Below are 57671 nucleotides of genomic sequence, written 5' to 3' on the forward strand. Positions count from 1 at the left end.
CAAAAGAATTAAAAGACATGACTTCAAGAGCTGCTAACTTAAAAAAAGCTGATGATGACATTTAATATAAGTAATTATCAATATATTTTGGTGAAAGATATGCTTACTAAAAGAATCATTCCTTGTTTAGATATTAAAGAAGGGCGGGTTGTAAAAGGAACTAACTTTTTAGAATTAAGAGATGCAGGAGACCCTGTTGAACTTTCAAAAATTTATAATGAACAAGGTGCAGATGAACTCGTTTTTTTAGATATTACTGCATCCTTTGAAAAAAGGGATATTATTATTGATGTTGTTAAAAGAACTGCTGAACAGGTTTTTATTCCATTAACAGTTGGTGGTGGAATAAAGACTGTTGAGGACTTTAGAAGAATTTTAAGGGCGGGTGCTGATAAAATTTCTATAAATACATCTGCAGTAAAAAATCCAGAATTAATAAAAGAAGCTTCTGAAATTTTTGGAACACAATGTGTTGTAGTTGCAATTGATGTAAAAAGAAATTATATAAATGATTCTAATGATAAAAATTTAAGTGGAAAGTATATTTTTGAATCAAAAAACGGCAAATTCTGGTTTGAAGTTTATATTTACGGAGGAAGGGAAGGAACGGGTATCGATGCAATAAATTGGGCTAAAAAAGTTGAAAATTTGGGTGCAGGGGAAATTCTTTTAACTAGTATGGATGCAGATGGTACTAAAGATGGATACGACATAACTTTAACAAAAGCAATTTCTGAAAGTGTAAAACTTCCAGTTATTGCAAGTGGTGGATGCGGTAGTTCTGCCCATGTTGTTGAAGTATTTAAAAATGGAAATGCGGATGCTGCATTGATGGCGAGTATTCTACACTATAGAGAAACCGATGTCCAAAAAATTAAAAAAGAAGTTCAAAAAAATAACATTCCAGTAAGAATTTAATTTTCTATTTTTTAATAAAAAGTAAAATCTATCAATCAATATATACAAATATATATAGTTAAATTAAAAAGTGACTAACGGCGTCACTTTGTTCCCACTAGATAGCAGTACTTAAAGAATCGCTGGAGGGCTTAATTTCCGAGATCGGGATGGGATCGGATGTTACACCTCCGCTTTGACCGTTATGTCAAAGTGTTAAATTAAAAGTGCACTTTAGCTTTCATATCTTTAAGTGTCCAGATGCCTAAATTATCTCTCGAACTGTTAGTACTAGCGGGCTGAACATCTCGGAAGAACCTTGATGCGTACACCCCTAGCCTATCAAACCCGTCTTCTACGGGAGTTCTCGTTCCCGAAGGAAACGGCTGTCTATTTTCAGGATGAATTTCGAGCTTAGATGCTTTCAGCTCTTATCTCTTGGCGCGTGGCTGCTCGGCAGTGCCTTGTCAGACAACCGATCGACTAGAGGCGCCGACGGCCCGTTCCTCTCGTACTAGAGCCACCTTTCCCTCAGACAGCCTACACATCCAGCAGATAGCAACCAACCTGTCTCACGACGGTCTAAACCCAGCTCATGATCCCCTTTAATGGGCGAACAGCCCCACCCTTGGGTCCTGCTGCAGACCCAGGATGGGAAAAACCGACATCGAGGTAGCAAGCCGCGGGGTCGATATGGGCTCTTGCCCGCGACAACTCTGTTATCCCCGGGGTAGCTTTTTTGTCATCCCTGGCCCCCATCAGTGAGGCACAGGGGTTCGTTAGGCCCGGCTTTCGCCTCTTCGTTGCGTTTTGTTGGCAACAAAGTCAGGCTGGCTTTTGCCCTTACACTCAACAGCGGAGTCCTGACCCGCTTGAGCCAACCTTTGGGCCCTCCTGATGCATTTTTAGGAGGGTACCGCCCCAGCCAAACTGCCCACCTACCGGTGTCCCCTAAAAGGGTGAGGAACATGGTCATGAGAGGGTGGTGTCCCAGGATCGCCTCCACCTTTCCTGGCGAAAAGGTTTCGATGGCTCCCACCTACACTGTACACTCACAACCATGCCCCAACGACAGGCTGCAGTAAAGCTCCACGGGGTCTTCGCTTCCCACTGGAAGTCTCCGGCCTTTGCGCCGGAATGGTAGGTTCACCGGATTCTAGTCGGGGACAGTGGAGGTCTCGTTACGCCATTCATGCAGGTCGGAACTTGCCCGACAAGGAATTTCGCTACCTTAAGAGGGTTATAGTTACCCCCGCCGTTTACTGGCGCTTCGCCCGGTTGGAACCGGGGTTCACGTACCAGCACTGGGCAGGCGTCGGCCTTAGTACACACCTTTTCAGGCTCGCTAAGACCTATGTTTGTATTAAACAGTCGGACCTCCCTGGTCACTGCGACCAGCGATCCCATATTTAAACAAGATCACTGGCACTCCTTCTCCCGAAGTTACGGAGCCAATTTGCCGACTTCCCTCGACTAGATTCATCCGCTACGCCTTAGGATACTCACCTAGGGGCACCAGTGTCGGTTCTGGGTACGGACATCTAGAATCCTTGCTAGTTCCCTTTTCACGGGCTCCAGAGATCGGCCGAACTCTCCTAACGGAGAGCTCATCACTCTTTCATCCGGTTCTCGTTATTACAACTCTCCCCGGACTTATAAGCTTGAAAGTCCAGACAAGAACACTCAGCCTACCCAGAAGCGTTGGAAACTAACCTTGTGTTGCCACGCGTATCTAGATGGCACAGGAATATTAACCTGTTTCCCTTTCCTCTCAAAGGAGTTACCTCGAGAGTTAGGACCGGCTTACCCACAGCTGACAAACATTGCTGTGGAACCCTTGCCCCTTCGGCGGTGGGGATTCTCACCCCACTTATGCTGTTACTACTACCGGGATCTTCATTTCTACGAGGTCCACTCGACTTCACAGCCGAACTTCTGCCCTCGCAGAACGCCCCCCTACGGGATCACCTTGCGGTGCCCTTGGGTCTCGGCAGCCGATTTAGCCCCGTCCATTTTCGGGGCCCTTGATCTCGACAGGTGAGCTGTTACGCACTCTTTAAAGGGTGGCTGCTTCTAAGCCAACCTCCCTGCTGTCTTAGACCAAGGACGCCCTTCGTGTTCACACTTAATCGGCATTTAGGGGCCTTAACCCAAGTCTCGGCTATTCCCGTCTCGGACATACAGCTTACCCGTATGCCCTCACTCAGAGCCTACGGCGACGACAGGTTCGGAGTTTGACAAAACAGCGAGGAATTTCTTCCCCTAACCATCTTATCAGTGCTCTACCCTGCCGACTACCTGAACTCTGGCTGACCTGAGAGTCACTTCGAGGGGAACCAGCTATCTCCGGGCTCGATTGGCCTTTCACCCCTAGACCGAGGTCAGAAGAGTGCTTCGAACGGCAACAACTCTGCAGGCCTCCATCCCTCAGTTGAGGGACTTCACCTTGCCCCGGCCTAGATCGCCCGGTTTCGGGTCGTATTGCTGTGACTCCGGGCCCTTAAGACCCCGTCCCTAAAGATTCTGCGGACTTGTTGGTTTCCCTACGCCTTCGATCGTGAAGATCTTAAGCTCGCCACAACAATACACTCCCCGGCCCGTTTTTCGAAACGGAGGACGCAACCCTGGCTCTGTTCTTCGTACAGCCGCCTTGCGACGGTTTCCTTCAGAACAGTTGCCTTTGGGGCCACGCCATTCCATACCTACCTGGTTTCAGGCTCTTTTCACACCCTGTTAAGGGTGCTTTTCAGCTTTCCCTCGCGGTACTAGTACGCTATCGGTCTTGAAACGTATTTAGAGTTGGAAGTTGATGCCTCCCAAATTCCCGCGCGATATCCAACGCACGGTACTCAGGGACACTTCAAACCTGAATCGATTGCGCTTACGGGACTTTCACCCTCTATAGTGTGACGTTCCAGTCAACTTCAGCTTTTCTCAACAGGCGAAAAGAAGGCCCTATAACACCACATCTCCCCGAAGGGATTCAGTTTGCCCTGATCCGTGTTCAATCGCCTCTACTAACGGAATCTCAGTTGATTTCTTTTCCTGCGGGTACTAAGATGCTTCAATCCCCCGCGTTACCAATCCTTACGGATTACAAAAGTAGGAAGTCCCATTCGGAAATCCTAGGTTCAAAGGCTGTATGCGCCTCGCCTAGGCTTATCGCAGCTTACCACGTCCTTCATCGGCGTTTCAAGCCAAGCCATTCCCCAGGTAGGGTAATAGATAAAATTAGACATCTGGATAACACCAGATATGAAAGCTTGTGCACGACCATCATTAATATCCGGCCCCTAGATCGTAATCTAAAAATTACGAGCTGGGCAAAAAAATTAAGCCCACAATCATTTAGTGCCTAGTAGCGACCAAAATGTTCTTTTTTTAGGAGGTGATCCAGCCGCAGGTTCCCCTACGGCTACCTTGTTACGACTTCACCCCCCTCGCTGAGCCCAGGTTCGACCCTAGCCAAAGGCCAAGGCCTCACCTGAACCCAACTCGGGTGGTGTGACGGGCGGTGTGTGCAAGGAGCAGGGACACATTCACCGCAGTATTATGAACTGCGATTACTACGGATTCCAGCTTCACGTGGGCGAGTTACAGCCCACGATCCGAACTACGACTAGGTTTCGGAGATTCGCGTCCCTTTTCAGGGTAGCAGCCCATTGTCCTAGCCATTGTAGCCCGCGTGTAGCCCAGGAGATTCGGGGCATGCGGACCTATCGTTGCCCGCTCCTTCCTCTAGCTTAGCGCTAGCGGTCCCCTATGAGTGCTTACCTTCCGGAGAAAGTAGTCGCAACATAGGGCACGGGTCTCGCTCGTTACCTGACTTAACAGGACGCCTCGCGGTACGAGCTGACGATGGCCATGCACCACCTCTCAGCGCTTCAGGCAAGGTCGTCAACCTGGCCGTCATCATGCTGTCGCTCCTGGTGAGATGCCCGGCGTTGAATCCAATTAAACCGCAGGCTCCACCCGTTGTGGTGCTCCCCCGCCAATTCCTTTAAGTTTCAGTCTTGCGACCGTACTCCCCAGGCGGCGAACTTAACGGCTTCCCTTCGGCACCACCTGGGCTCGAGGCCCAGGTGACACCTAGTTCGCAGAGTTTACGGCCAGGACTACCCGGGTATCTAATCCGGTTCGCGCCCCTGGCTTTCGTCCCTCACCGTCGGACCCGTTCCAGACAAGTGCCTTCGCCATAGGTGGTCCTCCAAGGATCAACACATTTCACCGCTACCCCTGGAGTACCCTTGTCCTCTCCCGGTCCCAAGTCCAGCAGTATCCCTGCCAGTCCTCTGGTTAAGCCAGAGAATTTAAACAGGGACTTACTGGACCGGCTACGGACGCTTTAGGCCCAATAAGAGTGGCTACCACTCGGGCCGTCGGTATTACCGCGGCTGCTGGCACCGAACTTGCCCAGCCCTTATTCCTCAAGCTGTTTACACTTGATAAAAGCCCATGCTGTGCATGAGCACTTGGGGTCCCCCCGTCGCACTTTCGTGCATTGCGGAGGTTTCGCGCCTGCTGCGCCCCGTAGGGCCTGGGGCCGTGTCTCAGTCCCCATCTCCGGGCTCCCTCTCTCAAGGCCCGTATCGATCGTAGGCTTGGTGGGCCATTACCCCACCAACTACCTAATCGAGCGCAGTCCTATCCTCGGGCGCATATGCTTTCAGAAAAGAATCGTTCCAGACTGCTTTTCTTATGGAGAATTATCCTCAGTTTCCCAAGGTTATGCTCCACCTGAGGTTAAGTTAACCACGTGTTAATGAGCCGTCCGCCATGGCCGAAACCATAGACTCGCATGGCTTAGTCGAACCCCAATAGCAGTAGCCTCCGGCGGGATCAACCGGAATTTTGTGGCGTAAAAGAATTTTACGCTCACACTCTCGTGGAGTACGTCATTTTTACATTAAAGGAAATGACATTTTATTTGGTCGCTATCTAGGTTTCACCTAGATTGTGGGCTTACATCACACCTGAGTGATTTAGTTCAGGCGATCACTTTGATTTGCATAATATGAAAACGTGTTGTAATATGTATTGTTTTTAGGTATGTAACAATAATTAAAACCTCAAAATAAATAAATACTCGAAAAATAGTATATAAAAAAATAATAAAAAAAAGTGTAAAAATCATATTTTTTATTTTAAAGTATTCAAAATATTCTTAAAATAATTATTTAAATAGCCAATTATAGTTCCTAAAAGTAATGAAAAGGCGATAAAATGGAGATAGGATTATTGGATATAAATGGAACACTCCCTTGTTTTGAAGGTTTTGGATCAATCCCTACAAAAATTATTAATGAAAAGAATATTTCTGAAATAAAAGATTTAGAAATAATTATAATTCCAGGCGGAAGTATTATAGAAAGTAAATCATTAGGTAATCAATTGAAAAAAGAAATTTTAAATTTTAACGAGTATATTATTGGAATTTGTAGTGGATTTCAAGTCCTTTCTGAAAAAATAGATATCGGGAGAAAAAGTCAAAATCCGATTATAAAGGAAGGTTTAGGATTATTAAATGTTAACTTTTCACCATTGGTATGTACGGATTTAGTTACATTTAAGTTAGAAAATGACTGTATTTTTGGAAAAACGAATGAAAATGGAAGCGGTTTTCACTGCCATACTTATGGAAACATTGAAATTACAAATAATAGTACCAAAAAATTAACATCTTCTAAAATTGAAAAATTAAACTATAAGATGGTTCAAAAACAGGACATATTGTCAGGTGTTTTTAAAAACAAAGTGTTTGGAACAATGATACATAATTTTTTAGATAATGAAACGGTTATTAACAATATTAAAAACAGTTTAAAAATAACTGATGAAGAAATGAATGAAATTTTTAAAAAAAACAAAGTTCTAAAGGAAAAATTAAAAAGTAATTCAAAAATATCAAAAAATTTTGAAAGTATTCAAAATAATTCAAAAAAAGGTTTGATTTTACTTGCAACGGGCTCTGAAAGTGGAAAAACATTTCTTTCAACAAGTATCGTTTCTAAAGTAAAAGGTAAAACTTTTGTTTCAAAAATAGGGCCAGATGTTCGTGATATTGTCCCTTCATTATATTTACTTCGAGAACCAATGTTAAAATATAGTAGCATTAAAATTTCAGACAGAGGATGGTGCCCACCTGAAGAATTTTTAAAATTTGTAAGAACTTCAGATTACGATAATTATATAATTGAAGGCGTTATGGGCGCATTTACCGGTGCATTGAATAAAAAAAACTATAGTGGTGCAGAAATTTCAAGTTTACTTGGCTTTCCAGTGTACATTGTTTCATCGTGTAGTAAAAGTGGTATTGAAGGTGCATTTGTTGAATCAATTGCATACTATTCCCTATTAAAAGATATGGGCGTTAATATTTCAGGCGTTATCCTAAATAAGGTATATAATATGGATTTATTTGAAAAAATTGAGAAAATTTCATCAACTTTAGGTATAAAAGTAATACCGGTTAGAAAATCAGTTTTAAATGCAGATAAAAGAGGGTTAATACCCGAAGTTGAAATTGACTATGAAGAATTTTCTAATGTAGTAATGGGCCTTGAATTTGATATAGATATTCCAGATCTAAATATTAATTGTGAAAATATTAAAAACCATGAAAATGAAAATTTTGAAGAGTATTTAAAAGCATGGGTTAAAAAAATTGAAGGAATTTAATGAGTTTAAAAGAATTTAATGGTTTTTTAAATAATTATTTTATTTTAACTATTTTAAATATATTTTACCCAATATATATGCAAAAACAAGTGAAAAGTAAAAATTCATTACCATTATTATAATTAAACCAATTATAGGAATTATTGCAATAAACCTAAGACCAATACTGAGTAAAATTAGTAAAAGATACATTAAAATATAGTCGGATACCTTAAGACTTATTTTATTTATGATTTCAAAAAAATGGAATGCCGAAAAAAATTCCCCGCTTGCAGTGTAATTTAAAATTGCCATTGGAACGATAAATCCAATAATTAACGTAGTAAATAATACTAAAAGAACAGTAAATAAAAATCCAAAAATTCCGCCCATAAATAATGATTCAATACCGCTAAAAATTGCATATATTGAAGAACCCCCTAGAAAAAATATTATCATGAATGGAATTAACATATATATAAAATATATTACCATAGTAAATAGTCCTTTTATAAATTTACGCCCTAAAAAATCCCAATTAGGTAATTCATCTTTGGAATTTAAAATATTTTCAAGTGTTTCTATTGCATACCCTAGTGAAATCAAATTTAAAACAGGAATTATTGATAAAATAGAACCAATTATCATTTTTTTGAATGCATTATCATCTGAAAGTGGAAAACGAAATGCCGGTTTAAAATCCATTACAACACCATCTTACTAAATCTAATCTGTTTAGAATATAATTAATATTAAAGATTAAAAAATAATTAAATTATTAAAAATTGTATTTTTATTTTTAAGTATATTCTTTTTTACCCTACAAATATACCTTACAGTTTTTAAAATATTTAAATATTGAATTTTCAAAGTAATTAAAATTTAAAAACCAATATATAATAAAGAAAGTATAGGTTAAAGATACCGATAATTTTTAGGGAAATAATGGAAGATAAAAGGATACAGAATATTCGACCAAAACTTACAGAATGTTTAAAAACATTGAATTTTCAAGATATTATCTCGGAAAAAAAGAAAATAGCTATAAATTTAGATAATATCTACCAGAATGGACTTATAGAATTTATGGAGTATTTAGAGGAAGATCCAATATCTGGTTTGGATTTACTTAAAGATTGTTATTGTGATGCATATTATGCAATGAAAAATGAAAAACCAGATATAGTAATTACTGTTAAAAACCTACCTGAAAAATTTAACAAATCAGAAAAAAATAAATTGATGACTATTGAAGACATTAAAAGCAGTACACTTGGTAAACTAATCGAATTTGAAGGAATTGTAGTTGTTGCAACAAAAATAAAATCTGCATTGAAAAAAGCATCATACATATGTACTTCCTGTGGTGAAAAAAAGAATACTGACATTGAAAACCCTTTTGAAATGTCTTTTGAGCCAGTATGTCCAAAATGTGCCCAAAATATGATGATTATTGAAGAAGAATCCAAATACATTGATTTTCAAGAAATAAAGGTTCAAGAGCCATTAGATATTATGGATGATCCTGAAGAACCGCCAAAGTATATTTCAGTATTTTTAGAACATAGTCCGGGCATATTCTGTGGGCGTGTTAAAGTTACAGGAATTCCAATAAAAAGTCAGAAAAACAAAAAAATTCCTATTTACGATATATATATCAAAGGAATTCATTGCGATGTAATTGAAGACAAAATAGAAGCTAATTTAACAGTTGAGGATATTAAAAAAATAGAAAAAGTTGGAAGAAGAGTAAATGTTGTAGATATACTTTCAGAAAGGTTGATTCCAGAAATTAAAGGTTATGAAGTTGTTAAAAAGGCAATTTTTTTACAACAGATTAAAGGAGTAAAAAAAGGAAATAAAAGAGCAGATAGTCATATATTATTAATTACTGACCCCGGTATTGGAAAATCAGTTATGCTTAGGAAAATTGCGGAAATTCCTGGAAATTTATATGGTTCTGTTACTACTGCATCAGGTGTTGGTTTAACTGCCGCGGTTGTCCGTGAAAAGACTGAAATAGGTGATGATACGTGGGTAATAAAACCAGGACTTTTAGTAAAAGCAAATAAAGGAACCGCATGTATTGATGAACTTACTGTAAATAAAGACCTTCAAAGTTTCGTTTTAGAGGCTATGGAGTCACAAACAATTCATATAAGTAAGGGGGGTATTAATGCAAAATTACCTTCAGAATGTGCAATTATTGCAGCATGTAATCCCCGATGGGGAAGATTTGACCCTAATGTATCTATTCCTGAACAAATAAACATTCCTGCACCCATGTTAAGTAGATTTGACTTGATATTTCCAATAAAAGATGAAGCAGACCGTTTAAAAGATAAAGATATTGCAAAACATATTATAAATGTACATAGGGCGTATTTAAATAAAGAAATATCTGAAAACATGAAATTAGACCACATTATTATAGATGACGTTTTAATAGATAGGGACTTTGTTATAAAATATATAACATATGCAAAGCAGAAATCACCGATAATTTCAAAAGAAGCTGAAGAACTACTTACAGAATTTTACTTAAATATGCGTAAAGGCTCAGTACAAATTACTGCAAGACAGTTGGAAGCTGCTATTCGTGTTGCAGAAGCCCATGCAAAAGCAAAATTAAAAGAGGTTGTCGAAGAAGAAGATGCTAGTGAAGCAATAAATATTATTACTGAATCATTGAAAGAAATTGCTTATGACCCGGAAACTGGACAATTTGATGTTGATAAAATTTCAGGTGTTTCTAGAAAAGATAGAAATATCATGATGAATGTATATGATATAATAAAGTCATTTGCGGAAAATTCTGAAACCGGCCTTGCATTGAAAGAGGATATATTAGAATCTGGAAAATCTAAAGGGGTTAGTGAAGAAAATATGCTTAGTTCGATAAAAAAATTAATTAAAAATGGGGACATTGACGAGCCTAAAACTGGAAAATACAGGATTATTTAATATATTTATAATGTATTTAAAAAGTAAAACCTATATATGGGATATAAGGATTATCATGGAAATCATATATAATAAGCCAGGACTTTATGATACAAAAGATATATGGATTCAACCAGTTAGCAGGGGCTCTGTTTTAGAATCTAATGAAGTAGGAAGTTGTACCATTATTAAAGATAAGGGAATTTTAGAAAGTACTAAGTTAAAAGAAACTCCTGTATTAAGAATACTTGCAAGCCCCTCTTTAAAAAAAACTATTTTCAATATAGCTTATGTTTTAAAAGATAAAATGACCTTTTTTAAGAATTCAAAGCCCAAATATATGGAAAATATATTTAAATATCTAAACAAAGTCTATTTTGATAAAGGAGTTAATAATTACTATAAAAGCTATAAAGCATGGTATAGGGTAATTGGAGACCTTTTTGAAAATATTAATGTTTGGAATTTTAAAAAAGTAACTGGTAAATTAATAACCATTTTAAAAGCATTTAATCCAGTTATAGTATTTGATTTACACAACATTTCAAAATGGAACCATATAAAAACCTTTCAAAGGTTTATAAAATGGTTAAATAATGAAGGTTTAAGTATTGTTTTAAGATGCCCATTTGAATCAGTTAACTATTTGAAAAAAATTTTTGAAGATGCAAAAACGAATAATATTGCGGCAGTAATGCATTATGCCAAAAAAAGAGGGTATTTAATATCAGAAAGTGTATCTAAAGAAATATTAAAATTAAGTTCTGGAAATTTAAAAATTATAAATATTATACTCTCAAAATCAAAAAGGATACTAAAAAATTTAAGAGACCTTAAAATATCATGGAAACACGTTCTTATTGAAGTTATCCCTAAAAAATACAAGAAAATAATGGAAACAATTACGCACTTAAAAAAATTTAACATTAAGGAAATAGTTGAATTTTTAGATTATAGTCATTCGACAGTATATAATTATCTAAACGAACTTGTCAATTTGAATGTTATAAAAAAAAGAAGGGTTAAAAAAAATATACTGTTTAAAATTAATATAGATAAAGAAAGTTTACTAAATTCCTGTAATTATATTAAAGACCCTAAAAATATCTTTTTTGAGGTAAATAAATTATCAAAAATAGATTATAAAGTTGAAACGTTTAATGAGTTTCTAGTTTTCGGGTAATATGTTAGTTAAATATTTAGTTATTTTGAGTAATTTAGTAATCTTTTTGTTATTTACTAATTCATTATAGATATTACTATTTTCATATTTTTTAAAATTTGTTTCGGTGTTTCGAGCGTGATGTATATATGGATATAAATCTTAAATTTTTTTTTAAAATTTTTAGTAATTGTTTTTTTATTCCATTGTGTACTATCTGAGTAATACGTTTTATTTTTCATAATATAACTTCTTTTTAATATTGTAAGTTAAATTATTGTTAAATATTATAAATTATTATTTATTAAAGATTTTAATAAAAAATAAATGTAATTTTACGTTTTTCAAATTATTAAAATAATAAAATAAACTAATTTTTATTATTTTAAATTTTACTTTTTTTACTTTTTTTAATGTATACATTAATTATTAAAATAAATTTTATAGTATATTGGTGTTAAAGTAAAATACATTAGTTATACTTTTACTTTTTTACACTATATAAGTAAAAAAATAAATATAATATACTATTATCATAAAATAAAAGATATTTATGAATTATAAAAATTTTTAAACTTAAAAAAAGCTTAAAAGATATAAATTATGAATTAAAATGTTTTAAAAAAGATAAATACATATTAAAATGTTTTAAAAAGTATTTAAAAGTATATATAAGCGTTAAATAAATAAAAAGATCAATTTTAAAAAAAACTTTTAAAAATTATAATTATAAGATATATATATGTTACCAGAAAACCCGAAAAATGATTTTTTAAATTATACTTTTATAGTGTTTTTTCTAATGTATTTCACATGGCTACAATCTTGTTTTTGACAAGATACGCACCACCAAATTCCTTCTTTATTTTTAAATACTTCAAAAGAGTCCCCGTTATCACTATTTAATATATATGTAGATCCTCCAAATCCATTGTCTATCTTTTTAAAATTATAGCTTACCTTTTTATCTTCAAGCATTAATAATGTTTGAGCATCTTTTTTTTGAGGAATTATAATATCTTTCTTCTTATCTTGGTTTATTTTCTTTTTTTCAAGTGAAACAATACTATGTATTTTTAGATAATATTCTGTACTTATCGAATAATAAACTTTATGTCCAATTCTTTCTCTTTTTACAATATTTAACGCTACACATTCTTTTAAAAACTGTGAAGGCATTCCTTTTGATATTTTTAACTCACTAGATATTTCTTCAGGACACCCTGAACTTTTTTTTAGGAGGTAGTCCAATATAGATATTCTAACTTTATTTTTTACTAATTTTTTAAATAGCTTGTCCATAATAATTCCTTTTTAAAATATTTCATTTTATTTATTGGTTTTTTTATTTTTATCAGTTATGGTTAGGTATTATTTATATTAGTAGTTATATTCATGATTTTAAATTACTTATATCATTTTATTCAAAAATTATTTTTTAAAACAGGTACTAACTCGAATTTTTAAACATTAGTCTTATTTTAATTGATTATTTTTAAAAATTACCAATGATACTATATTAATTACATTATTAAAGTATGATACATATATTAATTATTTATATTTCTTTATATTCATAATATTTAAGACCTATTTCTTTATATTCATGATTTTTTCCAACTATTTTTACAAATAATTACATATTAAAGTATATTTTATTATCACTGTGATAGTTTATATATTTTATATTATTATATTAAATATAATTTTATCTAATTATAAACCATATACTCCATTATTTTATGATTATATTATTATATTCACAATATTTCTTTAAAAAAACAATATATTCATAAAATAGTATTTTGAAGATATTTATAGTTTCGGTTTTTCGAAAGATATAAAAAAGATGATTTTGAATATAATTTAGGACACTTTTCGGACACTTTTTATTTTGGAGGATATGGTTTATGTTGGATCCGATTGAATTTATACATAATGCGTCATCGATATCGAAAAAATCAATGAATAGATTAAAATTAAAAACAAACCCCTTTTCAGAAAAACCAATACGTGGAAATACTAAGTTTTTTGTTGGTAGAACTTCAGAACTTTCAGAAATTGCAGATATTTTAGGTGCTGCACAATATGGAAGTGTTGCAAATGCTGCAATAGTCGGTACAAAAGGAATTGGGAAAAGTTCAATTTTGAACATACTTTATTATGCTTCAAAAAGGCATAATCACTGGGTTGTTGAACTTGAAGCATCTCAAATTACTGCAAGACAGTTTTTAATCCAGCTTATGCATGGAATAATTAAAGATAATCTATTTTCAGTTGATGGAACCCTTTCCTCAAATTATATGAAGCATTCGCAAAAAATAATTGAAATATACCGGAGACTGAGTAATTACAGTGATAAAACACCAGTACACTATCCAAGGGAAAAAATTGAACGTGATTTAAGATATTTATTAAATGAAGTTAAGGAGGAAGGAAAATTGTGCGTTATATTGATTGATGAAGCAGACCAATTTGCAAAAAGAAGCTGTCTTGGTCTTTTACAGTTTTTCCACTCGTTTCTATATGAGGATGATATTTTAACGTTTTTAGCAGGCCCTCCAACAATGGTCGAAGATTTAACAAAAATATCTCCTGCAATACGTGATAGAATTCCAAAAATAATAAATATGCCTCCACTTTCAAAGGATGAAGCATATGATCTTATAAAACGAAGGCTTGAAGATTCTCAAGTAAGTGGTGCTAAAGGCTATGAGCCGTTTACTAAAGCAAGTGTTGAGCGAATTATAGAGGAATGCGATGGAATTCCAAGAAGAATTATAATGACATGTTCAGAAGCTGTTTCAATTGCAATTAAAACCGGCAATCTTGATATTGGGGAAGACACTGTAAGATCAGCAATGAAAAATTTAGGTATAAGTGTAGGGCACCAGATATTAAATCATTTAACTCCTGCTCAATCGAAAATAATAAAGGCAATGGCAGAACTTGGTGGTAGTTCAACAGTAACTGAACTTTCAGGGATACTCAATAACTCTACAGGAACGATTGGAACTCATCTTTCAGACATCTTTGAAATGGGGTATATTTATAAAGAAAGAGATGGATATAATGTATACTACACTTTATCAAAGGAATTAAAAGACGTTTTAATAAGTAAAAATACTAATTTTTAATACTTCAGGTGTTATAATGCAATGTAGTGACGTTCAAGCAACTGAACCCGATATTAAGGTTTCATTAACCCGGGTTGGCGTAACAAACCTAAAAAAACTTGTAAAGATTAAACGAAAGAGTAAAAGAGATATAGTTTTACTACCTACGTTTGAAGTTTATGTAGATCTTCCAAGTTCTCAAAAAGGAATTCACATGTCAAGAAGTCCTGAAGTAATAGAAGAAGTTGTTGAAAATATAATAGTTGAAAAAGAGATTTATGGTGTTGAAGAACTTTCCGTTGAAATTGTCATGAAATTATTTGAAAAACACGAGTATGCAACAAGAGCAGAAGTAATGCTTTATAGTGACTACATGATGGAAGAAAAATCCCCTGTAACTAAAAAAGACTCTCAAGAAGTTGGAAAAATAATGGCAAGAGCTTACGGGGTAAAAGATGACTCTGGAATGATAAGTGTTAAAAAAATGGTTGGTGCAGAAGTTGTTGGAATTACAGCATGCCCTTGTGCACAAAATCTTTTAAAAGAAAATGCAATTAATAAATTAATTGAAAAAGGATTTTCAAATGAAGATATTGAAAAAATACTTGATTCCGTTACAATTGCAACCCATAACCAAAGGGGCATTGGAACCATCATGATAGAAGTTCCAAATGGATATACTGTTGGAATTTCAAAAATAATAAAAATTATAAAAGAATCAATGAGTGGCGAAGTTTACGAGCTTTTAAAAAGAAGTGATGAAGCATACGTTGTAGAACTTGCACACAAAAATCCGAAATTTGTTGAAGATTGTGCAAGGGAAATGATTAAAAGAGTTGTAGAAGTTTTTGATTATCTTCCAGAAGACACACAAGTTATTGTAAGGCAGGTAAATAAAGAGAGTATCCACAGACACGACGCTTTTGCAGAAAGAAAGTCTAAAATGGGCGAATTAAGGGACGAACTTGAAATTTAATATTTTATTTAAATTATATTTTTTATAGTGGTTTTATGAAAGCTCTTGTAATTGGGGTAAACACGCGTCCTGTTGTAAATTCCTTAAAAAAATTGAATTTTGAAGTTTATTCCGTCTCCCATTATAATCCTGTAGATTTAGATGCAGATTATAAGAAATACCTTGTAAATGATAATATTCACGGGCGTTTTACTGAAAAATATTCTGAAAAAGAGATAATAAAACTATCTAAAGAATACGTGGACATTGTAGATTACATATTCATCTGTTCAGGGGTTTTTGAGAATAGCGCTTCTAAAACGCCAAAATGGGATGTATTGGGTAATTCACCAAAAAGGATTAAAAGTATAAGTAATAAATATAGAACCATAAAAAAATTAGAGAATTTGGGTTTTAACGTACCTATAACGTATCTAGTAAACAATAAATACACGTTTGAAAAATGCTTATCGGAGTTAAAATCTGTAGTTATGAAACCTGTTTCAGGTAGCGGCGGAATTGGAGTAACTACTCTACATTTAGAATCAGAGTATAATTTAAATATTAACTATCCAGTGGTAATTCAGGAGTATATCCCTTCAGAAGCGTATAGTGCGTCATTTATCAGTTCAAATTTTTTATGTTTTAATAAGCAATTGATAAGTAATAATGTATATGTTGGAAGTATATCCCCCCATATTCCAAAAGTGAAAAACGGTACAATTGAGGATTTTTCATCTTTAATTGAGTCTTTAGGGTTAGTTGGTATGAACGGAATAGATTTCATGGTTCGTGAAGATATACCCTATATAATTGAAGTGAACCCGAGGATTCTTGGAACATTTGAAACGATAGAATTGTCTTCAAAGGAAAGTCTTTCAAAAGCAATCCTTGAAAACAAAGCTGTAGTTCCAAAAGAACCATATTTTAAAAAAGTGGTTTTTTCAAACTGTTCTAATAACTATTTTATCGAAAAAAATGAATTTATTCATGACGTACCAAAAAAAGGATCTTTTATCGAAAAAGGGGAACCATTGGCTACGATTATTGGAAAAAATATGGAAAAATTGAGAGAGCTTGAGTGCCGAATAACTACAAAACATTCCCTACATTTATAATCAAAAATTATTGTAGGAAAGTGGTGTTTTAAGAGGTGTATGAAACATGAATTTATCAAAAGATGAGATTTTTACAATGCTTGATAACCCCCTAATACAGCAGGTATTGTTTGAAGTCATGGAAGAGGACGTAGTTGGCTTTGATGTATTAAATGTACTTATTGATTCAAATGAAGTAACTGATGACGAAATTTCAAGACAGCTTGAAGTTAAGTTAAATAATATTCGTAGAATACTCTATAAATTATATGAGGCAAGGTTAGTGGACTACAATCGGGAAAAGGATGAAGAAACAAACTGGTATACTTATACTTGGAAGCCATCTCTTGAAAAATTACCCGCATTAGTTGTTAAGAAAATGAAAAACATTTTGGATGAATTAAAAAAACAGCTTTCAACCGAAGAAAACGGCATGTTTTTTTACTGTATGGGGTGTGAACTTAAATTTACATTTGAGGATGCAATGGATATGGGATTTAGATGCCCACAATGTGGCGGGGTACTTCACGAATACGATAATAAAAAAGATATGGCAACAATAAAAGAACAAATTGCATATATAGAAGATGAATTTAACCAAAATCCCCTATTTTTTAAATATTAAGGGTCTGAATGTGACGGCAGTTTTTAACGATATTTTGAAAAATTCAGACTTCATGGAAAAATTTCAAAATTTCAAAAATTTAATAAAAGTACCTAAATTTAATGAATATCTACTTTTTTTAACTGAAAACTGTGAAAATAACGTAGTTTTACATAGTATTGCAGTTTCTGATTACGTTTATGACTTTGGAATTAAAATACGAAAAAATGGCAACGATTTTGACATTGAAACAGCAGTATTGGGCGCACTTTTACACGATATTGGGAGAAGTAAATCTAATTATATAGACCATGGGATAGTTGGTGCAGAAATACTAAGAAAAAATAACTTTAATGAAAAATTTGCGAAAATTGCTGAACGACATATTGGTGCAGGAATCTCTAAAGAAGAGGCAGTTGATCTAAATTTGCCGAAAATAGATTACATTCCTGAAACGATTGAGGAAAAAGTTATTGCAAATGCGGATAATTTAATATTTAATGATAAAAGGGTTTCAATTGAATTAGTAATTGATAAATTTAGAAAAAGAACTAATGTTAATGTAGTAAATAAAGTATTATTATTATATCATGAAGTAGATAATTTACTTAAGTAATTTTAGGCGAACAGTAGTCCAGTAAGTCTTAAAACTCCATAAAATGCAGTAATTGCAAAAGACATACATAGAGCGCAAGTTATAATCATTTTATTGATTTTTAATCCAAATAATGGAACAGAAAATAACAGTCCAAAAAGTCCAGAACCCATTTGAACGGTTTCAATGGCTTTTGAAATTTGGTTCGGTTCTACTGATGGCATTGTTGGTGCTAATTGGGATATAACTGTTAAATATCCTCCAATTAATCCTGCAGTTGCAGGAATTACGCCACATAATATTACAAGGCCGACTGCAAGTCCGTTTCCAGTAACGCTGATAAGCTGTGATTTTAAATTTTGGAGATCCTCTAATGTTTTAGCGAGCTTTTTTAACGTATTTGCAAGTTCTCCGCCGTATTTTCTATTTTCAATTATCAACCTGCTAATTTGTCTAAAAAGTTTTGAATCAAGTGAATTTGATACAAGCATCATCGAATCTTCAAAACTAAGCTTTTTTTCAGTCATTAACAGCACTATTTTTGAAAATACAGAATCTACTTCAGGAATTCCACTTCGTATAACTTCATTAATTGCTTCAACAATTGACCTACCTGAATCCAATGATAGAACCATTACATAAAGTGCTTTTGGAAGGTTGCTATCAAACTTTTCCATTTTTGACTCATACATTATACTTGGAATTGCAAGTACACTCCCTAAATAAACAAGAGTTAATATGATGGTAGTTTGTAGTGTAAAACCAATTATTATCCTAAGTAATATTGGTAAAACCAGTACTACAAAAATTAATCCAATAAATATTCTTTCATCTACATTTTTACCGGTTTTTTTAAGTATCCGTAGGTTTCTTTTAATTAAATAATTATAAATTCTGGATATTGATGCAGACATATCCATTTTTTCACTCTATTTTCATTTTAATAAATATTGTAAAAATTATGGTAGATAAAAGCCCTATTTTAGTCATTACTAAGTCAATAGCATTAATAATTCCATCAAAACCCTGCTGAGCCCCTAATGCAGACTGTATCATACCTGAAAATGGTATAATAAGGCCTATACCAAATATTAAATTACCTAAATTTGAAATTTGAAACTTTGAAGAATCAATTTTGGATAGTGATTCCCTTACTATTTCATTATACAGGTTTTCAAGTAATAACTGGGTTCCACCTTTATTTGCAGCAAGAATTAATTGATCATAAAGTTTTTTTAGAAGAGGTATTTTTGACCTTACTTTTGCCCGTTCTAGTGCTTCTACAAAGTTATATCCTCCTTGATTAATATCTTTTATAATGCTCCTAAATTCGTAAGAGGTTAAACCGTATTCTGGATTATTTGCAATATTTTTAATAGCTTCTTGGACTGACGCTCCGGAATTCAGCATTGATATAAGGTGTAATATACTCATTAACACTTGAATCTTTATTTCTCCCCTAAATAGTGTAAGTTTTAATTTTGGATAAAATATTCCTCCAAATAGGATAATTAATGCAAAAATAATTCCATTAGTAATTCCAGATATGGGATCAGAAGTAATTACTCCATATAAAAAAAGTAAAATAACCGCAAATATTGAAAAAACAATTATTTTTAAAAAATAAACACGTTCATCAATAATTCCAGCATACTGGTAATCTCTTTTTGATGGCAAAAATGATGTATTTGTAACCCAATACGAAAAAGAATCCGAATAACCTTGTAATGCGCCAAAACGCTTTTCAAATAAAATATCGTCTATATCAATAGTTACTTCTGGAGTTTCATTAATGTATGGTTCATAAAATTCTAAAATTTCGTCTTCCGTAAATGTTTCTTTTTTTCTATCAAATATTTTTTTTAAGTATTCTGACCTTCCAACCCTTGAAACATTTTTCCGTTTCGTAATTTTAGTACTTTTTAATAAATTCGACAGTTTATCTAAAAAACTCGGTTCTTTTTTACGTCTTACATTCATTAAAATCACAACTACTCCAGTATATGCTTTAAAACATTTTCTGGGTTTTCTTGATACTGTTTAATTACATCCCCTACCTTTTTAATTCCGTTAATATTGTTATTTACCATATACTTTAATACTTTTTTTCTATTTATTCGATCATCCATTAATTCATCCCTTGTAATTCCTGCAATTGCACAGACTTCTTCTTCCCACATACAAATTCCCGTTTTTACAACACTGTCACTTACACCGTCGTACTTAAATAACTCGGTTTTGGTAATATTTTCACCACTTCCGCCAATTTCAACAACCCCTAAAATTCTTCTTATGGTTTTCTTATTTCTCTTAATTCGTTGCTGGTTTATAATAAAATCAACTGAAGAAAGCATAACCTTTGGAACACTCATCGGGTGGTTAATAAGTCTTATTATTGCTTCATCTGCACTGTTTGCGTGTAAAGTCCCTGAACAACCATCATGTCCAGTATTCATTGCAACCAACAGAGAGTGGGCTTCACTACCCCTTACTTCCCCTACAAAAATCCGGTCTGGCCTCATTCTAAGTGAGTTTTTAATTAAATCATCCATTGTAATTTCATAACCTTGAATTCCAGGTCTTCCGGGCCTTGTAATCATTTTTATAACGTGATTTAACGGTACTTGCAACTCTGGCGTATCTTCAACAGTGATAATTCTATCGTTATACATTGAAAACATTGAAACAACGTTTAATGTTGTAGTCTTACCTGAACCTGTACCACCAACAATTAAGGTATTTGCTGGTTTTGAACCAAAATATCCTTCAACAGCCTGCCAAAGGAAAGATGCAAGTTCTAAATCAAAAGTTCCATATCTTATTAAATCAACAATTGTTAAGGGGTCTGCACTAAATTTACGAATTGTAATTGTACTCCCCCTAAGAGTTACATCTTGCATTGTTGCATTTACTCTACTTCCATCAGGTAAAAAAGCGTCAAGTAATGGCGTTCTAGAATCAATAGTTCTTCCTGCAAGGTATGCAATACTTTCAACAACTCTTGTTGCTTCGTGGCGATCTGAACGTATGTTTGTTTCACACATTTGGTATTTTCTATGGAATACATATGCTGGAGAATCAATTCCATTTACCATTAATTCTTCTAGACTATCATCATTTAGTGGAATTTCTAAAAGTCCAAGTTTTCCAATAATTAAGTAAAAATAGTGCGATAAATGAAGTATTTCAATATCCCTTAAATGTAAGTTATTTTTTTCTGAAAAACTTTTTAAATATCCTTGAATTTGCCCTAATTTCTGTAGTGATGATTCTGATAATTCTGCTTTAATAGTCTTTATATCCAGTTCAGAGAATTTTGAAAGGGCGGTGTTCATTAATGTAATTTCGGGTATTTTATACTTTGTAACTCCTTCTTCTTTTTCGATAATAATATCAAAATCGATTTCATCAACTCTTACAAAATACTTATCTAAAATAGTGGACCTTGAATCACTAGTAAAATTTTCTATTTCTTGTTTTTTTATATCGCGGGATATCGAAAAACCAACTTTTTTGGGAGGTTCCTGTTTTGTGTCTTCTAAACTATTTTCTTTATTTTCGTAAATATTTGGGGTGTTTATATTACTTTCAGCTAAATCTTTTTTAGCAATAGCTGGTTTATCGGATTTTTGAATCCTATCAAACAGTCCCATAACAGTTCACCCTTTTTTAAAGTGTAACGTCGATATCTAAGTGTTCAGTAAGTTCCTTGTATCTATTTCTAATTGTAACTTCAGTAACTCCTGCAACATCTGCAACTTCTCTTTGTGTACGCCTAGTTCCTTGTAAAACGCTTGCAATATATATTGCAGCTGCGGCAACACCTGTTGGACCCCGTCCACTAGTTAATCCTCGTTCCCCTGCTTTCTGAAGAATTGAAATTGCTTTTGATTCAACCTCTCCAGGTAATTTTAATTCGGATGCAAACCTTGGAACATAATCTATAGGATTTGTCGGGGCGAGTCTTATGTTTAATTCTCTTGAAATAAACCTATATGTTCTCCCAATTTCTTTTCTATCGACTCTTGAAACTTCCGCAATTTCATCAAGAGTTCTTGGAACTTTACATCTTCTACATGCCGCATAAAGTGCAGCTGCGGCAACACCTTCAATACTCCTTCCACGAATTAATCCCTTTTCTACAGCACCCCTATAAAGAACTGCAGCATTTTCCCTAACGTTTCTTGGAAGCCCTAATTTTGATGCGATTCTATCGAGTTCTGAAAGTGCAAACGCCAAGTTCCTTTCTGATGCATCAGAAACCCTAATTCTCCTTTGCCACTTTCTTAAACGGTATAACTGGGCCCTTTTATCCGCAGAAATGTCTTTACCGTAACTATCTTTATTTCTCCAATCAATAACTGTTGAAAGGCCTTTATCATGAATAGTATATGTCATTGGAGCTCCAACCCTACTTCTTTTGACACGTTGCTCATGGTCGAATGCTCTCCATTCTGGGCCGACATCGAATAAATTCTGCTGTAAAACGCACCCGCACATTTCACAAACGATTTCAGCCCTTTCATAATCCTTAATTATATTTTTACTTCCGCAAACAGGACAGATTAGTTCTTCCTCTTTTTCAAGAATTACGTTTTTATTAGAATAGTCCTCAGGCTTTGCTACAGCTAGCTTTATTTTTCTTTCGGACTTTTTTGTATCTTCTTTTGTAATGGGTTCAACTTTCATGATAACACCGCGTTAAAGTTATTTCCTTCCTTTTTTACGGGTCTTCTGCTGCTCTTCTAAAACGAAAACGTGACTGACTTTAACTGATTCCATAGCGTCTTCTTCATTAAATGGGATTATTTTTACATAAGGTTCATCAACAGGCCCAAATATATCATATATCTTTCCAATTTTCTTAATTTTATCTTTAATTTTTAAACCGACAGATGCATTTAACCGCAACTGTTTTTTAGTACGCCCAATTAATTTTCCTTTCGGAGTTTTGTGTAATATTTGTATTTTTTCCAAAGGATTTCCCCCGACAGATTACTCTATTTAAAATTATAAATATAAACAATGATATCGATTCATATATACTCTCCACACGATTATATATATAAGTTTCGAAAAGTATATATATAATTTAATAAAATTTATTTTGGTTTAAAGCTTCTTTTAAAGAGTAACTCGACGTATTTTGGAATAATGAAACTAGTTTTTAATAAAAACTAGTTATTCATGTATAAATTAAGAATAAAACTAAAAATAGCTTTAAAATATTAATTATCAAATAATACATTAGTTAAAAACAATTTTTTTATGCTGTTTTTTATTGAAAATAGCTTTAAAATATACTAATGGTATATTTTCATATATATCTTAATTTTTATTTTTAAATCTTTTTATTATTATTTTTTACCGTGGAAACCTTTTTATTATTTCCTGTCTATGGTTTTATATCGTGAATTTTCGGAACTTTGAGATTTTTAGATAATAATATATAGGTGGTTATTCGTGAATAATAATAGCATTGAATATAGAAAGTTGGAACACTTAATTGTATGTGATCACTGTGATGTGGAGTACAAGAAAGGAACCCTTCTTGAGGACGTTGAATTGATTCACAGCGGTGTATCAAACTGCGATTTGAACAATATTGATACATCAATTGAAATATTTGGAAAAAAGTTAGATGCTCCAATAATTATTGCTGCAATAACGGGTGGACACCCTAAGGCAAAAGATGTTAATAAAAATATTGCAGTAGCTATTGAAGAACTTAATTTAGGTATGGGAGTAGGTTCTCAAAGGGCAGGAATTTTAAAACCTGACCTAATCGATACATATTTAACGTATTTGCAAGTTCTCCGCCGTATTTTCTATTTTCAATTATCAACCTGCTAATTTGTCTAAAAAGTTTTGAATCAAGTGAATTTGATACAAGCATCATCGAATCTTCAAAACTAAGCTTTTTTTCAGTCATTAACAGCACTATTTTTGAAAATACAGAATCTACTTCAGGAATTCCACTTCGTATAACTTCATTAATTGCTTCAACAATTGACCTACCTGAATCCAATGATAGAACCATTACATAAAGTGCTTTTGGAAGGTTGCTATCAAACTTTTCCATTTTTGACTCATACATTATACTTGGAATTGCAAGTACACTCCCTAAATAAACAAGAGTTAATATGATGGTAGTTTGTAGTGTAAAACCAATTATTATCCTAAGTAATATTGGTAAAACCAGTACTACAAAAATTAATCCAATAAATATTCTTTCATCTACATTTTTACCGGTTTTTTTAAGTATCCGTAGGTTTCTTTTAATTAAATAATTATAAATTCTGGATATTGATGCAGACATATCCATTTTTTCACTCTATTTTCATTTTAATAAATATTGTAAAAATTATGGTAGATAAAAGCCCTATTTTAGTCATTACTAAGTCAATAGCATTAATAATTCCATCAAAACCCTGCTGAGCCCCTAATGCAGACTGTATCATACCTGAAAATGGTATAATAAGGCCTATACCAAATATTAAATTACCTAAATTTGAAATTTGAAACTTTGAAGAATCAATTTTGGATAGTGATTCCCTTACTATTTCATTATACAGGTTTTCAAGTAATAACTGGGTTCCACCTTTATTTGCAGCAAGAATTAATTGATCATAAAGTTTTTTTAGAAGAGGTATTTTTGACCTTACTTTTGCCCGTTCTAGTGCTTCTACAAAGTTATATCCTCCTTGATTAATATCTTTTATAATGCTCCTAAATTCGTAAGAGGTTAAACCGTATTCTGGATTATTTGCAATATTTTTAATAGCTTCTTGGACTGACGCTCCGGAATTCAGCATTGATATAAGGTGTAATATACTCATTAACACTTGAATCTTTATTTCTCCCCTAAATAGTGTAAGTTTTAATTTTGGATAAAATATTCCTCCAAATAGGATAATTAATGCAAAAATAATTCCATTAGTAATTCCAGATATGGGATCAGAAGTAATTACTCCATATAAAAAAAGTAAAATAACCGCAAATATTGAAAAAACAATTATTTTTAAAAAATAAACACGTTCATCAATAATTCCAGCATACTGGTAATCTCTTTTTGATGGCAAAAATGATGTATTTGTAACCCAATACGAAAAAGAATCCGAATAACCTTGTAATGCGCCAAAACGCTTTTCAAATAAAATATCGTCTATATCAATAGTTACTTCTGGAGTTTCATTAATGTATGGTTCATAAAATTCTAAAATTTCGTCTTCCGTAAATGTTTCTTTTTTTCTATCAAATATTTTTTTTAAGTATTCTGACCTTCCAACCCTTGAAACATTTTTCCGTTTCGTAATTTTAGTACTTTTTAATAAATTCGACAGTTTATCTAAAAAACTCGGTTCTTTTTTACGTCTTACATTCATTAAAATCACAACTACTCCAGTATATGCTTTAAAACATTTTCTGGGTTTTCTTGATACTGTTTAATTACATCCCCTACCTTTTTAATTCCGTTAATATTGTTATTTACCATATACTTTAATACTTTTTTTCTATTTATTCGATCATCCATTAATTCATCCCTTGTAATTCCTGCAATTGCACAGACTTCTTCTTCCCACATACAAATTCCCGTTTTTACAACACTGTCACTTACACCGTCGTACTTAAATAACTCGGTTTTGGTAATATTTTCACCACTTCCGCCAATTTCAACAACCCCTAAAATTCTTCTTATGGTTTTCTTATTTCTCTTAATTCGTTGCTGGTTTATAATAAAATCAACTGAAGAAAGCATAACCTTTGGAACACTCATCGGGTGGTTAATAAGTCTTATTATTGCTTCATCTGCACTGTTTGCGTGTAAAGTCCCTGAACAACCATCATGTCCAGTATTCATTGCAACCAACAGAGAGTGGGCTTCACTACCCCTTACTTCCCCTACAAAAATCCGGTCTGGCCTCATTCTAAGTGAGTTTTTAATTAAATCATCCATTGTAATTTCATAACCTTGAATTCCAGGTCTTCCGGGCCTTGTAATCATTTTTATAACGTGATTTAACGGTACTTGCAACTCTGGCGTATCTTCAACAGTGATAATTCTATCGTTATACATTGAAAACATTGAAACAACGTTTAATGTTGTAGTCTTACCTGAACCTGTACCACCAACAATTAAGGTATTTGCTGGTTTTGAACCAAAATATCCTTCAACAGCCTGCCAAAGGAAAGATGCAAGTTCTAAATCAAAAGTTCCATATCTTATTAAATCAACAATTGTTAAGGGGTCTGCACTAAATTTACGAATTGTAATTGTACTCCCCCTAAGAGTTACATCTTGCATTGTTGCATTTACTCTACTTCCATCAGGTAAAAAAGCGTCAAGTAATGGCGTTCTAGAATCAATAGTTCTTCCTGCAAGGTATGCAATACTTTCAACAACTCTTGTTGCTTCGTGGCGATCTGAACGTATGTTTGTTTCACACATTTGGTATTTTCTATGGAATACATATGCTGGAGAATCAATTCCATTTACCATTAATTCTTCTAGACTATCATCATTTAGTGGAATTTCTAAAAGTCCAAGTTTTCCAATAATTAAGTAAAAATAGTGCGATAAATGAAGTATTTCAATATCCCTTAAATGTAAGTTATTTTTTTCTGAAAAACTTTTTAAATATCCTTGAATTTGCCCTAATTTCTGTAGTGATGATTCTGATAATTCTGCTTTAATAGTCTTTATATCCAGTTCAGAGAATTTTGAAAGGGCGGTGTTCATTAATGTAATTTCGGGTATTTTATACTTTGTAACTCCTTCTTCTTTTTCGATAATAATATCAAAATCGATTTCATCAACTCTTACAAAATACTTATCTAAAATAGTGGACCTTGAATCACTAGTAAAATTTTCTATTTCTTGTTTTTTTATATCGCGGGATATCGAAAAACCAACTTTTTTGGGAGGTTCCTGTTTTGTGTCTTCTAAACTATTTTCTTTATTTTCGTAAATATTTGGGGTGTTTATATTACTTTCAGCTAAATCTTTTTTAGCAATAGCTGGTTTATCGGATTTTTGAATCCTATCAAACAGTCCCATAACAGTTCACCCTTTTTTAAAGTGTAACGTCGATATCTAAGTGTTCAGTAAGTTCCTTGTATCTATTTCTAATTGTAACTTCAGTAACTCCTGCAACATCTGCAACTTCTCTTTGTGTACGCCTAGTTCCTTGTAAAACGCTTGCAATATATATTGCAGCTGCGGCAACACCTGTTGGACCCCGTCCACTAGTTAATCCTCGTTCCCCTGCTTTCTGAAGAATTGAAATTGCTTTTGATTCAACCTCTCCAGGTAATTTTAATTCGGATGCAAACCTTGGAACATAATCTATAGGATTTGTCGGGGCGAGTCTTATGTTTAATTCTCTTGAAATAAACCTATATGTTCTCCCAATTTCTTTTCTATCGACTCTTGAAACTTCCGCAATTTCATCAAGAGTTCTTGGAACTTTACATCTTCTACATGCCGCATAAAGTGCAGCTGCGGCAACACCTTCAATACTCCTTCCACGAATTAATCCCTTTTCTACAGCACCCCTATAAAGAACTGCAGCATTTTCCCTAACGTTTCTTGGAAGCCCTAATTTTGATGCGATTCTATCGAGTTCTGAAAGTGCAAACGCCAAGTTCCTTTCTGATGCATCAGAAACCCTAATTCTCCTTTGCCACTTTCTTAAACGGTATAACTGGGCCCTTTTATCCGCAGAAATGTCTTTACCGTAACTATCTTTATTTCTCCAATCAATAACTGTTGAAAGGCCTTTATCATGAATAGTATATGTCATTGGAGCTCCAACCCTACTTCTTTTGACACGTTGCTCATGGTCGAATGCTCTCCATTCTGGGCCGACATCGAATAAATTCTGCTGTAAAACGCACCCGCACATTTCACAAACGATTTCAGCCCTTTCATAATCCTTAATTATATTTTTACTTCCGCAAACAGGACAGATTAGTTCTTCCTCTTTTTCAAGAATTACGTTTTTATTAGAATAGTCCTCAGGCTTTGCTACAGCTAGCTTTATTTTTCTTTCGGACTTTTTTGTATCTTCTTTTGTAATGGGTTCAACTTTCATGATAACACCGCGTTAAAGTTATTTCCTTCCTTTTTTACGGGTCTTCTGCTGCTCTTCTAAAACGAAAACGTGACTGACTTTAACTGATTCCATAGCGTCTTCTTCATTAAATGGGATTATTTTTACATAAGGTTCATCAACAGGCCCAAATATATCATATATCTTTCCAATTTTCTTAATTTTATCTTTAATTTTTAAACCGACAGATGCATTTAACCGCAACTGTTTTTTAGTACGCCCAATTAATTTTCCTTTCGGAGTTTTGTGTAATATTTGTATTTTTTCCAAAGGATTTCCCCCGACAGATTACTCTATTTAAAATTATAAATATAAACAATGATATCGATTCATATATACTCTCCACACGATTATATATATAAGTTTCGAAAAGTATATATATAATTTAATAAAATTTATTTTGGTTTAAAGCTTCTTTTAAAGAGTAACTCGACGTATTTTGGAATAATGAAACTAGTTTTTAATAAAAACTAGTTATTCATGTATAAATTAAGAATAAAACTAAAAATAGCTTTAAAATATTAATTATCAAATAATACATTAGTTAAAAACAATTTTTTTATGCTGTTTTTTATTGAAAATAGCTTTAAAATATACTAATGGTATATTTTCATATATATCTTAATTTTTATTTTTAAATCTTTTTATTATTATTTTTTACCGTGGAAACCTTTTTATTATTTCCTGTCTATGGTTTTATATCGTGAATTTTCGGAACTTTGAGATTTTTAGATAATAATATATAGGTGGTTATTCGTGAATAATAATAGCATTGAATATAGAAAGTTGGAACACTTAATTGTATGTGATCACTGTGATGTGGAGTACAAGAAAGGAACCCTTCTTGAGGACGTTGAATTGATTCACAGCGGTGTATCAAACTGCGATTTGAACAATATTGATACATCAATTGAAATATTTGGAAAAAAGTTAGATGCTCCAATAATTATTGCTGCAATAACGGGTGGACACCCTAAGGCAAAAGATGTTAATAAAAATATTGCAGTAGCTATTGAAGAACTTAATTTAGGTATGGGAGTAGGTTCTCAAAGGGCAGGAATTTTAAAACCTGACCTAATCGATACATATTTAACGTATTTGCAAGTTCTCCGCCGTATTTTCTATTTTCAATTATCAACCTGCTAATTTGTCTAAAAAGTTTTGAATCAAGTGAATTTGATACAAGCATCATCGAATCTTCAAAACTAAGCTTTTTTTCAGTCATTAACAGCACTATTTTTGAAAATACAGAATCTACTTCAGGAATTCCACTTCGTATAACTTCATTAATTGCTTCAACAATTGACCTACCTGAATCCAATGATAGAACCATTACATAAAGTGCTTTTGGAAGGTTGCTATCAAACTTTTCCATTTTTGACTCATACATTATACTTGGAATTGCAAGTACACTCCCTAAATAAACAAGAGTTAATATGATGGTAGTTTGTAGTGTAAAACCAATTATTATCCTAAGTAATATTGGTAAAACCAGTACTACAAAAATTAATCCAATAAATATTCTTTCATCTACATTTTTACCGGTTTTTTTAAGTATCCGTAGGTTTCTTTTAATTAAATAATTATAAATTCTGGATATTGATGCAGACATATCCATTTTTTCACTCTATTTTCATTTTAATAAATATTGTAAAAATTATGGTAGATAAAAGCCCTATTTTAGTCATTACTAAGTCAATAGCATTAATAATTCCATCAAAACCCTGCTGAGCCCCTAATGCAGACTGTATCATACCTGAAAATGGTATAATAAGGCCTATACCAAATATTAAATTACCTAAATTTGAAATTTGAAACTTTGAAGAATCAATTTTGGATAGTGATTCCCTTACTATTTCATTATACAGGTTTTCAAGTAATAACTGGGTTCCACCTTTATTTGCAGCAAGAATTAATTGATCATAAAGTTTTTTTAGAAGAGGTATTTTTGACCTTACTTTTGCCCGTTCTAGTGCTTCTACAAAGTTATATCCTCCTTGATTAATATCTTTTATAATGCTCCTAAATTCGTAAGAGGTTAAACCGTATTCTGGATTATTTGCAATATTTTTAATAGCTTCTTGGACTGACGCTCCGGAATTCAGCATTGATATAAGGTGTAATATACTCATTAACACTTGAATCTTTATTTCTCCCCTAAATAGTGTAAGTTTTAATTTTGGATAAAATATTCCTCCAAATAGGATAATTAATGCAAAAATAATTCCATTAGTAATTCCAGATATGGGATCAGAAGTAATTACTCCATATAAAAAAAGTAAAATAACCGCAAATATTGAAAAAACAATTATTTTTAAAAAATAAACACGTTCATCAATAATTCCAGCATACTGGTAATCTCTTTTTGATGGCAAAAATGATGTATTTGTAACCCAATACGAAAAAGAATCCGAATAACCTTGTAATGCGCCAAAACGCTTTTCAAATAAAATATCGTCTATATCAATAGTTACTTCTGGAGTTTCATTAATGTATGGTTCATAAAATTCTAAAATTTCGTCTTCCGTAAATGTTTCTTTTTTTCTATCAAATATTTTTTTTAAGTATTCTGACCTTCCAACCCTTGAAACATTTTTCCGTTTCGTAATTTTAGTACTTTTTAATAAATTCGACAGTTTATCTAAAAAACTCGGTTCTTTTTTACGTCTTACATTCATTAAAATCACAACTACTCCAGTATATGCTTTAAAACATTTTCTGGGTTTTCTTGATACTGTTTAATTACATCCCCTACCTTTTTAATTCCGTTAATATTGTTATTTACCATATACTTTAATACTTTTTTTCTATTTATTCGATCATCCATTAATTCATCCCTTGTAATTCCTGCAATTGCACAGACTTCTTCTTCCCACATACAAATTCCCGTTTTTACAACACTGTCACTTACACCGTCGTACTTAAATAACTCGGTTTTGGTAATATTTTCACCACTTCCGCCAATTTCAACAACCCCTAAAATTCTTCTTATGGTTTTCTTATTTCTCTTAATTCGTTGCTGGTTTATAATAAAATCAACTGAAGAAAGCATAACCTTTGGAACACTCATCGGGTGGTTAATAAGTCTTATTATTGCTTCATCTGCACTGTTTGCGTGTAAAGTCCCTGAACAACCATCATGTCCAGTATTCATTGCAACCAACAGAGAGTGGGCTTCACTACCCCTTACTTCCCCTACAAAAATCCGGTCTGGCCTCATTCTAAGTGAGTTTTTAATTAAATCATCCATTGTAATTTCATAACCTTGAATTCCAGGTCTTCCGGGCCTTGTAATCATTTTTATAACGTGATTTAACGGTACTTGCAACTCTGGCGTATCTTCAACAGTGATAATTCTATCGTTATACATTGAAAACATTGAAACAACGTTTAATGTTGTAGTCTTACCTGAACCTGTACCACCAACAATTAAGGTATTTGCTGGTTTTGAACCAAAATATCCTTCAACAGCCTGCCAAAGGAAAGATGCAAGTTCTAAATCAAAAGTTCCATATCTTATTAAATCAACAATTGTTAAGGGGTCTGCACTAAATTTACGAATTGTAATTGTACTCCCCCTAAGAGTTACATCTTGCATTGTTGCATTTACTCTACTTCCATCAGGTAAAAAAGCGTCAAGTAATGGCGTTCTAGAATCAATAGTTCTTCCTGCAAGGTATGCAATACTTTCAACAACTCTTGTTGCTTCGTGGCGATCTGAACGTATGTTTGTTTCACACATTTGGTATTTTCTATGGAATACATATGCTGGAGAATCAATTCCATTTACCATTAATTCTTCTAGACTATCATCATTTAGTGGAATTTCTAAAAGTCCAAGTTTTCCAATAATTAAGTAAAAATAGTGCGATAAATGAAGTATTTCAATATCCCTTAAATGTAAGTTATTTTTTTCTGAAAAACTTTTTAAATATCCTTGAATTTGCCCTAATTTCTGTAGTGATGATTCTGATAATTCTGCTTTAATAGTCTTTATATCCAGTTCAGAGAATTTTGAAAGGGCGGTGTTCATTAATGTAATTTCGGGTATTTTATACTTTGTAACTCCTTCTTCTTTTTCGATAATAATATCAAAATCGATTTCATCAACTCTTACAAAATACTTATCTAAAATAGTGGACCTTGAATCACTAGTAAAATTTTCTATTTCTTGTTTTTTTATATCGCGGGATATCGAAAAACCAACTTTTTTGGGAGGTTCCTGTTTTGTGTCTTCTAAACTATTTTCTTTATTTTCGTAAATATTTGGGGTGTTTATATTACTTTCAGCTAAATCTTTTTTAGCAATAGCTGGTTTATCGGATTTTTGAATCCTATCAAACAGTCCCATAACAGTTCACCCTTTTTTAAAGTGTAACGTCGATATCTAAGTGTTCAGTAAGTTCCTTGTATCTATTTCTAATTGTAACTTCAGTAACTCCTGCAACATCTGCAACTTCTCTTTGTGTACGCCTAGTTCCTTGTAAAACGCTTGCAATATATATTGCAGCTGCGGCAACACCTGTTGGACCCCGTCCACTAGTTAATCCTCGTTCCCCTGCTTTCTGAAGAATTGAAATTGCTTTTGATTCAACCTCTCCAGGTAATTTTAATTCGGATGCAAACCTTGGAACATAATCTATAGGATTTGTCGGGGCGAGTCTTATGTTTAATTCTCTTGAAATAAACCTATATGTTCTCCCAATTTCTTTTCTATCGACTCTTGAAACTTCCGCAATTTCATCAAGAGTTCTTGGAACTTTACATCTTCTACATGCCGCATAAAGTGCAGCTGCGGCAACACCTTCAATACTCCTTCCACGAATTAATCCCTTTTCTACAGCACCCCTATAAAGAACTGCAGCATTTTCCCTAACGTTTCTTGGAAGCCCTAATTTTGATGCGATTCTATCGAGTTCTGAAAGTGCAAACGCCAAGTTCCTTTCTGATGCATCAGAAACCCTAATTCTCCTTTGCCACTTTCTTAAACGGTATAACTGGGCCCTTTTATCCGCAGAAATGTCTTTACCGTAACTATCTTTATTTCTCCAATCAATAACTGTTGAAAGGCCTTTATCATGAATAGTATATGTCATTGGAGCTCCAACCCTACTTCTTTTGACACGTTGCTCATGGTCGAATGCTCTCCATTCTGGGCCGACATCGAATAAATTCTGCTGTAAAACGCACCCGCACATTTCACAAACGATTTCAGCCCTTTCATAATCCTTAATTATATTTTTACTTCCGCAAACAGGACAGATTAGTTCTTCCTCTTTTTCAAGAATTACGTTTTTATTAGAATAGTCCTCAGGCTTTGCTACAGCTAGCTTTATTTTTCTTTCGGACTTTTTTGTATCTTCTTTTGTAATGGGTTCAACTTTCATGATAACACCGCGTTAAAGTTATTTCCTTCCTTTTTTACGGGTCTTCTGCTGCTCTTCTAAAACGAAAACGTGACTGACTTTAACTGATTCCATAGCGTCTTCTTCATTAAATGGGATTATTTTTACATAAGGTTCATCAACAGGCCCAAATATATCATATATCTTTCCAATTTTCTTAATTTTATCTTTAATTTTTAAACCGACAGATGCATTTAACCGCAACTGTTTTTTAGTACGCCCAATTAATTTTCCTTTCGGAGTTTTGTGTAATATTTGTATTTTTTCCAAAGGATTTCCCCCGACAGATTACTCTATTTAAAATTATAAATATAAACAATGATATCGATTCATATATACTCTCCACACGATTATATATATAAGTTTCGAAAAGTATATATATAATTTAATAAAATTTATTTTGGTTTAAAGCTTCTTTTAAAGAGTAACTCGACGTATTTTGGAATAATGAAACTAGTTTTTAATAAAAACTAGTTATTCATGTATAAATTAAGAATAAAACTAAAAATAGCTTTAAAATATTAATTATCAAATAATACATTAGTTAAAAACAATTTTTTTATGCTGTTTTTTATTGAAAATAGCTTTAAAATATACTAATGGTATATTTTCATATATATCTTAATTTTTATTTTTAAATCTTTTTATTATTATTTTTTACCGTGGAAACCTTTTTATTATTTCCTGTCTATGGTTTTATATCGTGAATTTTCGGAACTTTGAGATTTTTAGATAATAATATATAGGTGGTTATTCGTGAATAATAATAGCATTGAATATAGAAAGTTGGAACACTTAATTGTATGTGATCACTGTGATGTGGAGTACAAGAAAGGAACCCTTCTTGAGGACGTTGAATTGATTCACAGCGGTGTATCAAACTGCGATTTGAACAATATTGATACATCAATTGAAATATTTGGAAAAAAGTTAGATGCTCCAATAATTATTGCTGCAATAACGGGTGGACACCCTAAGGCAAAAGATGTTAATAAAAATATTGCAGTAGCTATTGAAGAACTTAATTTAGGTATGGGAGTAGGTTCTCAAAGGGCAGGAATTTTAAAACCTGACCTAATCGATACATATTTAACGTATTTGCAAGTTCTCCGCCGTATTTTCTATTTTCAATTATCAACCTGCTAATTTGTCTAAAAAGTTTTGAATCAAGTGAATTTGATACAAGCATCATCGAATCTTCAAAACTAAGCTTTTTTTCAGTCATTAACAGCACTATTTTTGAAAATACAGAATCTACTTCAGGAATTCCACTTCGTATAACTTCATTAATTGCTTCAACAATTGACCTACCTGAATCCAATGATAGAACCATTACATAAAGTGCTTTTGGAAGGTTGCTATCAAACTTTTCCATTTTTGACTCATACATTATACTTGGAATTGCAAGTACACTCCCTAAATAAACAAGAGTTAATATGATGGTAGTTTGTAGTGTAAAACCAATTATTATCCTAAGTAATATTGGTAAAACCAGTACTACAAAAATTAATCCAATAAATATTCTTTCATCTACATTTTTACCGGTTTTTTTAAGTATCCGTAGGTTTCTTTTAATTAAATAATTATAAATTCTGGATATTGATGCAGACATATCCATTTTTTCACTCTATTTTCATTTTAATAAATATTGTAAAAATTATGGTAGATAAAAGCCCTATTTTAGTCATTACTAAGTCAATAGCATTAATAATTCCATCAAAACCCTGCTGAGCCCCTAATGCAGACTGTATCATACCTGAAAATGGTATAATAAGGCCTATACCAAATATTAAATTACCTAAATTTGAAATTTGAAACTTTGAAGAATCAATTTTGGATAGTGATTCCCTTACTATTTCATTATACAGGTTTTCAAGTAATAACTGGGTTCCACCTTTATTTGCAGCAAGAATTAATTGATCATAAAGTTTTTTTAGAAGAGGTATTTTTGACCTTACTTTTGCCCGTTCTAGTGCTTCTACAAAGTTATATCCTCCTTGATTAATATCTTTTATAATGCTCCTAAATTCGTAAGAGGTTAAACCGTATTCTGGATTATTTGCAATATTTTTAATAGCTTCTTGGACTGACGCTCCGGAATTCAGCATTGATATAAGGTGTAATATACTCATTAACACTTGAATCTTTATTTCTCCCCTAAATAGTGTAAGTTTTAATTTTGGATAAAATATTCCTCCAAATAGGATAATTAATGCAAAAATAATTCCATTAGTAATTCCAGATATGGGATCAGAAGTAATTACTCCATATAAAAAAAGTAAAATAACCGCAAATATTGAAAAAACAATTATTTTTAAAAAATAAACACGTTCATCAATAATTCCAGCATACTGGTAATCTCTTTTTGATGGCAAAAATGATGTATTTGTAACCCAATACGAAAAAGAATCCGAATAACCTTGTAATGCGCCAAAACGCTTTTCAAATAAAATATCGTCTATATCAATAGTTACTTCTGGAGTTTCATTAATGTATGGTTCATAAAATTCTAAAATTTCGTCTTCCGTAAATGTTTCTTTTTTTCTATCAAATATTTTTTTTAAGTATTCTGACCTTCCAACCCTTGAAACATTTTTCCGTTTCGTAATTTTAGTACTTTTTAATAAATTCGACAGTTTATCTAAAAAACTCGGTTCTTTTTTACGTCTTACATTCATTAAAATCACAACTACTCCAGTATATGCTTTAAAACATTTTCTGGGTTTTCTTGATACTGTTTAATTACATCCCCTACCTTTTTAATTCCGTTAATATTGTTATTTACCATATACTTTAATACTTTTTTTCTATTTATTCGATCATCCATTAATTCATCCCTTGTAATTCCTGCAATTGCACAGACTTCTTCTTCCCACATACAAATTCCCGTTTTTACAACACTGTCACTTACACCGTCGTACTTAAATAACTCGGTTTTGGTAATATTTTCACCACTTCCGCCAATTTCAACAACCCCTAAAATTCTTCTTATGGTTTTCTTATTTCTCTTAATTCGTTGCTGGTTTATAATAAAATCAACTGAAGAAAGCATAACCTTTGGAACACTCATCGGGTGGTTAATAAGTCTTATTATTGCTTCATCTGCACTGTTTGCGTGTAAAGTCCCTGAACAACCATCATGTCCAGTATTCATTGCAACCAACAGAGAGTGGGCTTCACTACCCCTTACTTCCCCTACAAAAATCCGGTCTGGCCTCATTCTAAGTGAGTTTTTAATTAAATCATCCATTGTAATTTCATAACCTTGAATTCCAGGTCTTCCGGGCCTTGTAATCATTTTTATAACGTGATTTAACGGTACTTGCAACTCTGGCGTATCTTCAACAGTGATAATTCTATCGTTATACATTGAAAACATTGAAACAACGTTTAATGTTGTAGTCTTACCTGAACCTGTACCACCAACAATTAAGGTATTTGCTGGTTTTGAACCAAAATATCCTTCAACAGCCTGCCAAAGGAAAGATGCAAGTTCTAAATCAAAAGTTCCATATCTTATTAAATCAACAATTGTTAAGGGGTCTGCACTAAATTTACGAATTGTAATTGTACTCCCCCTAAGAGTTACATCTTGCATTGTTGCATTTACTCTACTTCCATCAGGTAAAAAAGCGTCAAGTAATGGCGTTCTAGAATCAATAGTTCTTCCTGCAAGGTATGCAATACTTTCAACAACTCTTGTTGCTTCGTGGCGATCTGAACGTATGTTTGTTTCACACATTTGGTATTTTCTATGGAATACATATGCTGGAGAATCAATTCCATTTACCATTAATTCTTCTAGACTATCATCATTTAGTGGAATTTCTAAAAGTCCAAGTTTTCCAATAATTAAGTAAAAATAGTGCGATAAATGAAGTATTTCAATATCCCTTAAATGTAAGTTATTTTTTTCTGAAAAACTTTTTAAATATCCTTGAATTTGCCCTAATTTCTGTAGTGATGATTCTGATAATTCTGCTTTAATAGTCTTTATATCCAGTTCAGAGAATTTTGAAAGGGCGGTGTTCATTAATGTAATTTCGGGTATTTTATACTTTGTAACTCCTTCTTCTTTTTCGATAATAATATCAAAATCGATTTCATCAACTCTTACAAAATACTTATCTAAAATAGTGGACCTTGAATCACTAGTAAAATTTTCTATTTCTTGTTTTTTTATATCGCGGGATATCGAAAAACCAACTTTTTTGGGAGGTTCCTGTTTTGTGTCTTCTAAACTATTTTCTTTATTTTCGTAAATATTTGGGGTGTTTATATTACTTTCAGCTAAATCTTTTTTAGCAATAGCTGGTTTATCGGATTTTTGAATCCTATCAAACAGTCCCATAACAGTTCACCCTTTTTTAAAGTGTAACGTCGATATCTAAGTGTTCAGTAAGTTCCTTGTATCTATTTCTAATTGTAACTTCAGTAACTCCTGCAACATCTGCAACTTCTCTTTGTGTACGCCTAGTTCCTTGTAAAACGCTTGCAATATATATTGCAGCTGCGGCAACACCTGTTGGACCCCGTCCACTAGTTAATCCTCGTTCCCCTGCTTTCTGAAGAATTGAAATTGCTTTTGATTCAACCTCTCCAGGTAATTTTAATTCGGATGCAAACCTTGGAACATAATCTATAGGATTTGTCGGGGCGAGTCTTATGTTTAATTCTCTTGAAATAAACCTATATGTTCTCCCAATTTCTTTTCTATCGACTCTTGAAACTTCCGCAATTTCATCAAGAGTTCTTGGAACTTTACATCTTCTACATGCCGCATAAAGTGCAGCTGCGGCAACACCTTCAATACTCCTTCCACGAATTAATCCCTTTTCTACAGCACCCCTATAAAGAACTGCAGCATTTTCCCTAACGTTTCTTGGAAGCCCTAATTTTGATGCGATTCTATCGAGTTCTGAAAGTGCAAACGCCAAGTTCCTTTCTGATGCATCAGAAACCCTAATTCTCCTTTGCCACTTTCTTAAACGGTATAACTGGGCCCTTTTATCCGCAGAAATGTCTTTACCGTAACTATCTTTATTTCTCCAATCAATAACTGTTGAAAGGCCTTTATCATGAATAGTATATGTCATTGGAGCTCCAACCCTACTTCTTTTGACACGTTGCTCATGGTCGAATGCTCTCCATTCTGGGCCGACATCGAATAAATTCTGCTGTAAAACGCACCCGCACATTTCACAAACGATTTCAGCCCTTTCATAATCCTTAATTATATTTTTACTTCCGCAAACAGGACAGATTAGTTCTTCCTCTTTTTCAAGAATTACGTTTTTATTAGAATAGTCCTCAGGCTTTGCTACAGCTAGCTTTATTTTTCTTTCGGACTTTTTTGTATCTTCTTTTGTAATGGGTTCAACTTTCATGATAACACCGCGTTAAAGTTATTTCCTTCCTTTTTTACGGGTCTTCTGCTGCTCTTCTAAAACGAAAACGTGACTGACTTTAACTGATTCCATAGCGTCTTCTTCATTAAATGGGATTATTTTTACATAAGGTTCATCAACAGGCCCAAATATATCATATATCTTTCCAATTTTCTTAATTTTATCTTTAATTTTTAAACCGACAGATGCATTTAACCGCAACTGTTTTTTAGTACGCCCAATTAATTTTCCTTTCGGAGTTTTGTGTAATATTTGTATTTTTTCCAAAGGATTTCCCCCGACAGATTACTCTATTTAAAATTATAAATATAAACAATGATATCGATTCATATATACTCTCCACACGATTATATATATAAGTTTCGAAAAGTATATATATAATTTAATAAAATTTATTTTGGTTTAAAGCTTCTTTTAAAGAGTAACTCGACGTATTTTGGAATAATGAAACTAGTTTTTAATAAAAACTAGTTATTCATGTATAAATTAAGAATAAAACTAAAAATAGCTTTAAAATATTAATTATCAAATAATACATTAGTTAAAAACAATTTTTTTATGCTGTTTTTTATTGAAAATAGCTTTAAAATATACTAATGGTATATTTTCATATATATCTTAATTTTTATTTTTAAATCTTTTTATTATTATTTTTTACCGTGGAAACCTTTTTATTATTTCCTGTCTATGGTTTTATATCGTGAATTTTCGGAACTTTGAGATTTTTAGATAATAATATATAGGTGGTTATTCGTGAATAATAATAGCATTGAATATAGAAAGTTGGAACACTTAATTGTATGTGATCACTGTGATGTGGAGTACAAGAAAGGAACCCTTCTTGAGGACGTTGAATTGATTCACAGCGGTGTATCAAACTGCGATTTGAACAATATTGATACATCAATTGAAATATTTGGAAAAAAGTTAGATGCTCCAATAATTATTGCTGCAATAACGGGTGGACACCCTAAGGCAAAAGATGTTAATAAAAATATTGCAGTAGCTATTGAAGAACTTAATTTAGGTATGGGAGTAGGTTCTCAAAGGGCAGGAATTTTAAAACCTGACCTAATCGATACATATTCTATTGTCAGGGATTATACTTCTTCACTGGTTATTGGAAATCTTGGAGCAGTTAATTTTATAGAGGATGGTTGGAACGAAGAAATTATTTCAAAGTCTGTAGAAATGATAGATGCAAATGCAATTGCAATTCATTTTAATCCTTTACAAGAAGCTATCCAACCTGAAGGGGATGTAAATTTCAAAGGACTTGGTTTATTAAAAGAAATAATTTCAAAATATAAAAATATCTATAAAAATATTCCATTTGTTGCAAAACAGGTTGGTGAAGGATTTTCTAAAAAAGATGCCATTTTTCTAAAAAAAATGGGTTTTGACGCAATAGACGTTGGTGGAAGCGGAGGGACCTCTTGGGCCGCTGTTGAACTTTACCGGATAAAGGATGAAAAGCAAAGGGAATTTTTAAATCAGTACTATAATTTTGGAATTCCAACTGCTGCATCCATTTTTGAAGTAAAATCGGGATTTTCAAACCCCATAATTGCAACAGGGGGAATAAGGACTGGAATTGATATCGCAAAATCAATTGCAATTGGTGCAGACTGCTGTGGAACTGCTTTACCCATTTTAAAGGCGGCTTTAAAGTCCTCAGACGAAGTTATAAATGTTCTTGAACGAATGATTAAAGAGTTAAAGACTACAATGTTTTTAACAGGCTGTGGCAGTATTACCGATTTAAAATCTGCTAGGTATATTCTAAAAGGAGATTTAAAAAATTGGAAGGAACAAATTCGTTAATATGTTAATATGTCCACATCAAACGACATCATGCAGTTTTACAAAACTGACTTTATGGCGTTATGCTTTATTTTCAGCATTATAGTGTTATTTAATTTAATTTTAAAAAGAAGGATGTGATAATTTGCAGTTAGAAGTAGTAGCAATCGGAGGATACGAGGAAGTCGGAAGAAATATGACTGCCGTAAATATAGACGGTGAAATCATAATTTTCGACATGGGGATAAGGCTTGACAGGATAATGATTCACGAAGATACCGATATCTCGAAAATGCATAGTTTAAATTTAATTGAAATGGGTGTAATTCCTGACGATACAGTAATGAAAAATATTGAAGGAGAAGTTAAAGCAATCGTTTTAACGCACGGCCACCTTGACCACATCGGTGCAATTACAAAACTTGCACACAGGTATAATGCGCCTATTATCGGAACCCCTTATACATTAGAACTCGTAAAACGAGAAATCTTAAGTGAAAAGAAGTTTGATGTTAGGAATCCATTAATTACTTTGGAAAACGGTAATAAATTGGATTTAACGGCCAATATTACTTTAGAATTCGTAAAAATTACACACAGTATTCCTGATGCTGCAATGGCGGTATTACATACACCTTACGGTGCGGTAGTTTATGGAAACGATTTTAAATTTGACAATTTCCCAGTAGTTGGTGAAAAACCAGATTATAAGGCATTAAAAAGAATTGGAAAGCAGGGCGTAATTGCAATGGTTTCTGAAAGTACAAGAGCAGATTATGAAGGTAAAACTCCTTCAGAAGGTGTTGCAGCAAATCTTTTAAAAAATGACCTTTTAGGAACGGATAATCAGGATAACGGTGTTATAGTAACTACATTTTCATCACACATTGCAAGAGTAAAATCAATTACTGATGTTGCAACCAAAATGGGTAGAATTCCGGTTTTAGTTGGAAGATCTATGGCTAAATATTGCGGTATTGCACAGGATATCGGTCTTGTAAAGTTTCCAAAGGAAACAAAGATATGTTGGGATCCATCAAGTATTGATAAAACCTACCACCAGATAATGAAGGAAGGAAAAGAAAACTACCTTTTAATCGTTACAGGCCACCAAGGTGAGGAAGGAGCAGTTTTATCAAGAATGGCTACAAATAAAACTCCTTTTAAGTTTGAAAAGTATGACCAAGTCGTATTTTCAGCAGATGTAATCCCAAACCCTATGAATTCAGCTCAGAGGTATTTACTTGAAGCTAGATTGAAATTAATGGGTGTTAGAATATTTAAGGGGGCCCACGTTTCAGGACACGCTGCAAAAGAAGACCATAGGGATTTATTAAGATGGATGCAGCCAGAACACCTTATTCCTTCACACGGTGACTTTAACTTAACTGCAGCATATACAAAACTTGCAGAAGAAGAAGGTTTTAGACTTGGTGAGGATGTCCATTTACTTAGAAATTGGCAGAGTTTGAAATTTGAGAGAGTTCTTTAACTGAGGTGTTAGTATGGTATTTGATAGGGCAATTTTATCTAAAATCGATTCCGAGCTTGAAAATTACGTGGAAAAAGATACTAATCTGTACAATGCGTCAAAACACTTATTATTTGCGGGCGGAAAGAGGATAAGGCCATACCTTTCAGTTCTAACGTATCTTTTGAAAAGAGATGATATTTCAGAAGTTTTAGCCCCTGCAATTTCTGTTGAACTGATTCATAACTATACACTAATTCATGACGATATAATGGATAATGATGATGAAAGGCGTGGAAAACCAACTGTCCATATCGTTTACGGTGAACCAACTGCAATTTTAGCAGGCGATTTATTATATGCAAAGGCTTTTGAAGCTCTTTCAAATATTGGTGACAGTAAAAAAGCCCTTGAAGTTTTAAAAGTTCTATCAAAAGCATGTGTTGAAGTTTGTGAAGGCCAAACTGACGACATGGAGTTTGAAAACGAATTTCCAACACTTGAAGAATATTTAAGCATGATTTCGAAAAAAACAGGAGCTTTAATAGTCGCCCCTATTGAAATAGGTGCAATCATGGCAGAATGTTCTTCTGAAGAAAGAGAAGCACTTTATAACTATGCAAAAAGAATTGGAATGACTTTTCAAATTCAGGATGATGTTTTAGATTTGATTGGAGACCAAAAAACAATTGGAAAGCCCGTTGGAAGCGATATTCTTGAAGGTAAAAAAACAATAATTGTCATTCACGCAATTGAAAATTTACCCAATGATAAAAAAGAAAGACTTTTACAGATTTTAGGGAATAAAAATGCTTCAAAAGAAGAAATAGCCGAAGCAATAGTAATTTTAAGTGATTCAATAGAATATGTTAAAGATATAATGAAAAATGCTACAAATGAAGCTAAAGAATGTTTAAAAATTTTTGATTCAGAACGAAGAAAAAACCTTGAAAAAGTTGCGGATTTTATAATTGAAAGAATTCATTAACTTATCTATTTTTAACTTTTTTTTAAAATTTAAATTTACGGTGGTATTTATGAAAATTCCTAAAATTTATATTGAAGGGGAATTAAACGATAATAATAAGGTAGTTATTGAAAACGAAGGAAAAAAGATAATTTTTTTAGAAAAAGAAGATGAGTATTTTGGAGATGGCAAGGTACTTTATCAGGTTATATATGACGATCTTTCAAAATATCTTGTTTTAAATAAACTTAAAAAAGATATTTTTATAAAATTTCCAGATAACAGAACATTTTCATACATTAAAAAAGGGACAGAATTAATTTTAGTACCTGCTGAAGGATACAAAGTTTATCCTATCCTTGATTTTGGATATCGGGTTTTAAAAGGGTATCGTTTAGCAGGCCTTGAAAGTAAGAAGGGGGACATTAGATATGTTAATTCACCAGTAAATGGGACCGTAGTATTCATGAATGAAATTCCCTCAGAGCGCCCAAATTATGTATTTTATATATTAGAAGAATAGTGAACGTTATTTCAACTTTTTATTTATTTCCATTATTTTCATTGATATTAGTCACTTAAAACTATTTTTTTCAGAATACTGATATCCCCATGAACCAGTAATTTGCCCTTTTTTTGCCATTTTTCCCAAAATATCTAACACTTCTTTTTCAAGTGGCTCAGGATTGTTATTTTCAAAATAAGTTCCACATAATGGCATGAAATAGTGTGCATGAACCTTACCATTCTTTTTAATGATGTATTTCATTAAATCGATACTTTCCTTTCGCTGAAATTCGTTTTCATCTGGAAAACCAAATATAAAATCTACTTTGGGAGTTAATGCATATTCCCTACAATTTTCAACTGCATTTATTATATCTAATACAGAATGCCCCCTTCTAATATAATTAAGTACTTCGTTGCTACCACTTTGAGCACCAAAATGAATAAATGTATTGTCACAATACTTATTTACTAATTCAAGAGTTTTTGAAGTTACAAATTCAGGCCTCACTTCAGAAGGAAACGTTCCAAAAAATAATCGGTTTTTAATTTCAAAAAGTTTCTTCATTAAATTTTCCAGCTTTTCAATATCTGGCTTTGTTCCTGTTTTTGAGCCATAAGAAAAGGCATTCGGAGTTACAAATCTAATGTCCCCCATTGTCTTTACAATTTTTACAATACTATCAATACTTCTATGTCGTACGTTTTTTCCAAATATTTGGGGGGTTTGGCAAAACCTACAATTATATGGGCATCCCCTTGTAATTTCAATTGGTGCAAGTGGCCAAATCTTGTTAAACTCTTCAAAATTTTCAACAGGTTCTCCAAAAATTATCGCATCTTTGGGACTTTTTCCAGTTTTTATTAAATTTACGAGTTTTGGAAGAGTAATTTCACCTTCACCAACAATTACATATTCAAAACCCATGTCAACCGTATCCTTTGGCGCTCCTGAAGGGTGTGCCCCTCCTGCAATTAATATTATATCTTTTTTTAATCTTTTTATTTCTTTTATTTCTTTTAAAACTTCATTTCGCTGCATACTCATAAATGAATATATTAATATATTAATTTCTTCTAAATGCCTTACTAAATCGTTAAAATTGTTAAATAAAGTTCCTGATACTAAAGGGTACAATTTTGAGATACTGTATCTATTTTTTGGTGTTATTCGAAATCCAATCATAAACTTAAATAATGAAGATTGGTATATAAAATTGATAGTATTAATAGTATTTTAGGGGTGCTTTCTTTGAAGAAAAAACCGACACTATATATCCGAATTCATTACCCCGGAAGTATTTTGGAAGGGGAATACGATTTTGATTCAGTCGTAAAACTCAAAAATAAATATATAAAATATTTAGATACTGGGAAAGGGACTGGAACTCTAATATTTAATGAAGACAAAAAGAATTTTGCAGTAATAAATTTTCAACAGGTGTGTGCAATAGAAGTCGATAAAACGCTAATATTTATGGACGAATACGAAAGAGAATGGGATAGCGTTTGTCGAACAAAATAGATTTAGGTGACTTTAATATGGCAAAAATTGCAAAAAATGCAACAGTTATTGGAAATGTTGAACTCTCTAAAGATGTAAATATCTGGTATGGCGCAGTCATTAGGGGAGATATAAACAAAATTACAATTAAAGAAGGTTCAAATATTCAAGATAACTGTGTTGTGCACTGTTCTAAGGAATTCCCTACATTTATTGGTAAAAACGTATCAATTGGACATGGTGCAGTAATCCATGGTTGTATAATTGATGATAACGTTCTTATTGGAATGAACTCTACGGTTTTAAATGGTGCTAAAATTGGTAAAAATTCAATAATCGGCGCAAATGCACTTGTTTCTCAAAATAAAGAAATTCCGCCAAATAGTCTTGTTTTAGGAGTTCCCGGAAAAGTTATGCGAACTTTAACTCTTGAAGAAATAGAATCTATAAAAGATAATGCATTAAGATATTTGGAATTATCAAGAAGTTTATAATAAAACTTATAATATTTGAAAATTAATAAATTAATAGCAAAATTATAACTTGGTGAAAAAAATGGTTAATTTAGGATTTGTTATTGCAGAATTTAACCGGGATTTAACGTACATGATGGAAAAGTTAGCTGAAGAACACGCTCAATTTTTAGGGGCTAACGTAGTATGTAAAGTAATGGTTCCAGGTTCATTTGACATGCCCTTGGCGATAAAAACACTTCTTAAAAAAGATAATATTGATGCAGTAGTTACAATTGGTTGTGTTATTGAAGGAGACACTGAACACGATGAAATTGTGGTACAAAACGCAGCACGAAAGATTGCAGATTTATCTTTAGAATTTGAAAAACCTGTTGCTTTAGGGATTTCTGGGCCTGGAATGACGAGGATGCAGGCAGAAGATAGAATTGATTATGGAAAAAGTGCAGTTGAAGCAGCGGTTAAAATGGTAAAAAGAATTAATGATATTAAAAACAGTAATTAAACAATTTTGAGTATTTAAATTTTATTAAAACATTTTTTTGTGATTTTATGGATGCATTAAAAGAAGTTTATTCTACAATTGAAAAAAGGATTAAAGAAAAACCTGAAGGTTCGTACGTTGTTAAATTAACGACTAACGACAAAAAAACAGCAGTAAACAAGATTTGTGAAAAAATTGGCGAAGAAGCGGCAGAAACGATTCTTGCAGCAAAAGATAATGATAAATCAGAAATAATTTATGAAAGTGCAGATTTAATTTTTCACACGTTTGTCTTACTTGCAAAATTCGGAATTTCTTATGAAGAATTAAACGAAGAATTTAAAAAAAGAATGAAATAACTCTTTTTTATTTTAAATAGCCTTTTAATATTTTTGGAAATATTGTTCCTTCAATTAATTTTAAAATATCTGTTCTTGTAATAATTCCAACGGTATCTTCATATTCATTTACAATAATTAACCTTCCAACGTTATTTTTTTCCATTAAAATAAGCGCATCGTATATTTTTTTATCTTTCGAGATTGTGAATGTATTTGTGGCCATGATTTTAGATACTTTTTCGTTTTCAAGACCTTTTGAAACTGCGTCAGCAATATCATGAAGACTTATTATTCCTAAAAGTTTTTTATCTTCCATTATTGGAATTCCACTAATATTTTTTTCAGATAGCACTTTTGCAGTGTTTTTAACTGTTTCATCGGGTCTAATACTTATCAATTCATCTTTAGTTCCAACTTCTGATACAGAAATATATGGGACACTTGCAACGCCAATTACGTCTATAAGTAAAATATGGTTAATATCATCCCGTCCAACAACTTTTCCAAGTATTACAATTTTATTGTGGTGAGTTGGCCCAATTTTTACAATATCGTTTTCAGAAAATTTTCTTGTGTCTCCTGCAATATATATCTTTGAAGAACATGACCTTTCATGAGTTACGGTATCAAAGACAATTTTAGTAACATTTACTCCTTCAATTCTTTCTTCACCCTTATAAATTGGAACAACAATTTCTTCCTTAATTTCGAGCCCTAATGACCTATAAGTTTGGCTTGTGGGAATGTATCCGCCCTTTGGCCCGGGAACTCCATCTACGAGGTTTAAAGCCCTTAAAGCTTGCATCTGGTTTCTAATAGTTCCAGGATTTCTACTTAATCTAACGGCAATTTCAGTTCCTTTAACAGCCTTATTTTTTTCTTTATATATTTGGAGTAATTCCTGCAATATTTCTTTTTGAACAACTGTTAGCTCCATAGCCCCACCATTATCAATGATTATAAATAGTGATTATAAATAGTGACATATATACTATGATTTTTTAGATATATAATAATCTTTTGGTTTAACATCGAAAAAATAGCAGATAGGTGATTTTTTTCTTAGAAATCCAACGAGACTACAGGAATTTTTAGTATTCCTTTTAGATACTTAAAAAAGTTTTTTAGCCCGTAAACTTCGGTTCCATAATGTGTTCCATCAATAACCGTTAACCCAAGTTCCTTTGCGATAATTTTTGAATGGTGCGTTAAATCCCCTGAAAGGTACACGTCAGCAAGATTTGAAACATGGACTATTGAATTTTGAGATAATCCATATCCTGAAAGCACTGCAAGTTTAATTGATTTTTTATTTATTAATTCTTTTTTAAGTATGATTTCTGGATTTTTACAAATGTTTTCGTTAGTAATTTTTAAAATATCATTAAAAGTCCCTTCAAAATTTCCTATTCTTCCAAGGCCGTCATCATATAAATTTTTAACGTCTTTTAAATTAAATAATTCTGCCAAAGAATCATTTAAACCATTTTTACAGATATCAAGGTTGGTATGTGCAGAATAAAGAATAATGTCATTTTCAGTAAGTATTTTTAGTTTTTTATAGAGTGGGCCTGTAAAATTTTTTACAGGATCTTTTAAAATTGGGTGGTGGGTAAATAAAAAATCAATGTTTTCCATTTTTGCTTTTTCTATGACTTCTAAAGATGGGTCAAGTGCCATTCCAATTTTTTTGATTTTTTTATTTAAATTAAGTCCTACTTGAACACCAACGTTATCCCCAAAAACTGCAAGGCATTTTGGGGAAAATTCTTCAATTAACTCTATAACTTCAATTGCTTTCATTTTTTCAAACCCGTAATTACCTGTAATTCTTCAAATAAAAATTTTAAAGAGCCAGTCTGTTCTGCCTTAAATCCTAATTTTTCCATTAAAGATATTGTCTTTTTACCATCAGTTAATGAAGACTGAAGTATCTGTACTACTCCATTTTCATTTAAATGATCTGAAACTCCTAATAAAAAGTTATCTATTACCTCACGACCGTCTTTTCCACCATCGAAAGCATAATTTAAGTATTTTTCAAGTTTTTCATCATTAGACGTTGGAAGGTAGGGGGCATTAAATAAAATTACATCAAATTTTCCAGAAATATTTTTGAATAGATCGCTAGTTTTAAACGAAATTTTTTTTAAATCACATTTATTTATTTCTGCATTATTTTTGGCACATTCAATAGCATAAGGGTTTATATCTATCCCGTAAACCATTAAAGCCCCATTTTTAAGTGCATTAATTGCTTGAATTCCACTTCCAGTTCCAACATCAAGAACTGTTTTATTTTTTACATCTACCAAGTTTTCAATTAAAAGTTCACTATCTTCTGCAGGAACGTACACTTTTGGATGAGTTTTTATTTTAACATCTTTAATCTCAATAATTTCTATCATTTTATCAATTTAAGATTTTTTTATAACTAACTACTTTATTTTACATTTTTAAGATATTACATTTTCCAGATTTCATCGCCGACAAAATGCAAGGTCTTAATTGCTTTTCCCTTTTTTTCTTCAACCATTACTTTTCCATCCATTAGTGCTTCTCCAACGGATAGCGGTTTTTTATGCATTACATCAACAACAAATACAATATCTCCTGTCTGAATATTTTCATCTGCATCAACAATTCCTGGAGCCATTACATCTGCACCGTTTGCAAGGAATTTTACAGCACCCATGTCAACAGTTACTCGATTATTTTCAATAGATGTGTTTAATAAAAATTTTAATGTTGGAAACATTTTACCATTATTTATCATTGCAAGGGGGGTTCCGTCAACAAGAATAATTTCTCCAAGGTCTAAAACTGCTTTTTCTACAGGTGCATCTTTTGGAATTATTTTTTCAACATCAAATATTTTTCCAAGGTCTTCTTTAATTTCCTTTAATTCTTTTTTTTTCAACATATATCTTCTTTTAATTTCCATATTTTCACGAACGATAATTTTTATATATTTATATAATTTTTAATATTTTAAGACTTAATTTTTATTTTAACAAGCATTTAAAAGAGGTATGTATTTTACAGAATAAGTAAGTTTAGGTCAATACATTAAAATAGAAATTTTATATTAATTAATTAATTAATTAATTAATTAATTAATTCATAAAGTGTATTTCTCTTTTTTGGGATTTTATTTACGTTTAAAATCATATTTTTCAATTTTTCTTCACTCATACACGTTCCAAAGCTCCCTCCGGCAGCCTTTGAAATACTTTCTTCCATTAGTGTCCCACCAACATCATTAGCACCGCAATTTAGTGAAATTTGGCTTAATTTAATTCCCAATTTTACCCATGATGTCTGTATGTTTTTTAAGTAATTTTTAAAAAATATTCTAGAAATCGCATAAACTTTTAAATCCAAAATTCCAGAAGCCCCGCTTTTAACCTTTCCAATATGGTGAAGAGGCGCATTTTCATGCAAAAATGTTAAAGGAACGAATTCTGTAAATCCAGAAGTTTCTTTTTGAATTTCCTTTAAAATTGATAAATGTTCTACTAAATGCACGTTTTCTTCAATATGGCCATACATCATTGTACAAGTTGTTTTAATGCCGTTTTTATGGGCCGTCTTTACAACATCTATCCATTCTGATGTGGTTAGTTTTGTAGGGCATATTTCGTTTCTTATTTCATCATTTAATATTTCTGCAGCGGTTCCAGGCATTGTTTTAAGCCCGCTATCTTTTAAAATTTTTAAAGCTTCTTTTACATTTAATCCACAATTTTCAGCAGCTGATTTAACTTCCATTGGTGAAAAGGCATGTATATCAATTCCGCCATATTTTTCAGTAATTTTTTTAACTTTTTGTAAAATTTCCGCCTGAAAATATGTGTCAATTTCTGGTAAGAGCCCACCTTGAATACATACTTCAGTAGCCCCCGTTTTTCTTGCTAAAAGTGCTTTTTCTGCAACCTTATCAGGATTTAAAAAAAATGAGTTAGGGTCTTCTTTTTCAGTTTTAAATGCACAAAATTTACACGTTCCACTGCAAACGTTTGTAAAGTTTATATTTGCATTTAAGACGTAAGTAACCGTATCCCCAACAGATTCCTTTCTAATATCATCTGCAACTTTTAAAATATCAAAAAAGTTTTCAGTATCTAAAAATAATTCTAGGCACTCTTTTTTTGAAATATCCTTTTCTTTAAAGGAAATTAAGTCCATTAGCTCACCTGCCGAGTGTTAGGATTTAAAAAAAATATTTATTTTAATTATTATTCTATTAGTTATTATATCATTATATAATTATTATATTAATAATAATACCATTATTTAATTATTTCATAAAGTGTAGTTCTTTTTTTCGGAATTCTGCCTATATTCTTAATTGCATTTTCCATTAATTCAGTACTTGCATCTTCATAGGTACTTCCGGCAGCTTTTGAAACTTTATCTTCCATCAATGTTCCACCAAGGTCGTTTGCACCACATTTTAGAATAATTTGGCTTAATTTGGTTCCAAGTTTTACTCTTGGAACTTGAATGTTTTTAATCGTATCTTTAAAAAATATTCTAGAAATTGCATAAAGTTTTAATTCGTAAAGCCCGTTTGCACCGTCTTTAACCCTGCCCAAATTATAAAGTGGCGTATTTTCATATAAGTATGAAAGCGGAATAAATTCTGTAAATACAGAAGTTTCTTTTTGAATTTCCTTTAAAATGGAAAAATGCTCAACAACGTGACTGTATTGTTCAATATGCCCGTACATTATAGTTGATGTCGTTTTAAATCCTATTTTATGGGCTTCCTTAATTATTTCAATCCATTTATTTACGGGCATTTTTAAAGGACATATCTCATTTCTAACGCTGTCATTAAGAATTTCAGCAGCGGTTCCAGGAATGGTTCTTAAACCTGCGTCATAAAGCATTTCTAACGCTTCTTTTACATTTAATCCAGCAACTTCGGCACCATTTAATATTTCCTGTGGTGAATATGCATGGACGTAAATTCCACCAAACGGGTTCGTTACTTCATTTACTTTTTTTAGTGTTTCAACTTGAAAATGAGTATCTACATCAGGATGAATTCCGCCATGAATTGTAACTTCCGTAAATCCTGCTTTTTTTGCTAAAAGGGCTTTTTTTGCAATTTCTTCTGAATTTAATTTAAATGCTTCCAAGCTATTTTTTGATTTTCCAAAAGCACAGAATTTACAACCCATTATACAGACATTTGTAGTCTCTATATTTGTATTAACCACATAAGTAACCGTATCCCCAACAGATTCCTTTCTAATATCATCTGCAACTTTTAAAATATCAAAAAAGTTTTCAGTATCTAAAAATAATTCTAGGCACTCTTTTTTTGAAATATCCTTTTCTTTAAAGGAAATTAAGTCCATTAGATCACCGAATTTATTAATGTTTCATTAATTCATACCTTTTTATATATAAATTTGGGCATGTATAGTAATTTAATTAATACCTACCATAATTTGTTTAATAGGTCGAAGAGCATTTCAAAACTTTATTTACTATATATAACTTTCTATTCTTGATAAATAGAAAGTACATTATATTGCTGATTAGTAATTATACTTGTTATATTAAAACTCTAGAAATAGGAAGGTGGCAGAATGAAATTTGGTATTGAATTCGTCCCAAACGAGCCAATAACAAAGCTCGCATACTACGTTAAAATGGCTGAAGACAACGGCTTTGAATACTGTTGGATTACAGACCACTACAACAACAGAAATGTTTACATGACTTTAGGTGCACTTGCTGCGGTAACTAACAAAATTAAGTTAGGGCCTGGTGTTACAAACCCATACGTAAGAAGCCCAGCAGTTACGGCATCAGCAATGGCTACATTAGATGAACTTTCTGGCGGTAGATCCGTATTAGGTATCGGCCCTGGCGACAAGGCAACATTTGATGCATTAGGTATTGAATGGACAAAGCCAGTTGGAACAATCATAAAATCAATTGAAGACATGAACGCTTTAATGGCGGGAAAAAGGTTATCCGAAGGTGCACAACTTGCAGTTAAACCTACAACAAAAGTTCCAATCTACATGGGTGCACAAGGACCTAAAATGTTAGAAACCGCTGGAGAAATCGCTGACGGTGTGTTAATTAACGCTTCAAACCCAAAAGACTTCGAAGCAGCAGTTCCTTTAATTAAAAAAGGAGCAGAATCAAAAGGAAGAAGCATGTCTGAAATTGACGTTGCAGCATATGCATGCATGTCCGTAGACAAAAACGCAGACAAAGCTAAACAAGCAGCTATCCCAGTAGTGGCATTCATCGCTGCCGGTTCACCTCCTATGATCTTAGAAAGACACGGAATCGACGCTTCAAAAGTTAAAGCAATAAGTGAAGCATTAAAATCCGGAAACTTCGGTGCAGCATTTGGAAATGTAGACAACACAATGTTAGAAGCATTTGCATTATACGGTACACCAGAAGAAGTAGTTGAAAAAGTAAAAGCTCTTGAAAAAATGGGTGTAACACAAATTGTTGCAGGTTCCCCAATTGGGCCAAATAAAGATACAAGCATTAAATTAATCGGAAAAATTATTAAGGAATTTAAATAATTCTTTTTTTAATTCTTCTTTTTTTAAGATTTTAAACCAATTTAAAAAAGTATTTTTGGAATTTTTAAGCTATTGTGATTTTTCAATGAATTTTTCAATCATTTTAGCTTCAACATGTAACTTAAAGCCGAGTCTTTCAAGCACGATTTCGGTTAAAATCCTTTTTAAAATTTCTTTTCCTTCTTTTGACTCGGTTATTGCGTTCATTTTTTTAGTAGTTGCTGGCGATTTCAATTTTACGAGGGCTTCGGAAACTTCTTCTTCTTTGACTTTTCCTTTTTTAGCAACGTATATTTCATCAGCAATTTCTTCTAATTTTTGCATATCAAATGGCAAAAATTCCTTTATTTTCAAAGATATTGTTTCATTAATTCCTGCTAATATTCTTGCGATTTCTACATTACGGGTATTTTCATCAATTTTCAGTTTTTTAGAAACGTACCATTTTCCTTTTTTTGCAGTAAAAAGTATTCTTTCTTCAGACATAAAATCACCATATTTAACAGTATATTATTATAAAATACGGGATACGATATCTACTTTAAATTATATAAAATAATATTAAACAAACGAGAGAATAACTAAAAAAATAATAAAAAAATATAAAAAAGTAATTAATACATTTCAAGAGTCTTTCTTACAATAGGGTCTAAAACTTCCTCTTGTGAAATTTCTGAAATTTCCAAAACTTGAATGTTTGCTCTTTTTACAGAGTGTTTGCTACCCATGTCTGAGTACATAATTTCTAAAGCATCACTTTCTTTTAATACGTTGTATTCTTTTGAGAATACCATAGGTTCGTCTTTTCCAACAATTTTTCCTTTTATTCTTATGATTTTTGCCATAATATCACCAGATGAATTTATTAATCGATTAAATCGAGAGCTTCTTCAATTTTTAAGAGTTCAGGGCCTGAAGTGTCGCCACCGATAACTGCACCCTTAGTGTTTGCAAGAATACATGAGCCAACTGAAGTTACGCCCCGGTTTGCAGTACCTCTTCCAACATAGTCCACTTTTAAAACGTCTGTTATCCACTCTAATTCTAATTCATCAGTTAACGGGTGAACGAGGCATCCTTTATCAGTAGCAACTCCGTTAGAACCAACCGTTGGAAGACTAGCATAGTTTCCGACTCCAGATTCTACTCCAAGTACATCTTCAATGACTTTTCTAAAGTTCTGTAACTCTTCTGAAATTATGCATCCTTTATTATTTGTTAATATTAAATTACCAAATGCCGTGTTTTTAGCTTTAAGTTTTTCTAAATTAACATCAAGACTATTTTCTTTTAAAAAGTCTTTAATTAATGCAATTTCCTTACTCGTTACAATGTTAGGTACTAATAGTCCGTTGGAGTTTCCAACACATAAAGAACCGATTAATGAACTGTTAGATATGTTTAACTGGGTTACTGGAATATTGAGTACTTCCTTCATTTTTTCCAAAGTGTTTTTTTCAACTGAAAGAGGAAAAAGTCCATAGTCTTCAGTTGCAAGTGAAAGTACTCCTATAGTAGATACTCCAGAAAAGTATGTTTTGATTATCATAGTACCACAATGTTTTTTAGGAAAGAATAAGTTGCATTATTCTATCAATGTAGCTTTAACAACATCTCCTTCTTTGACAGCTTTAACTCTGACTTTTGCAGGGATTTTATTTAAGCTTCTTTCCCAAACTTTTTCGTTTATTGAGTTGTCTAATTTAACAACATCTGATTTCATATGTTTCATTAAAAACGCTCTAATAGCCCTAATAGCCCTTGGCGCTCTCTTTGTTGTAGGTGATTTGTTTGTTACATCTCTCAATGGGATTGTATATATTCTTTCTTCTTCCATATTCTGCACCTCCGCATGGATTAAAAAATGTATAAATATTAAATCATATAGAATATGAAAAATCAATATTTAAATATTTTGGTGGCAAGTAAACATGGACGAATATAAAAAAGCTGAAATCTTAATTGAAGCGTTGCCTTATATTTGCAAATTCCACGACCAGAAGTTTGTAATTAAGTATGGCGGCCACGCAATGGTTAATGAACAGGCAAAAAATTGGATCGCAAAAGACATGGTTCTTTTAAAATATGTTGGGATTAATCCGATAATTGTTCACGGCGGAGGCCCAGAAATAAACCGTGCAATGGAAAAAATGGGGAAAGTTCCGGAATTTATCCATGGATTAAGGGTAACTGATGAAGAAACACTTGAAATAGTAAAAATGGTTCTTATCGGTAAAATAAATGGGGATATTGTATCTAAACTTGAACAATACGGTGGAAAATCTGTTGGACTCTCTGGAAAATCGGGTCAACTTATAAAGGCAAGAAAAAAGATTCAGTATTTAATAAGGGATAATGAAAAAATAGAGGTAGACCTTGGAATGGTGGGGGAAGTTGAACGGGTAGATACTAAATTAGTTGATATTCTTGTTGAAAAAAAATATATTCCAGTAATTTCTCCAATAGGTGTTGACGAACAAAATAAAGACCTTAATTTAAATGCGGATATTGCGGCAGGAGATATTGCAGGAGCAATGAATGCAGAAAAATTGATAATGGTTACAGACGTTGACGGCATAATGGATGACATAAACGACCCTAAAACACTTCACCGGAAACTTACGATTTCACAAATAGAAAAAATGATAGAAAAAGGGATAATTACTGGAGGTATGATTCCAAAAATCGAGGCTTGCATAAACGCTTTAAATAAAGGGGTTCAAAGTGTCCATATAGTAAATGGAAAAATACCTCATGCAGTTCTTTTAGAAATATTTACTGAAGAAGGCATTGGAACAATGATTTTAAAGGATTAAATTACTTTTTTTAATATTTTTTAATTTAATATTTTAGGCGGCTTACAAAAAATTCAATTTTTAAAATAATTGCCAATTTATCTATTAATTTAAATAAAAGATTATTTAAATGTTTTGATTTTAGTTACATTTATATATAATATCAATCTATGGGTTAGTATCGGAAAAGGAATTCTGTTTCCTTCTAAGATACCAATACCTAACAATGCCTTCCATGTTAGTTTTATAATATAATCAAATTAGGGGTGTTTCAGTGAAAAAAATTGAAGCAATAATAAGAATCGAAAGACTTGACATAGTAAAAGGAATTTTATCTGAAAATGGGTTTTTAAGCCTTACAATATCTGATGTTAAAGGTAGGGGCGTTCAAGGTGGAATAATCGAACGTTATCGTGGAACAGAGTATGTTGTAGACCTTTTACCCAAGGTAAAAATCGAGACAATAGTTGATGATAAGGACGTAGAAGAAATTATTACAATAATTTCTGAAAATGCGAGTACTGGAAAATTAGGGGATGGAAAAATCTTTATACTGCCTGTAGATGACGCAATACGTATAAGGACTGGAGAACGCGGTAAAAATGCTATATAATTAAATATAATATACTTTGAGGTGAATTTATGGGAACTGCTGAGTTATTTGTCGAACCTACAAACATTATAACGGGCCTTAGTACTCTTGCAAATTCTGGAGACGTAATGTTTCTTGTATTAATGGGAACACTCGTATTTGCAATGCAACTTGGATTTGCACTTTTAGAAGGGGGACAAGTTAGAAAAAAGAACGTGAACAACGTAATGATGAAAAACATGACTGACTGGATTATCGGGGCAATTTCATGGTTATTTATCGGGTCAGTACTTGCAGTATCACTTATTCCTGGAGACTTTGTAAGTTGGTGGGGTCAAATCGTAACAACTAACTTTGCAAACAACGGGATAGATTTGGCAACATGGTTTTTTGGACTGGTATTTGCAGCAACTGCGGCTACAATCGTTTCAGGTGGTGTTGCAGAAAGAATTAAATTTAAATCGTACATAATAATGTCAATAATAATAACGGCATTCATATACCCCATTTACGTGTACCTGGGCCCTTGGGGATCAGGAATACTTCCATTTAACGACTATGCAGGAAGTTTTATAGTTCACGGCTTAGGGGGATTTTTGGCACTAGGAGTAATTGCAGCACTTGGCCCAAGAGTTGGAAAATTTATAAATAATAAACCAGTTTCAATTCCTGGCCATAATATTCCAATGTCAGTATTTGGTGCATTTGTTCTTGCAATCGGCTGGTATGGATTTAACGTTGGGAGTTCTTTTGGAATTTCAGAAATTTCAGGGCTAGTCTGTGCAACAACAACGCTTGCAATGGCAGGCGGGGGAATAGGTGCACTTTTAGCTTCAAAAGACGATGTGCTTTTCACAGCAAACGGTCTTGTTGCAGGATTAGTTGCAATCTGTTCTGGAACTGATGTAGTAAGCCCTATTGGAGCACTTATAATTGGACTTCTTGCAGGCATTCAAGTTCCGATCGTGTACAAACTAATTGAAAAAGTAGGGCTTGACGACGTTTGTGGCGTAGTTCCAGTTCATGGAACTGCAGGAATTCTTGGAGGAATTCTTACAGGGGTATTTGGAATGAGCGTTCTTGGAGGAACTGGGGATGTAAGTTTAGTAAACCAGTTAATTGCAGCAGCAGTTACAATATTTTATGGTACCACCTTAGGATTTTTACTTGGTAAAGTTGCAGGAATATTCACTAACGGCATAAGAGTAACTGAAGAA

Annotated in this window: 52 protein-coding genes, 3 rRNA genes and 6 pseudogenes (2 of these 61 running past the window's edge); 25 read left to right on the plus strand and 36 right to left on the minus strand. The window is 32.6% G+C overall.

All coding sequences use genetic code 11. The annotated features are described in order from the left end of the window. Both MEVAN_RS05230 and hisF read left to right on the plus strand, forming a co-directional pair. Nucleotides 1-65, plus strand: the 3' end of a protein-coding gene (locus MEVAN_RS05230) for a MinD/ParA family ATP-binding protein (RefSeq protein ID WP_012065855.1). The gene continues 730 nt to the left of window position 1, outside the view; only the last 65 of its 795 coding nucleotides appear in the window; its start codon lies off the left edge, out of view; the stop codon is at nucleotides 63-65. 34 nt (nucleotides 66-99) lie between these two features. After that, complete coding sequence (gene hisF, locus MEVAN_RS05235; protein ID WP_012065856.1) at nucleotides 100-918, plus strand: imidazole glycerol phosphate synthase subunit HisF; 819 nt, start codon at nucleotides 100-102, stop codon at nucleotides 916-918. 72 nt (nucleotides 919-990) lie between these two features. On the opposite strand, the gene rrf is transcribed toward hisF, so the two are convergent. From rrf to MEVAN_RS05250, 3 genes are all read right to left on the minus strand, one after another. Beyond that, nucleotides 991-1105 (minus strand): 5S ribosomal RNA (rrf, locus tag MEVAN_RS05240). Nucleotides 1106-1162: 57 nt separating this feature from the next. Further along, nucleotides 1163-4131, minus strand: a 23S ribosomal RNA gene (locus MEVAN_RS05245). Nucleotides 4132-4280: 149 nt separating this feature from the next. After that, nucleotides 4281-5747: ribosomal RNA gene (locus tag MEVAN_RS05250) — 16S ribosomal RNA — on the minus strand. Together the 16S, 23S and 5S rRNA genes form the textbook arrangement of a ribosomal RNA operon. 373 nt (nucleotides 5748-6120) lie before the next feature. Here MEVAN_RS05250 and MEVAN_RS05255 point away from each other — a divergent pair. Beyond that, complete coding sequence (locus MEVAN_RS05255) at nucleotides 6121-7575, plus strand: AAA family ATPase (RefSeq protein WP_012065857.1); 1455 nt, start codon at nucleotides 6121-6123, stop codon at nucleotides 7573-7575. A gap of 48 nt (nucleotides 7576-7623) precedes the next feature. Here the strand turns inward: MEVAN_RS05255 and MEVAN_RS05260 are convergent, their stop codons facing one another. Continuing rightward, nucleotides 7624-8259: a DUF4013 domain-containing protein gene (locus MEVAN_RS05260; RefSeq protein ID WP_012065858.1), complete on the minus strand. Its 636-nt coding sequence runs from the start codon at nucleotides 8257-8259 to the stop codon at nucleotides 7624-7626. A gap of 240 nt (nucleotides 8260-8499) precedes the next feature. Between MEVAN_RS05260 and MEVAN_RS05265 the strand changes: the two genes are divergently transcribed. Together MEVAN_RS05265 and MEVAN_RS05270 are read left to right on the plus strand one after the other, a co-directional pair. Next, nucleotides 8500-10518, plus strand: a complete 2019-nt coding sequence (locus tag MEVAN_RS05265) for an ATP-binding protein (RefSeq protein WP_012065859.1) — start codon at nucleotides 8500-8502, stop codon at nucleotides 10516-10518. A 55-nt stretch (nucleotides 10519-10573) separates the two neighbouring features. Then, nucleotides 10574-11680, plus strand: a complete 1107-nt coding sequence (locus MEVAN_RS05270; protein WP_012065860.1) for a DeoR family transcriptional regulator — start codon at nucleotides 10574-10576, stop codon at nucleotides 11678-11680. A gap of 756 nt (nucleotides 11681-12436) precedes the next feature. On the opposite strand, the gene MEVAN_RS05275 is transcribed toward MEVAN_RS05270, so the two are convergent. Then, the gene (locus MEVAN_RS05275) at nucleotides 12437-12961 is read right to left on the minus strand and encodes a winged helix-turn-helix domain-containing protein (RefSeq protein ID WP_012065861.1); all 525 of its coding nucleotides are present in this window, start codon (nucleotides 12959-12961) and stop codon (nucleotides 12437-12439) included. A gap of 608 nt (nucleotides 12962-13569) precedes the next feature. Between MEVAN_RS05275 and MEVAN_RS05280 the strand changes: the two genes are divergently transcribed. Genes MEVAN_RS05280 through MEVAN_RS05300 form a run of 5 tightly spaced genes read left to right on the plus strand, consistent with a single transcriptional unit; the run spans nucleotide 13570 to nucleotide 18047 of the window. Then, nucleotides 13570-14796, plus strand: a complete 1227-nt coding sequence (locus MEVAN_RS05280; RefSeq protein WP_012065862.1) for an AAA family ATPase — start codon at nucleotides 13570-13572, stop codon at nucleotides 14794-14796. 16 nt (nucleotides 14797-14812) lie between these two features. Beyond that, nucleotides 14813-15751, plus strand: coding sequence for a GTP cyclohydrolase MptA (mptA, locus tag MEVAN_RS05285; protein WP_012065863.1), 939 nt, complete (start codon nucleotides 14813-14815; stop codon nucleotides 15749-15751). A 35-nt stretch (nucleotides 15752-15786) separates the two neighbouring features. Continuing rightward, nucleotides 15787-16848 (plus strand): ATP-grasp domain-containing protein, encoded by a 1062-nt coding sequence (locus MEVAN_RS05290; RefSeq protein ID WP_012065864.1) that lies wholly within the window; start codon nucleotides 15787-15789, stop codon nucleotides 16846-16848. A gap of 46 nt (nucleotides 16849-16894) precedes the next feature. Continuing rightward, the gene (gene tfe / locus MEVAN_RS05295) at nucleotides 16895-17452 is read left to right on the plus strand and encodes a transcription factor E (RefSeq protein WP_012065865.1); all 558 of its coding nucleotides are present in this window, start codon (nucleotides 16895-16897) and stop codon (nucleotides 17450-17452) included. Nucleotides 17453-17504: 52 nt separating this feature from the next. After that, entirely contained in the window at nucleotides 17505-18047 is a 543-nt protein-coding gene (locus MEVAN_RS05300; RefSeq protein ID WP_048059243.1) for an HDIG domain-containing metalloprotein, read from the plus strand. Nucleotides 18048-18049: 2 nt separating this feature from the next. Here MEVAN_RS05300 and MEVAN_RS05305 read toward each other — a convergent pair whose 3' ends face one another. Genes MEVAN_RS05305 through MEVAN_RS05325 form a run of 5 tightly spaced genes read right to left on the minus strand, consistent with a single transcriptional unit; the run spans nucleotide 18050 to nucleotide 23003 of the window. Then, nucleotides 18050-18946, minus strand: a complete 897-nt coding sequence (locus tag MEVAN_RS05305; protein WP_012065867.1) for a type II secretion system F family protein — start codon at nucleotides 18944-18946, stop codon at nucleotides 18050-18052. Between the two features lie 4 nt (nucleotides 18947-18950). After that, nucleotides 18951-20006, minus strand: a complete 1056-nt coding sequence (locus MEVAN_RS05310) for a type II secretion system F family protein (protein WP_012065868.1) — start codon at nucleotides 20004-20006, stop codon at nucleotides 18951-18953. 11 nt (nucleotides 20007-20017) lie between these two features. Further along, nucleotides 20018-21679, minus strand: coding sequence for a type II/IV secretion system ATPase subunit (locus MEVAN_RS05315; RefSeq protein WP_012065869.1), 1662 nt, complete (start codon nucleotides 21677-21679; stop codon nucleotides 20018-20020). A gap of 16 nt (nucleotides 21680-21695) precedes the next feature. Next, nucleotides 21696-22715, minus strand: a complete 1020-nt coding sequence (locus MEVAN_RS05320) for a transcription initiation factor IIB (protein WP_012065870.1) — start codon at nucleotides 22713-22715, stop codon at nucleotides 21696-21698. An 18-nt stretch (nucleotides 22716-22733) separates the two neighbouring features. Continuing rightward, complete coding sequence (locus MEVAN_RS05325) at nucleotides 22734-23003, minus strand: H/ACA ribonucleoprotein complex subunit GAR1/NAF1 (RefSeq protein WP_012065871.1); 270 nt, start codon at nucleotides 23001-23003, stop codon at nucleotides 22734-22736. Nucleotides 23004-23489: 486 nt separating this feature from the next. Here MEVAN_RS05325 and MEVAN_RS08910 point away from each other — a divergent pair. Continuing rightward, nucleotides 23490-23822, plus strand: a pseudogene (locus MEVAN_RS08910) (type 2 isopentenyl-diphosphate Delta-isomerase); the annotation flags it as partial. A gap of 1 nt (nucleotide 23823) precedes the next feature. Here MEVAN_RS08910 and MEVAN_RS05330 read toward each other — a convergent pair. The 5 genes and pseudogenes from MEVAN_RS05330 to MEVAN_RS05350 form a co-directional block, all read right to left on the minus strand. After that, nucleotides 23824-24351, minus strand: a pseudogene (locus MEVAN_RS05330) (type II secretion system F family protein); the annotation flags it as partial. A 4-nt stretch (nucleotides 24352-24355) separates the two neighbouring features. Beyond that, nucleotides 24356-25411 (minus strand): type II secretion system F family protein, encoded by a 1056-nt coding sequence (locus MEVAN_RS05335; protein ID WP_012065868.1) that lies wholly within the window; start codon nucleotides 25409-25411, stop codon nucleotides 24356-24358. Between the two features lie 11 nt (nucleotides 25412-25422). After that, nucleotides 25423-27084 carry a type II/IV secretion system ATPase subunit gene (locus tag MEVAN_RS05340; protein ID WP_012065869.1) on the minus strand — a complete coding sequence of 554 codons (1662 nt, stop codon included), beginning with the start codon at nucleotides 27082-27084 and terminating at the stop codon, nucleotides 25423-25425. A 16-nt stretch (nucleotides 27085-27100) separates the two neighbouring features. Continuing rightward, nucleotides 27101-28120, minus strand: coding sequence for a transcription initiation factor IIB (locus MEVAN_RS05345; protein WP_012065870.1), 1020 nt, complete (start codon nucleotides 28118-28120; stop codon nucleotides 27101-27103). An 18-nt stretch (nucleotides 28121-28138) separates the two neighbouring features. After that, a complete protein-coding gene (locus MEVAN_RS05350) occupies nucleotides 28139-28408 on the minus strand; it encodes an H/ACA ribonucleoprotein complex subunit GAR1/NAF1 (RefSeq protein ID WP_012065871.1) in 270 nt (89 codons plus the stop codon). 486 nt (nucleotides 28409-28894) lie between these two features. Between MEVAN_RS05350 and MEVAN_RS08915 the strand changes: the two are divergent. Further along, nucleotides 28895-29227: pseudogene (locus MEVAN_RS08915) on the plus strand (type 2 isopentenyl-diphosphate Delta-isomerase); the annotation flags it as partial. 1 nt (nucleotide 29228) lies between these two features. Here MEVAN_RS08915 and MEVAN_RS05355 read toward each other — a convergent pair. The 5 genes and pseudogenes from MEVAN_RS05355 to MEVAN_RS05375 all read right to left on the minus strand — a co-directional run. Further along, nucleotides 29229-29756 (minus strand): annotated as a pseudogene (locus MEVAN_RS05355) (type II secretion system F family protein); the annotation flags it as partial. A 4-nt stretch (nucleotides 29757-29760) separates the two neighbouring features. Further along, nucleotides 29761-30816 (minus strand): type II secretion system F family protein, encoded by a 1056-nt coding sequence (locus tag MEVAN_RS05360; protein WP_012065868.1) that lies wholly within the window; start codon nucleotides 30814-30816, stop codon nucleotides 29761-29763. Nucleotides 30817-30827: 11 nt separating this feature from the next. Continuing rightward, nucleotides 30828-32489 (minus strand): type II/IV secretion system ATPase subunit, encoded by a 1662-nt coding sequence (locus MEVAN_RS05365; RefSeq protein ID WP_012065869.1) that lies wholly within the window; start codon nucleotides 32487-32489, stop codon nucleotides 30828-30830. A 16-nt stretch (nucleotides 32490-32505) separates the two neighbouring features. After that, nucleotides 32506-33525, minus strand: a complete 1020-nt coding sequence (locus MEVAN_RS05370) for a transcription initiation factor IIB (RefSeq protein ID WP_012065870.1) — start codon at nucleotides 33523-33525, stop codon at nucleotides 32506-32508. A gap of 18 nt (nucleotides 33526-33543) precedes the next feature. Continuing rightward, nucleotides 33544-33813 (minus strand): H/ACA ribonucleoprotein complex subunit GAR1/NAF1, encoded by a 270-nt coding sequence (locus MEVAN_RS05375; RefSeq protein ID WP_012065871.1) that lies wholly within the window; start codon nucleotides 33811-33813, stop codon nucleotides 33544-33546. A 486-nt stretch (nucleotides 33814-34299) separates the two neighbouring features. Between MEVAN_RS05375 and MEVAN_RS08920 the strand changes: the two are divergent. After that, a pseudogene (locus MEVAN_RS08920) lies at nucleotides 34300-34632 on the plus strand (type 2 isopentenyl-diphosphate Delta-isomerase); the annotation flags it as partial. 1 nt (nucleotide 34633) lies between these two features. Here the strand turns inward: MEVAN_RS08920 and MEVAN_RS05380 are convergent. The 5 genes and pseudogenes from MEVAN_RS05380 to MEVAN_RS05400 form a co-directional block, all read right to left on the minus strand. Then, nucleotides 34634-35161 (minus strand): annotated as a pseudogene (locus MEVAN_RS05380) (type II secretion system F family protein); the annotation flags it as partial. A gap of 4 nt (nucleotides 35162-35165) precedes the next feature. Continuing rightward, on the minus strand, nucleotides 35166-36221 hold the full coding sequence (locus tag MEVAN_RS05385; protein ID WP_012065868.1) for a type II secretion system F family protein: 1056 nt from the start codon (nucleotides 36219-36221) through the stop codon (nucleotides 35166-35168). 11 nt (nucleotides 36222-36232) lie between these two features. Then, on the minus strand, nucleotides 36233-37894 hold the full coding sequence (locus tag MEVAN_RS05390) for a type II/IV secretion system ATPase subunit (RefSeq protein ID WP_012065869.1): 1662 nt from the start codon (nucleotides 37892-37894) through the stop codon (nucleotides 36233-36235). A 16-nt stretch (nucleotides 37895-37910) separates the two neighbouring features. Beyond that, nucleotides 37911-38930: a transcription initiation factor IIB gene (locus MEVAN_RS05395; protein ID WP_012065870.1), complete on the minus strand. Its 1020-nt coding sequence runs from the start codon at nucleotides 38928-38930 to the stop codon at nucleotides 37911-37913. Nucleotides 38931-38948: 18 nt separating this feature from the next. Beyond that, nucleotides 38949-39218 carry an H/ACA ribonucleoprotein complex subunit GAR1/NAF1 gene (locus MEVAN_RS05400; RefSeq protein WP_012065871.1) on the minus strand — a complete coding sequence of 90 codons (270 nt, stop codon included), beginning with the start codon at nucleotides 39216-39218 and terminating at the stop codon, nucleotides 38949-38951. Nucleotides 39219-39704: 486 nt separating this feature from the next. Between MEVAN_RS05400 and fni the strand changes: the two genes are divergently transcribed. The 4 genes from fni to MEVAN_RS05420 all read left to right on the plus strand — a co-directional run bounded on the left by fni (nucleotide 39705) and on the right by MEVAN_RS05420 (nucleotide 43715). Further along, complete coding sequence (fni, locus tag MEVAN_RS05405; protein WP_012065873.1) at nucleotides 39705-40775, plus strand: type 2 isopentenyl-diphosphate Delta-isomerase; 1071 nt, start codon at nucleotides 39705-39707, stop codon at nucleotides 40773-40775. 124 nt (nucleotides 40776-40899) lie between these two features. After that, complete coding sequence (locus MEVAN_RS05410) at nucleotides 40900-42246, plus strand: RNase J family beta-CASP ribonuclease (protein WP_012065874.1); 1347 nt, start codon at nucleotides 40900-40902, stop codon at nucleotides 42244-42246. A gap of 13 nt (nucleotides 42247-42259) precedes the next feature. After that, the gene (locus MEVAN_RS05415) at nucleotides 42260-43213 is read left to right on the plus strand and encodes a polyprenyl synthetase family protein (protein ID WP_012065875.1); all 954 of its coding nucleotides are present in this window, start codon (nucleotides 42260-42262) and stop codon (nucleotides 43211-43213) included. Nucleotides 43214-43262: 49 nt separating this feature from the next. Beyond that, entirely contained in the window at nucleotides 43263-43715 is a 453-nt protein-coding gene (locus tag MEVAN_RS05420; RefSeq protein WP_012065876.1) for a DUF2118 domain-containing protein, read from the plus strand. Between the two features lie 51 nt (nucleotides 43716-43766). Here the strand turns inward: MEVAN_RS05420 and MEVAN_RS05425 are convergent, their stop codons facing one another. Continuing rightward, nucleotides 43767-44885, minus strand: a complete 1119-nt coding sequence (locus tag MEVAN_RS05425; RefSeq protein ID WP_012065877.1) for a TIGR04013 family B12-binding domain/radical SAM domain-containing protein — start codon at nucleotides 44883-44885, stop codon at nucleotides 43767-43769. A gap of 66 nt (nucleotides 44886-44951) precedes the next feature. Between MEVAN_RS05425 and MEVAN_RS05430 the strand changes: the two genes are divergently transcribed. The 4 genes from MEVAN_RS05430 to hisE all read left to right on the plus strand — a co-directional run bounded on the left by MEVAN_RS05430 (nucleotide 44952) and on the right by hisE (nucleotide 46519). Next, entirely contained in the window at nucleotides 44952-45224 is a 273-nt protein-coding gene (locus MEVAN_RS05430; protein WP_012065878.1) for a hypothetical protein, read from the plus strand. Nucleotides 45225-45241: 17 nt separating this feature from the next. Further along, complete coding sequence (locus MEVAN_RS05435; protein WP_048059155.1) at nucleotides 45242-45697, plus strand: gamma carbonic anhydrase family protein; 456 nt, start codon at nucleotides 45242-45244, stop codon at nucleotides 45695-45697. A gap of 61 nt (nucleotides 45698-45758) precedes the next feature. Further along, nucleotides 45759-46181, plus strand: a complete 423-nt coding sequence (gene ribH / locus MEVAN_RS05440; protein WP_012065880.1) for a 6,7-dimethyl-8-ribityllumazine synthase — start codon at nucleotides 45759-45761, stop codon at nucleotides 46179-46181. 47 nt (nucleotides 46182-46228) lie between these two features. Beyond that, complete coding sequence (gene hisE / locus MEVAN_RS05445; RefSeq protein WP_012065881.1) at nucleotides 46229-46519, plus strand: phosphoribosyl-ATP diphosphatase; 291 nt, start codon at nucleotides 46229-46231, stop codon at nucleotides 46517-46519. A gap of 7 nt (nucleotides 46520-46526) precedes the next feature. Here the strand turns inward: hisE and MEVAN_RS05450 are convergent, their stop codons facing one another. The 6 genes from MEVAN_RS05450 to cofH (MEVAN_RS05475) form a co-directional block, all read right to left on the minus strand. Then, a complete protein-coding gene (locus tag MEVAN_RS05450) occupies nucleotides 46527-47438 on the minus strand; it encodes a CBS domain-containing protein (RefSeq protein WP_012065882.1) in 912 nt (303 codons plus the stop codon). Between the two features lie 125 nt (nucleotides 47439-47563). Further along, complete coding sequence (locus MEVAN_RS05455; protein WP_012065883.1) at nucleotides 47564-48304, minus strand: Nif3-like dinuclear metal center hexameric protein; 741 nt, start codon at nucleotides 48302-48304, stop codon at nucleotides 47564-47566. Further along, complete coding sequence (locus tag MEVAN_RS05460) at nucleotides 48301-48909, minus strand: HemK2/MTQ2 family protein methyltransferase (protein ID WP_012065884.1); 609 nt, start codon at nucleotides 48907-48909, stop codon at nucleotides 48301-48303. The genes MEVAN_RS05455 and MEVAN_RS05460 overlap by 4 nt, the downstream gene beginning before the upstream one ends. A 56-nt stretch (nucleotides 48910-48965) precedes the next feature. Continuing rightward, on the minus strand, nucleotides 48966-49445 hold the full coding sequence (locus MEVAN_RS05465; RefSeq protein WP_012065885.1) for an RNA-binding protein: 480 nt from the start codon (nucleotides 49443-49445) through the stop codon (nucleotides 48966-48968). 164 nt (nucleotides 49446-49609) lie between these two features. Further along, entirely contained in the window at nucleotides 49610-50689 is a 1080-nt protein-coding gene (gene cofH / locus MEVAN_RS05470; RefSeq protein WP_012065886.1) for a 7,8-didemethyl-8-hydroxy-5-deazariboflavin synthase subunit CofH, read from the minus strand. A 104-nt stretch (nucleotides 50690-50793) separates the two neighbouring features. Further along, nucleotides 50794-51870, minus strand: coding sequence for a 5-amino-6-(D-ribitylamino)uracil--L-tyrosine 4-hydroxyphenyl transferase CofH (gene cofH, locus MEVAN_RS05475; protein ID WP_012065887.1), 1077 nt, complete (start codon nucleotides 51868-51870; stop codon nucleotides 50794-50796). Nucleotides 51871-52104: 234 nt separating this feature from the next. Here cofH (MEVAN_RS05475) and mer point away from each other — a divergent pair, with 234 nt between their 5' ends. After that, entirely contained in the window at nucleotides 52105-53067 is a 963-nt protein-coding gene (gene mer, locus MEVAN_RS05480; RefSeq protein ID WP_012065888.1) for a 5,10-methylenetetrahydromethanopterin reductase, read from the plus strand. 69 nt (nucleotides 53068-53136) lie between these two features. On the opposite strand, the gene MEVAN_RS05485 is transcribed toward mer, so the two are convergent. The 4 genes from MEVAN_RS05485 to MEVAN_RS05500 form a co-directional block, all read right to left on the minus strand. Continuing rightward, the gene (locus tag MEVAN_RS05485) at nucleotides 53137-53553 is read right to left on the minus strand and encodes a DUF2666 domain-containing protein (protein ID WP_012065889.1); all 417 of its coding nucleotides are present in this window, start codon (nucleotides 53551-53553) and stop codon (nucleotides 53137-53139) included. A 128-nt stretch (nucleotides 53554-53681) separates the two neighbouring features. Next, nucleotides 53682-53912, minus strand: a complete 231-nt coding sequence (gene rpl18a, locus MEVAN_RS05490; protein WP_012065890.1) for a 50S ribosomal protein L18Ae — start codon at nucleotides 53910-53912, stop codon at nucleotides 53682-53684. A gap of 20 nt (nucleotides 53913-53932) precedes the next feature. Further along, on the minus strand, nucleotides 53933-54616 hold the full coding sequence (locus MEVAN_RS05495; protein ID WP_012065891.1) for a translation initiation factor IF-6: 684 nt from the start codon (nucleotides 54614-54616) through the stop codon (nucleotides 53933-53935). A gap of 36 nt (nucleotides 54617-54652) precedes the next feature. Next, nucleotides 54653-54904, minus strand: coding sequence for a 50S ribosomal protein L31e (locus MEVAN_RS05500; protein WP_012065892.1), 252 nt, complete (start codon nucleotides 54902-54904; stop codon nucleotides 54653-54655). A 94-nt stretch (nucleotides 54905-54998) separates the two neighbouring features. Between MEVAN_RS05500 and argB the strand changes: the two genes are divergently transcribed. The 3 genes from argB to MEVAN_RS05515 all read left to right on the plus strand — a co-directional run. Next, the gene (argB, locus tag MEVAN_RS05505; RefSeq protein WP_012065893.1) at nucleotides 54999-55883 is read left to right on the plus strand and encodes an acetylglutamate kinase; all 885 of its coding nucleotides are present in this window, start codon (nucleotides 54999-55001) and stop codon (nucleotides 55881-55883) included. A gap of 253 nt (nucleotides 55884-56136) precedes the next feature. Further along, nucleotides 56137-56475: a P-II family nitrogen regulator gene (locus MEVAN_RS05510; RefSeq protein WP_012065894.1), complete on the plus strand. Its 339-nt coding sequence runs from the start codon at nucleotides 56137-56139 to the stop codon at nucleotides 56473-56475. Nucleotides 56476-56504: 29 nt separating this feature from the next. Further along, a protein-coding gene (locus tag MEVAN_RS05515; protein WP_012065895.1) for an ammonium transporter crosses the window boundary here: on the plus strand, nucleotides 56505-57671 show its 5' portion. Its footprint extends 60 nt past the window's final position; 1167 of the gene's 1227 nt are visible here — the first part of the coding sequence; its start codon is at nucleotides 56505-56507; its stop codon lies off the right edge, out of view.

The sequence above is a fragment of the Methanococcus vannielii SB genome (assembly GCF_000017165.1).
GTDB lineage: Archaea > AGJL01 > Methanococci > Methanococcales > Methanococcaceae > Methanococcus > Methanococcus vannielii.

What these genes read in the sequence shown, in the direction of transcription:
- MEVAN_RS05345 (WP_012065870.1), bottom strand. Translation starts at nt 28,120, where the DNA reads ATGAAAGTTGAACCCATTACAAAAGAAGATACAAAAAAGTCCGAAAGA.
- MEVAN_RS05500 (WP_012065892.1), bottom strand. Translation starts at nt 54,904, where the DNA reads ATGGAAGAAGAAAGAATATATACAATCCCATTGAGAGATGTAACAAAC.
- MEVAN_RS05255 (WP_012065857.1), top strand. Translation starts at nt 6,121, where the DNA reads ATGGAGATAGGATTATTGGATATAAATGGAACACTCCCTTGTTTTGAA.
- MEVAN_RS05485 (WP_012065889.1), bottom strand. Translation starts at nt 53,553, where the DNA reads ATGTCTGAAGAAAGAATACTTTTTACTGCAAAAAAAGGAAAATGGTAC.
- mptA (WP_012065863.1), top strand. Translation starts at nt 14,813, where the DNA reads ATGCAATGTAGTGACGTTCAAGCAACTGAACCCGATATTAAGGTTTCA.
- ribH (WP_012065880.1), top strand. Translation starts at nt 45,759, where the DNA reads ATGGTTAATTTAGGATTTGTTATTGCAGAATTTAACCGGGATTTAACG.
- MEVAN_RS05300 (WP_048059243.1), top strand. Translation starts at nt 17,505, where the DNA reads ATGGAAAAATTTCAAAATTTCAAAAATTTAATAAAAGTACCTAAATTT.
- mer (WP_012065888.1), top strand. Translation starts at nt 52,105, where the DNA reads ATGAAATTTGGTATTGAATTCGTCCCAAACGAGCCAATAACAAAGCTC.
- MEVAN_RS05425 (WP_012065877.1), bottom strand. Translation starts at nt 44,885, where the DNA reads ATGATTGGATTTCGAATAACACCAAAAAATAGATACAGTATCTCAAAA.
- hisF (WP_012065856.1), top strand. Translation starts at nt 100, where the DNA reads ATGCTTACTAAAAGAATCATTCCTTGTTTAGATATTAAAGAAGGGCGG.
- cofH (WP_012065887.1), bottom strand. Translation starts at nt 51,870, where the DNA reads ATGGACTTAATTTCCTTTAAAGAAAAGGATATTTCAAAAAAAGAGTGC.
- MEVAN_RS05455 (WP_012065883.1), bottom strand. Translation starts at nt 48,304, where the DNA reads ATGAAAGCAATTGAAGTTATAGAGTTAATTGAAGAATTTTCCCCAAAA.
- MEVAN_RS05460 (WP_012065884.1), bottom strand. Translation starts at nt 48,909, where the DNA reads ATGATAGAAATTATTGAGATTAAAGATGTTAAAATAAAAACTCATCCA.
- argB (WP_012065893.1), top strand. Translation starts at nt 54,999, where the DNA reads ATGGACGAATATAAAAAAGCTGAAATCTTAATTGAAGCGTTGCCTTAT.
- MEVAN_RS05360 (WP_012065868.1), bottom strand. Translation starts at nt 30,816, where the DNA reads ATGAATGTAAGACGTAAAAAAGAACCGAGTTTTTTAGATAAACTGTCG.
- MEVAN_RS05275 (WP_012065861.1), bottom strand. Translation starts at nt 12,961, where the DNA reads ATGGACAAGCTATTTAAAAAATTAGTAAAAAATAAAGTTAGAATATCT.
- MEVAN_RS05420 (WP_012065876.1), top strand. Translation starts at nt 43,263, where the DNA reads ATGAAAATTCCTAAAATTTATATTGAAGGGGAATTAAACGATAATAAT.
- cofH (WP_012065886.1), bottom strand. Translation starts at nt 50,689, where the DNA reads ATGGACTTAATTTCCTTTAAAGAAAAGGATATTTCAAAAAAAGAGTGC.
- MEVAN_RS05290 (WP_012065864.1), top strand. Translation starts at nt 15,787, where the DNA reads ATGAAAGCTCTTGTAATTGGGGTAAACACGCGTCCTGTTGTAAATTCC.
- MEVAN_RS05280 (WP_012065862.1), top strand. Translation starts at nt 13,570, where the DNA reads ATGTTGGATCCGATTGAATTTATACATAATGCGTCATCGATATCGAAA.
- MEVAN_RS05450 (WP_012065882.1), bottom strand. Translation starts at nt 47,438, where the DNA reads ATGGAGCTAACAGTTGTTCAAAAAGAAATATTGCAGGAATTACTCCAA.
- MEVAN_RS05435 (WP_048059155.1), top strand. Translation starts at nt 45,242, where the DNA reads ATGGCAAAAATTGCAAAAAATGCAACAGTTATTGGAAATGTTGAACTC.
- MEVAN_RS05335 (WP_012065868.1), bottom strand. Translation starts at nt 25,411, where the DNA reads ATGAATGTAAGACGTAAAAAAGAACCGAGTTTTTTAGATAAACTGTCG.
- tfe (WP_012065865.1), top strand. Translation starts at nt 16,895, where the DNA reads ATGAATTTATCAAAAGATGAGATTTTTACAATGCTTGATAACCCCCTA.
- MEVAN_RS05385 (WP_012065868.1), bottom strand. Translation starts at nt 36,221, where the DNA reads ATGAATGTAAGACGTAAAAAAGAACCGAGTTTTTTAGATAAACTGTCG.
- MEVAN_RS05270 (WP_012065860.1), top strand. Translation starts at nt 10,574, where the DNA reads ATGGAAATCATATATAATAAGCCAGGACTTTATGATACAAAAGATATA.
- MEVAN_RS05265 (WP_012065859.1), top strand. Translation starts at nt 8,500, where the DNA reads ATGGAAGATAAAAGGATACAGAATATTCGACCAAAACTTACAGAATGT.
- MEVAN_RS05395 (WP_012065870.1), bottom strand. Translation starts at nt 38,930, where the DNA reads ATGAAAGTTGAACCCATTACAAAAGAAGATACAAAAAAGTCCGAAAGA.
- MEVAN_RS05305 (WP_012065867.1), bottom strand. Translation starts at nt 18,946, where the DNA reads ATGGATATGTCTGCATCAATATCCAGAATTTATAATTATTTAATTAAA.
- MEVAN_RS05320 (WP_012065870.1), bottom strand. Translation starts at nt 22,715, where the DNA reads ATGAAAGTTGAACCCATTACAAAAGAAGATACAAAAAAGTCCGAAAGA.
- MEVAN_RS05415 (WP_012065875.1), top strand. Translation starts at nt 42,260, where the DNA reads ATGGTATTTGATAGGGCAATTTTATCTAAAATCGATTCCGAGCTTGAA.
- MEVAN_RS05365 (WP_012065869.1), bottom strand. Translation starts at nt 32,489, where the DNA reads ATGGGACTGTTTGATAGGATTCAAAAATCCGATAAACCAGCTATTGCT.
- MEVAN_RS05315 (WP_012065869.1), bottom strand. Translation starts at nt 21,679, where the DNA reads ATGGGACTGTTTGATAGGATTCAAAAATCCGATAAACCAGCTATTGCT.
- MEVAN_RS05390 (WP_012065869.1), bottom strand. Translation starts at nt 37,894, where the DNA reads ATGGGACTGTTTGATAGGATTCAAAAATCCGATAAACCAGCTATTGCT.
- MEVAN_RS05495 (WP_012065891.1), bottom strand. Translation starts at nt 54,616, where the DNA reads ATGATAATCAAAACATACTTTTCTGGAGTATCTACTATAGGAGTACTT.
- rpl18a (WP_012065890.1), bottom strand. Translation starts at nt 53,912, where the DNA reads ATGGCAAAAATCATAAGAATAAAAGGAAAAATTGTTGGAAAAGACGAA.
- hisE (WP_012065881.1), top strand. Translation starts at nt 46,229, where the DNA reads ATGGATGCATTAAAAGAAGTTTATTCTACAATTGAAAAAAGGATTAAA.
- MEVAN_RS05340 (WP_012065869.1), bottom strand. Translation starts at nt 27,084, where the DNA reads ATGGGACTGTTTGATAGGATTCAAAAATCCGATAAACCAGCTATTGCT.
- MEVAN_RS05260 (WP_012065858.1), bottom strand. Translation starts at nt 8,259, where the DNA reads ATGGATTTTAAACCGGCATTTCGTTTTCCACTTTCAGATGATAATGCA.
- MEVAN_RS05465 (WP_012065885.1), bottom strand. Translation starts at nt 49,445, where the DNA reads ATGGAAATTAAAAGAAGATATATGTTGAAAAAAAAAGAATTAAAGGAA.
- MEVAN_RS05370 (WP_012065870.1), bottom strand. Translation starts at nt 33,525, where the DNA reads ATGAAAGTTGAACCCATTACAAAAGAAGATACAAAAAAGTCCGAAAGA.
- MEVAN_RS05310 (WP_012065868.1), bottom strand. Translation starts at nt 20,006, where the DNA reads ATGAATGTAAGACGTAAAAAAGAACCGAGTTTTTTAGATAAACTGTCG.